The organism is Polaromonas sp. P4_F4 (assembly GCF_056401355.1).
Window position 1 is genome coordinate 165,784 of the sequence record NZ_JBFUJO010000002.1, and the last position, 55,108, is coordinate 220,891.

The following is a 55,108-nucleotide window of genomic DNA, read 5'->3' on the forward strand; positions in this document are numbered from 1 at the left end:
CAAGAAGCAATTCTTCCCGATCTCCGACCGCCCCGAAGTGCTGGTCGAGGTGCAGATGCCGTATGGCACCTCAATCACCCAGACCAGTGCCAGCACGGCGACAGTGGAAGCCTGGTTGACCAGGCAGCCGGAAGCGAAGATCGTCACGGCCTATATCGGCCAGGGCGCGCCACGCTTTTACCTGGCAATGGGACCAGAACTGCCCGACCCCTCGTTTGCCAAGATCGTGGTCCGCACGGACAACCAGGATGAGCGCGAGGTGTTGAAAAGCCGGCTGCGCGAGGCCATCGCCGACGGCCTCGTCCCTGAGGCGCGCGTGCGTGTCACCCAGCTCGTGTTTGGTCCCTACTCGCCATATCCGGTCGCCTACCGGATCACCGGGCCAGACCCGGACAAGCTGCGGGAAATCGCGGCCGAAGTGCAGCAGGTCATGCATGCCAGTCCGATGATGCGTACCGTCAACAATGATTGGGGCACGCGCACACCCGCGCTGCACTTCACCTTGCAGCAAGACCGATTGCAGGCCGTGGGCTTGACCTCCAGCGCCGTGGCCCAACAACTGCAGTTCCTGCTGAGCGGTGTTCCATTGACTGCCGTGCGTGAGGACATTCGCACCGTGCAGGTCACAGCCCGCTCGGCCGGCACCATTCGGCTCGACCCGGCCAGGATCGCGGACTTCACACTGACCGGCGCCAACGGGCAACGCATACCGCTATCGCAGATAGGCAAAGTCGACGTGCGCGCGGAGGAGCCGATCATGCGCCGGCGTGACCGCATGCCGACGATCACCGTTCGAGGCGATATTGCCGACGGCATGCAGCCACCGGACGTGTCAGCAGCCATTAGCCAGCAGGTTCAGCCCATCATGGACAAGCTGCCGGGCGGCTACCGCATTGAGGAGGCAGGCGCCATCGAGGAATCCGGCAAGGCGATGACAGCGATGTTGCCGCTGTTCCCGATCATGCTGGCAATCACCCTGCTCATCATCATCTTTCAGACACGCTCGATCTCGGCGATGGTCATGGTCTTCCTGACCAGCCCGCTGGGGCTAATCGGTGTAGTGCCTACCTTGATTCTGTTTCGACAGCCGTTCGGCATCAATGCGCTGGTCGGGCTGATTGCGCTCTCGGGCATCCTGATGCGCAACACGCTGATATTGATCGGGCAGATCCGCCACAACGAAGAGGCGGGACTCGCCCCATTCCATGCGGTCGTCGAGGCCACCGTGCAACGTGCTCGACCGGTGGTCTTGACCGCATTGGCGGCGATCCTGGCCTTCATCCCACTGACCCATTCGGTGTTCTGGGGAACTCTTGCTTACACGCTGATCGGCGGCACCTTTGCTGGGACGGTTCTGACGCTGGTGTTCCTGCCGGCCATGTATTCCATCTGGTTCAAGATCAGCCCGGCAACGGAAGCTGATCCGCGCTGATTTGCTCTCCCTCACGATTCACTTATATCGCGGCAATAAGCTATGGAAACATCACCGCTGGGCCAGCCGCCCCTCTTGCCGCAGACGCGTGCCGATGCGCTGAATCTCGGCTTCGCCTTGGGCCAGCGCCGCCTGGCTCGTGTGCACCGAGTAGTAGCCCATCACCAGATCATGCGGATGCTTCACGGCCGAGCCCAGAACAAACGCCGTGTCGCCGTGGGCCACGAAGTCGATGGCCTCACCGGATTCCTCGAACACCGCGAGTTCGCCCGTGGCGATCGGGCCGCCCGTGCTGTCGCCCGCATCGAGCCGGCCTGCGTTGACCGCGACCCAGCCCACCGTGTGACCGGCGGGCGGCGTGTAGCGCCAGCGCTCGCCGTCCTTCAGGCGCACAGCCAGGTAGTTCATGGCTGACGGCGCCGGAATGGGACTTTGCGCCGCGCCGTAGCGGCCGAGCAGAACGCGGGCCGGGCCTTCCTGCGGCACCTGCTCGGGCGAGAGGTAAATGCTCTCGGCCGGCGCGTTTTCTTCCGATGCCGGCAACGCCACCCAGAGCTGGAAGCCCAGCACCGGCGAGTCGCTGACCGGCGCGCCGGTGTGCCACACGCCGTTGCCGGCGCGCATCCATTCCACGCCGCCGGCCGGGAGCACGCCCGTCTTGCCGGTTGTGTCTTCATAACCGACGTCGCCTTCGATCATGAAGGTCAGCGTCGCGATGCCCGAGTGCGGGTGCATGCCAAAGCCCTTGCCGCCGGCCGCGGGCTGGAAGCCGAACAGGTCCAGGAACACGAAGGGCTTGAGAAACTCGCCCAGGTCGCCAGGACTCACGAGCCGCGTGATCGGCCCATGGGTGCTGCCGCGCGTGCGGTAGACGATGGCGCGCGCTTTGGTGGCGACGACGGTGGTCATGGGGTGCTCCTGAAAAGAGATCGGTGAAAAGGGAAAGAAAAAGGGAAAGAAGATGTGCAGTGTGTGCAGTGCATCAACCCGCCGTAGCCAACCGGGGCACCGGCCGCTGCCGCCAGGCCACGAAGGCCGACAGCAGGCCCAGTACCAACGCAGGCACGGGGCTGCCGCCAATCAGCACGAGATGCGTCGCCACCGCGCCGACCATGGTCGCGGTCAGCAGCAGGCTCGCGAAGAAGCTGGCCGCAGGCACGAGCAGCAGCACGGCGCCCACGACTTCGACCGCACCCGTCAGGTAGCGAAACCACTGGCCGAAGCCGATCGCGTCGAACACCTGGACCATTTGCGGCACGCCGGCCAGCTTGGCGATGCCTGCCGCGCCGAAAGCCAGTGCCAGAAGAATGCGAATGCCCCAGACGATGCGGCGTTGCGTAGGAGAAAGAGAAGAGGAAGAGGAAGAGGTCATGGGAAAGCGATGTCCTTGCGTGTGCCTTGCGGCGTTGAAGGGCCTTGCGGCCCCAATGCCCGGAAGTTTAGGATCGCATCAATTACATTACTAGACGGGACAATTGGATTGCACTCATCCACCAATAGAAGTAATAGAAGTAATTTCCCATCATGCTCGACCTCAATGACATCGCCATGTTTGTGCAGGTGGTGCGCTGCGGCAGTTTTGCCGAGGCGGCGCGGCGGCTGGGCCTGCCTCCCAACACCGTGAGCCGGCGCATCCAGCAGCTCGAAGCCCGGCTCGGCACGCGGCTGATGCAGCGCTCCACCCGCAAGCTCACGCTGACCAGCGCCGGCCAGGCCTTCCACGAGCGCTGCGCAGGCGCGGTCGACGGGCTGGTCGAAGCCGGCCAGGAGTTGATGACGGGCAGCCAGGAACCCAGTGGCCTGGTGCGCGTGGCGGCGATGGCTGATTTCTTCGACTTCTTCCTGATGGAATGGGTGGCTGACTTTCTGGCCGCGCATCCGCGGGTGCGGCTCGACTTCGTGCTCAGTGATGCCCAGGCCGATTTGATTGCCGAGCAGATCGACGTCGCGTTTCGCGGCGGACCGCTGCGCGACTCGGGCTACGTCGGCCGCCAGCTCCTCGGCGCCCGCAGCGACGGCATGGTGGCCAGCCCCGCCTACATCGCCGCGCGTGGTGCGCCCGGCACGCTGCAGGATTTGGCGACCCACGACTGCGTGACCTCCGCCCACCCCAGCGGCCGCACCACCTGGCGCCTGACCGGCCCCGATGGGGTGGAGGAGGAAGTGCAGGTGGCCGGCCGCTTCAGCGGCAACACCGCCCAGGCGCTGCGCAAAGCCACCCTGGCCGGCCTCGGCATCGCGCTGCTGCCGCCCACCATGGCCAGGCTCGACATCCAGGCCGGCCTGCTCGTGCCGGTGCTGCCGCGCTACCAGCGCACGAGCCAGGGCCTGAGCGTGCTGTATCCGAGCCGGCGGCACCTGCCGTTGGCGGTGTCGGCTTTTATTGGATTGGTGATGGAGAAGCTGAGTGCGACCGAGGCGTTGCCGGAGATGCTCCAATCTGCGCGGAGCTGACAAAGGGGACAAGTACGGCAGCTTGTGCCAGCGGCAGCGCGCAAATGCACATCATCTTGCGCGCCAGCCGGGGCACCATTGCCTGCTCACCACAGGAGCGAACCGAGAGATGCAAGAACTTCAACGCGACAACGAGGCGTACTGGGAGCAGGTGCGTGCGCGCTATCCGGCGCAAGAGCCGCTGCTCAATCTGAACAACGCGGCCGTCAGCCCTCCACCACGGGCCGTCGAGCAGGCGGTGATCGAGGCCTTTCGCCTGGTCAGCCGCAACCCGGACGTCAACATGTGGACCCGGCTCGACGCGAACCTGCCTTCGGTCAAGGACGCGCTTGCGGCCCTGGTCGATTGCGACCCTGCGGAGATCGCGCTCAACCGGAACTCGACGGAGGGACTCAGCACGGTCATCTTTGGTGTGACCATGCAGCCTGGCGACGAGGTGGTGGTCTCCGAGTGGGACTATCCGAGTGCCCTCGGCGGCTGGCAGCAACGTGCCTCACGGGAGGGCATCCGGGTCGTGACAGTGCGCTTTGATCCGCTAGCCGATGACGACGCCATCGTGAGCGCCTACGCGTCTGCGTTGACGGCCCGAACGCGCGTGATGCAGCTGACGCACATGCTGCATTGGACCGGGCGCGTGCTTCCCGCTGAGCGTCTGTGCGAGCTGGCGCGCGAACGCGGTGTGCTGTCTTTGGTCGACGGCGCGCAGACCTTCGCGCAAATGCCCGTCAGCTTCCGTTCGCTGGGCTGCGACTTCTTCGTCACCAGCCTCCACAAGTGGCTGGGGGCTCCCGTTGGAAACGGCATGTTGATCGCGCGCCGCGACCGCATCGCATCCACCTGGCCGTTGATGGCACCGTTCGAAGACGTGCCGGATCGCATCGACAAGTTCGACCACTGGAACCTCGGGACTTACAACTCCGCCCTGCAGGCGGGGATCGCCCCTGCCATCGAGATTCACCGCGAAGTCGGTGTCCAGGCCATGCACGCCCGCTTGCGCGAGTTGACCCGCTATTGGGTGGCACTGGCTCGCGGCATCCGGGGGTTCAGGCTGCATACACCGCTCGACGATGAGCGGCTCGCCGCGGTCAGCCTGTTCTCGATTGCCGGCGCCGACATGAGGCATGTCGAGCGCGAACTACGGGACAGGCACCAGGTGCACGTGAAGTACCGCTGCGCAGGGTCGATCGAAGGCTTGCGGGTTTCGCCGCATGTCTACACCCGGAAAGCCGAGTTGCAGCGCTTCGTGGAAGCGCTGCACCGCGTGCTCGGCAGCACGGATGAAGGTTGAATTCAAAGGCGGAGCACGATGCCGCCGATGGCCTTCCTAAAGCGGCCAGAAGTGGCTGGAAGTGGCTGGAAGTGGCCGGAGGTGGCATTGACCGGCTCCTTGTGGTGGCGCGAAAGCCGGTGCAATCGTCACCGCTAGCCGGCCCGCCCCATCACATCGGCCAGCCAGTCCACAAACACCCGCACGCGCGGTGACAGCTGGCGCGAGTGCGGGTACAGCACAGACACCGGCATGGGCGCGGGCCGGAAGGCCGGCAGCACCTCCACCAGCGTGCCTTCTTTCAGCCGCGCCGCCACGTGGTAGCGCGGCACCTGGATCAGGCCCAGGTGCGCGGCGCAGCAGGCCGCATATGCGTCGGCGTCGGTCACCGCCACCGAGCCCTTGAGCTGCAGCTGGCGCTCAGCACCCTCCACGAGGAAGTCAAAGGGCAAAGGTTTGCCGGTGCGGGTCGAGAGGAAGTTGACGGCGCGGTGCCCGCGGAGCGCCTCTACCGTATCGGGCGTGCCGTGCCGGGCCAGGTACTCGCGGCTGGCGCAGGTGACCTGCTCCAGTAAGGCCACGCGGCGCCCCACCATGCTGGACTCCGTCAGCTCGCCCACGCGCAGCACGCAGTCCACGCCCTCGCGCACCAGATCCACCAGCCGGTCGCCCATGCCGATTTCGAGCTCGATGTCGGGGTAGCGCTCAAAGAATTGCCCAATGACCGGCAGCAAAAAGTGCTTGGCCAGCGTGCCGTGCAGGTCCACGCGCAGCTTGCCCCGGGGCTTGCTGCCCACGTTGACGAAAGCCGATTCGGCCTCTTCCAGATCGGTCAGGAGGCGCAGGCAGCGTTCGTAGTAAGCCGCGCCGTCCTGCGTGGGGCTCACATGGCGTGTGGTGCGGTGCAAGAGCCGCGCGCCCAGGCGCTTTTCGAGTTGCTGCACCGCATGCGTCACCGTGGCGCGCGGCAGCTGCAGGTCGTCGGCCGCCTTGGTGAAACTGCCCAGCTCCACGATGCGGGTGAAGAGCTGCATGGAATGGAACCGATCCATTGGTTAGTAGCCCCCACGGTCGTTCACTGCGTGTAACTCCCGAGGCCTTGCAGGCCGCGGCTCGCGAGACGCTTCGCCTCTGTCGCCTGTCCAAAGCTGCTCAAGCAGCTTTGGAGCCGCAGGCTCCAGCCCCTCGGGGGCCGCTGCGCCTGCGGCCCGGCAAAGCCGGTTCCGCGGCCCCTGCTTGCTTGGAGAGTTAGTTTGCTGACTCATGTCATTGTTGGTGTTTATTGAACAGTGAAGGCAAGTTTACGGTATTTATCGCATCAGGATTGAATAGAACAATACCTTCACTGACTCACTAAAGCGCACAACACACCAGGCGTCTCGGGCGGTCAGAGCCAACCAATCTTTATCAATCTCAGGAGTTCCAAATGACCGCTTCAGCAAATCAGCTTACCCAAGCCAACCCAGTCACCCAAGTTGCCATCGTCACCGGCGCTTCGCGTGGCATTGGCGCCGCCATAGCCCAGCGTCTGGCCAAAGAAGGCTACGCCGTCGTCGTCAACTACGCCGGCAAGGCCGGCGAAGCCCAGGCCGTGGTGCAATCCATCACGTCCGCTGGCGGCAAAGCCGTCGCCGTGCAGGCCGACGTGTCGAGTTCCGCAGCCGTCAAAGCCCTGTTTGACGAAACCATCAAGGCCTTCGGCCGCGTCGACGTGCTCATCAACAACGCCGGCATCATGCCGCCCACCCTGCCGCAGCTGGCCGACACCGACGACGACACCTTTGACCGCCTCTTCGCGGTCAACGTCAAGGGCACCTTCAACACCCTGCGCGAAGCCGGCGCCCGCCTGCAGCAGGGCGGGCGCATCGTTAACTTCTCGACCAGCGTGATCGGCCTGGCCCTGCCCGGCTATGCGGTGTACGGCGCCACCAAGAGCGCGGTGGAAACCTTCACCAACATCATGGCCAAAGAGCTGCGCGGCAAGAACATCCGCGTCAACGCCATCGCACCCGGCCCCACGGCCACCGCCTTGTTCCTGGACGGCAAGACGCCGGAAACGATTGAGCGCATGTCGAAGATGGCGCCGCTGGAGCGCCTGGGTACGCCTGATGGCATTGCCAGCGCCGTTGCCTTTCTTGTCAGCGAGAACGCAGGCTGGATCAATGGGCAGACGCTCCGCGCCAACGGCGGCGTCGTTTGAAGCAAGCCGCAGCTTTTCACTGCGCTACCTGCCCGCCGACATTTCACGGAGTTCCTCAATGACATCTGCCAATACCTCTGCCGTACGTCGCGCCTCCCCCGCGCTGTTCCTCATGCTCACCATCGCCGCCGCCGTCACGGCCGCGCTGGCAGCCAGCCTCAGCGCCAGCTTCGCCTTGCCCGTCTGGGCCATGTTCATCGGCTGGGTGGCCTTCTTCACGCGAGGTCTCACCGCGCGTGACGCTGCGGTCAACGCTACCTGCGTGCTGCTGGGCCTGGGCTTTGGCATCGCCGCCGCGCTGGCCCTGAAGGCGCTTGCGCCTTCGCTGGGCGCCTTGGCGCTGCCGCTGGTGGTGTTTGCCGTCGCCGTCGTCGTGGTGTCGCTGCGCGCGCTGCCGGTGCTCAGCAACGTCGTCAGTTATTTCCTCGGCCTGATCGCTTTCTTTGCTTCGCACCTGCCGCCCACGCTGGCGTCGTTTGCCGAACTGGCCGGCGCCGTGCTGCTGGGCTCGGTCGCGGCCTGGACGGCGCACGCCGCCCAGCACCGAATTTCCCGCAGCGCCTGATTTCCCTTTCTTCAATTCCTTTTCAACAACCTTTGTTCAACCATTTTCAGAAAGACACCCATCATGAAATCCGTCATCCTCGTCACCGGCGCCTCCACCGGCATTGGCCACCTCACCTCCCGCGCCTTGGCCCGGGCCGGCCACACGGTCTATGCCAGTATGCGCGACACCGAAGGCCGCAACGCACCCAAGGTGCGGGAGCTGCGCGACTGGAGCTTTGCCAGCGGCGTTGACCTGCGCGCCGTCGAACTCGACGTGCAGTCACAGGCCTCGGCCGATGCCGCCGTGGCTCACATCCTGGCCGAGCAGGGCCGCCTCGATGTGGTGGTGCACAACGCCGGCCACCTGGTGGTCGGCCCCACCGAGGCCTTCACGCCGGAAGAAATCATCAAGGTCATGGACACCAACTTCCTCGGCAGCCAGCGCGTCAACCGCGCCGTGTTGCCGGGCATGCGCCAGCAAGAGGCTGGCCTCGTCCTGTGGGTCAGCAGCACCACGGTGCGCGGCGGCTTCCCGCCCTTCCTCGGCCCTTATGCGGCCGCCAAGGCCGCGATGGATTCGATGGCGGTCACCATGTCCTACGAGCTGGCCCGCTTCGGCATCGAAACCTCCATCGTCGTACCCGGCGCCTTCACCCGCGGCACGGCGCACTTCCCCAACGCCGGCAAACCCGCCGACGCCGCCACGGCCGGCGCCTATGCGCGGTACGACGGCGTGATGGACCAGGTGGGCGCGCGGCTGTCAGCGCTGACACCCGACAACGCCGACCCGCAAGCCGTGGCCGACGAGATCGCCCGCATCGTGGGCCTGCCGCACGGCACCCGGCCCTTCCGCTCGGTGATCGATTTCATCGACGACGGCGCCGCTGCCGTGACCGAAGTGGCGGAACGCGTGCGCGAGGAGTTTGCGCACCGCATCGGCATCGCCGACATGCTCAAGCCCACCGTATTGCGGGAAGCACAGCAGGCCTGAGCTGTCCGCTTCGGCCTCCGGGCGGCGGCATGGGCTGCCGCCCGCTAGCCTTGCCTCACAACCCAACAATGCAATAACTCAAACCCAACGGCGAGCTCACCATGAACATCCTTTCAACCCTCATCCTCGGTCGGGTCTTGATGGCCCTGGCTTTCGCCGGACCGGGTGCGGCTCACCTCATCGACTCACTGCGGCAACGCAACCATCTCCAGGCCGCCATTGGCGCCGTCGAGGTCTCGGCCGGCCTGGCCTTGATGTTCGGATGGCTGGTCCGCTGGCTGGCGCTGGCGGCAGCCCTCTTCCTGGTGGTGGACGCCTTCCTGGCCCACGCCTTCTGGAGCGCCATCCCGCAGGACCAGCGCAACCAGCTGCTGCATTTTTTCAAGAACCTGGCCTTGGCCGGTGCCTTCATCATGCTGGGCGGCGCAGCTTCTTCGGCCCAGCTCGCGAGTCTCAAATAGAAACAGGAAAACCGGCTGCTGGGCAAATGGACGTGCCGTCCTCCGCGGCCCCTGAAAAGTGCTGCTTGCGCTCGTCAGGAAGGCCCGCAGCAGGCCCGGTGGTGGTGGGTATTACTTCGACGCCTTCACCGCGCTGTAGCTGGTCATCAGGTTGCGGTAGTCGGGAATGTGGTTGGCAAACAGGGTGCCCAGGCCTTCCACGTCGTTGCGCCAGTCGCGGTGCAGCTCGCAGGCCAGGCCAAACCAGGTCATCAGCTGTGCGCCCGCTTCCGACATCCGGTTCCAGGCCGAGTGGCGGGTGATCTCATTGAAGGTGCCCGACGCATCGGTCACCACGAACACCTCAAAGCCCTCGGCCAGTGCCGACAGTGCGGGGAAGGCCACGCAGACTTCGGTCACCACGCCGGCAATGATGAGCTGCTTGCGCCCGGTCGCCTTGACGGCCTTGACGAAGTCCTCGTTGTCCCAGGCATTGATCTGGCCCGGCCGCGGAATGAAGGCCGCATCGGGCAGCGTCTGCTTCAGCTCGGGCACGAGCGGGCCGTTGGGGCCGTCCTCAAAGCTGGTGGTCAGCACGGTGGGCAGCTTGAAGTACTTGGCGATGTCGGCCACCGCCAGCACGTTGTTCTTGAACTTGTCGGGCTCGATGTCGCGCACCAGCGACAACAGGCCGGCCTGGTGATCGACCAGCAGCACGGCGGCCTGGTTTTTGTCGAGGCGACGGTATGGATTTGACATGGCTATTCTCCTGAAGTGATAAACAAGGGTTGATTGACAAAGTGACAAAGCCCGTCTGGGCGATGGGCGAGATGCCCGGGGGAAACCCGCCCGCAGGCGGGGCTGGGGCCCGGCCCTTCGCAGGGCCGGATCCGCATGCTCAGTGCGCCGTCGGGCTGATCCGCCCGAAGCGGCCGGCGTTGAAGTCGTTGATGGCGGTGGTGATTTCGGCCTGCGTGTTCATCACGAAGGGGCCATGGCCCACAATGGGCTCGTTGATCGGCTCGCCGCTCAGCACCAGCAGCGTGGCGTCGCTGTTCGCCTCCAGGCTCAGGCCATCGCCTTCGCGCTCCAGCAGCGCCATCTGCGCCTCACGCACCACCTCGCCATTGACCAGCACCGTGCCGTGCAGCACCACCACCGCGGCGGTGTGGCCTTCAGGCAGGCGCAGTGCGGCCTCTTTGCCCTGGCCCAGCCGCACATCCCAGACATTGATGGGCGTGAAGGTTTGTGCGGGCCCGGTGTTGCCGTCGTAGTTGCCGGCAATCACGCGCACGCTGCCAGCGCCCTCAGGCAGGGCCACAGACGGGATCTGCGCATCCACAATGCCCTGGTAACGCGGCGCGGCCATCTTGTCTTTGGCGGGCAGGTTCACCCACAGCTGTACCATCTCCAGCGTGCCGCCCTGCTGCGTGAACGCGGGCGAGTGAAACTCCTCATGCAGGATGCCCGAGGCCGCCGTCATCCACTGCACGTCGCCCGGGCCGATCACGCCGCCGCTGCCGGTGGAGTCCTGGTGCGCAACCTCGCCCTTGTAGACGATGGTCACCGTTTCGAAACCCCGGTGCGGGTGCGTGCCCACGCCGCGCCGCTCACCGGATGTGCCGGCAGGCTTGAACTCCGCTGGCCCGGCGTAGTCGAGCAGCAAAAACGGGCTCACATGCTGGCCCAGCGTGTCGTAGCTGAAGAGCGAGCGCACCGGAAAACCATTGCCCACCCAGTGCGGGCGGGGGCTGCTGTAAATACCCAGAACCTTCTTCATGACTGCTCCTTGAAAAGTGACCGCAGAAAAAACTGCCATGAACGAAAGATATTCCCGGAACGATGAATCCGGTAGTTGGCTAAATTTGCCATCAGCGTTCTATTTGAGGAACAATGACGGCATGCAGGACCTCAACGATCTTTATTACTTTGTGCAGGTGGTCGAGCACCAGGGCTTTGCGCCCGCAGGCCGCGCGCTCAATAGCCCGAAGTCCAAGCTGAGCCGGCGCGTCGCCCTGCTGGAAGAGCGCCTGGGCGTGCGCCTGATCCAGCGCTCGACCCGCCGCTTTGCCGTCACCGAGATCGGCCAGGAGTACTACCGGCATTGCCTGGCCATGCTGGTCGAGGCCAACGCGGCGCAGGAGGTGATCGACCGGGTCAGTTCCGAGCCGCAGGGCACCGTGCGCATGAGCTGCCCCACGGCCCTGCTCGACTACCAGCTCGGCGACGTCCTGGCGCGCTTCATGGCCGCCTGCCCCCGCGTGCAGGTGCAGCTGGAGAGCACCAACCGCCGCGTCGACGTGATTGGTGAGGGTTTTGACATCGCCATTCGCGTGCGCTTTCCGCCGCTCGAAGACACCGACCTCGTCATGCGCGTGCTGGGCGACAGCACCCAGCGCCTGGTGGCCAGCCCCGGGCTGCTCAAGGCCCGGGGCCTGGTCGCGCCGCTGCTGCCGGCCGACCTGGGCCACCTGCCCAGCCTCGACGAAGGCCCGCCGCACCGCGAGCACGCCTGGCACCTGGTGGGCCCCAACGGCGCCAGCGCGGTGGTGCACCACACGCCGCGCCTCATCAGCGACGACCGGCTGGCCTTGCGCCTGGCCGCGCTGCAAGGCGTGGGCGTGTTGCAGCTGCCGACGATGATGGTGCAGCAAGACCTGACGCAGGGGCTGCTGGTCGACCTGCTGCCCCATTGGCGGCCGCGCGCCGGCATTGTGCATGCGGTGTTTCCGTCACGCCGCGGCCTGCTGCCGGCGGTGCGCGAGTTGATCGATTTCCTGGCCCTTGAATTCGCAACGCTCGCCCTGGCTGAGCGCGCTGATGGCACGGAGCTGGCGGCAGCGCGGGTGAATGCGCCGACCCAAGCCGCGCCATGAAGGATTGCGCCCATCACCCTGGGTTAGAGTGGTCCACGTTGCTCCGCTGAGCGTATTCCACCCACACCATGCGCACCTACGCTTCGGTTTTTCTACTGGCCACCGGTTTTCTCCTGTCGGCCTGCTCCTCGCAACGCATGCAGCCCACGCCGCCGGAGCCGCCCGCTCCGCGCGTCATTGAAAATTCACTGGGCATGAAGTTTGTACTGGTGCCGGCCGGTGAATTCCTGATGGGCAGCGACGAGTCGCCCGACGCCCTGGCGCGCGACTATCCGGCTTACCAGCGCAAGCGCCTGACAGACCTTGCCGACGAAGCGCCCGTGCACCGGGTGCGCATCACGCGGCCTTTTTACTTGGGCCAGCATGAGGTCACGGTGGGCCAGTTCCGCCGATTCATCGCGGCCTCGGGCTACGTACCAGAATCCATCGCCGACGGCACCGGCGGCTATGGCTACAACCCTGCCTACGACCCGGCCACATCAGCACGCGGCGATGCCTTTGAGGGGCGCGACCCGAAGTACTCGTGGCGCAACCCCGGCTTCGCCCAGAGCGATGCGCATCCGGTGCTCAACGTGACCTGGAACGACGCCGTGGCCATGAGCCAGTGGCTGAGCAAGCGAGAAGGCCATACCTACCGCCTGCCCACCGAAGCCGAATGGGAGTACGCCTGCCGCGCCGGTTCACCCACGCGTTACTTCGGCGGCAACGATCCGCAGTCGCTGCTGCAATGGGCCAATACCTTTGATGCCGATGCCGCCAAAAACTGGCCGGCCTGGCAGGCGTATGCGCTGCAAGGCCACGACGGCCATGCCTTCACCGCCCCGGTTGGTAGTTTCAAACCCAATGCGCTGGGGCTGTACGACATGCTGGGCAACGCCTGGGAATGGACGGCCGACTGGCACGATGACGCCTATTACGCCAAGTCACCCCTGAACGACCCGCCCGGCCCCGACGCGGGAAGCGTGCGTGTGCGCCGCGGTGGCTCCTGGCACACCTGGTCGCTGTACGCCCGCTGCAGCTACCGCAACTGGAATTCCCCGCAGACCCGCTACACCCTGGTGGGCATGCGTTTGCTGCGCGAGGCAGATGACGCCGGGCAGTGAGGTGTTGGGTGCCGAACGAACAGGGGCCGGCCTGGCTCAGACCGGTAAACGCGCAACCGGTCCGAACTCCGCTGGCGCGCGGAATGTTGCGTAAGCTGGAGGGTGGCGGGCGGAGTACGGGGTATGAGTTGGCCGAAAACTGAGGCCCCGGCAAAGAGAAGTCGCCAGGTTCCCTTGAGCTCGACCTGTCCTGAGCTTGTCGAAGGCCGGACCGCAGGTCAACAATGCGCTGCCCCCATCCCTGCCTTCCCCCAAAGGCGGGAAGGAGAAAGAGCAAAGCAGGAAGAAAGAGCAAGAGGGGCACACATTCCTTTCCAGCAAGGCCCGCCCCTCCGTCGGCGCCTGCCGCAAGCCGTCCCCGTGTTACCCCTTCCCGCCTTTGGGGGAAGGCAGGGATGGGGGCAGCGCAACCGGCGCTGCTTATTGACGTGCACCAGGCGCACTTGCGCCGCTCAGGGAGTCTGCAAGGTCCCGTCGGCGAGTCGCGTTTGCGTCCAGGTGGTGACGGTGTTTTCGCACGGGTATTTAGCCGCCTCGGCTTCGTCGAGGTCGACACCCAGGCCGGGCTTGTCGTTGGCATAGACATGGCCCTTACGGAATTCCGGCAGGCCCGGGAAGACGTCGAGCAGCGCTTCACGCGGTCCCTTGAGTTCCTGGATGACAAAGTTGGGCGGCTCGGTGCCCGACCATTCCTGTATGCCGAAATTGCGCGCGGCCAGGTCGATGTGGATGTTGGCCGCATGGGCCAGCGGCGACATGTCGCCCGGCCCGTGCCAGGCGGTGCGCACGCCGAACTGCTCGGCAAAGATCTGCAGCTTGCGACCCGGCGTGATGCCGCCGATCTGGCTCAGGTGCACGCGGATGTAATCGATCAGCTGCTCGGTGATCAGGAACTTCCACTCGTACGGGTTGTTGAAGAGCTCCCCCTGCGCCAGTGGGATGTTGGTTTTGGCGCGCAGCTGGCGCAGCCAGTTGCCTTCTTCGAGCGGGATCGCATCCTCCAGAAAGAACAGCTCGAAGCGCTCCAGTTCGCAGGCAAAGCTGATCGCATCGACCGGCTTGAGCCGCTCATGCACGTCGTGGCAGAGCTCGACCTCGTAGCCGACCTTGTTGCGTATGCCCTCAAAGAGCTTGAGCGTCTCGCGCATGTATTTGCGGCTGTCGAGGTAGATGCCGTCGGGAGCGCCCCGGGGTGCGCTGCCCGGTGCGGCGCCAAAGCCCCCGCCGCCGTAGCCCCCGCTCTGGCAGCGGACGTGTGTGATGCCCTGCTCACGGTATCTCTGGATGTTGTCGCACAGCTCGGCCAGGTCGCGGCCGTCGGCGTGGCGGTAGATCGGCACGCCTGCGCGCACCTTGCCGCCGAACAGCTGGTACAGCGGCATGCCGGCCAGCTTGCCCTTGATGTCCCAGAGCGCCATGTCCACGCCCGAGATCGCGTTGTTTTCGATCGGGCCGTTGCGCCAGTAGGCATTCTGGTGCATCAGCTGCCACAGCTCCTCGATCGCCTCGGCATCGCGGCCGATGAGCAGGGGCCTGAGGTACTCCTCGACCAGGCACTTCACCGCCAGGTGCCGGTACGCAAAGGTTGCGCAGCCCAGGCCATGCAGGCCGGGCTGGTTCGTTTCTATCTTCACGACGAGGAGGTTGATGCCTTCGGGCGCGGTGAGGATGACTTTGACGTCGGTGATGAGGGTGGCCATGGGGTCAGGGTGATTGGGGGTTGTCTGCTGGGGTTGGCGGTATTGCAAAGGCAGGAGAACCCGCGCGGGTTCCGGGTTCTCCTGGTGATCGGCAGCAGGGTGGGTTTTGCACCGGGCCCTGCGGCTTATTGGCTTACTGGCTTATTTCTGGATGTTGAGCCCGGCCAGCAGCTTCTTGAAGTAAGCGGACTGGCTGTTCATGAAGACCTGGAACTGCTCGCCGTCCAGGTAGGCCGGCTGCAGGTTGGCTTTCAGGAGCGCTTCGCGGAAGGCCGGGTCTTCGCCGGTCTTGCGGCTGGCTTCGCGCAGGTACTGCACCACCTCGGGCGGCGTGTTCAGCGGCACGCCCAGGCCGCGCCAGGTACCGACGACCAGGTCCACGCCTTTTTCCTTGAAGCTCACGACCTTGTCGTACGGCGCGGGCAGCTTGCGGTCGGCCATGGAAACCAGCACGCGAACCTTGCCGGCCGCGACGAAAGAGCCGATCTCGGCGGGGCTGACCGTGATCGCATCGACGTGGCCGCCGGCCAGCGCCATCACGCTGGGCGCCGCGCCCTGGAAGGGCACATGGTTGAACTTGACGCCGGTCTTGTCTTCCACCGCTGCGGCCGCCAGGTGCCAGATCGTTCCGGTACCGGCATTGCCCATGGTGACCGTGCCGGGCTGCTTGCGCGCGGCGGCCAGCAGCTCGTCAATGGACTGGTAAGGCGACTCGGCGCGCACGGCGATCAGGCCGGGGTCGCCGTTGAGCCGCGCCAGCGGGATGAAGTCGCTCGTCGTCACCTTGGTCATGCCCAGGTGCGGGATGATCGCGAGCTCGGAAATCAGCACGCCGATCTTGTAGCCGTCGGGCGTCGCGCGTTGCACTTCGGTCATCGCCAGGCCACCGCTGACGCCGGGTTTGTTGCTCACCACGATGGGCTGGGTGACATATTTCTTGGCGGTCTCTGCAAACAGGCGCGCCATGATGTCGGTGCCGCCGCCCGCGGTCGAAGGCACGACCATTTCGATGGGCCGGGTCGGGTAGTCCGCCGCGATGGCAGCGGCCGGGAGCGTCAGGGCCGCGAGCGTGACCGCGGTGGCGGGAAGGAGCGTGCGCAGAAACTTCATGATTTGTCTCTCTGTCGGTTGGTTGGGGAAGGTAAGGGGACGGTCAAGGGGAAGGTCAGGGGAAAGAAGGAAAGGGCGGCTCAAAGCACGGCCAGCATGCCGCCATCAACGTAAATGATCTGGCCGTTGACGTACTCCGACGCCTTCGATGCCAGCCAGATCGCGGTGCCGGCCAGCTCGTCGGGCCGGCCCCAGCGACGCGCGGGCGTGCGGCCCTTGACCCAGGCGTCGAACGCCGGGTTGTCGAGCAACGCGGTGTTCATCTCGGTGGCCATGTAGCCCGGCCCGATCGCATTGGCCTGGATGCCGTGCTCGGCCCATTCGGCCGCCATGGCGCGTGTCAGCATCTTGATGCCGCCCTTGGCCGCCGTGTAGGGCGCGACGGTGGCGCGCGCGGCTTCGCTCGTGAGCGAGCCGATGTTGATGATTTTGCCGCCGCGGCCGCGCGCGATCATGCGTTTGGCTGCTTCGCGGCCGACCAGGAAGGCGCTGGTGAGGTTGGTGTTCAGCACCTTGTCCCATTCGGCCACCGACAGCTCGACCAGCGGCTTGCGCAACTGGATGCCGGCGTTGTTCACGAGAATGTCGATTTCGATGCCGGCGTCATCCAGGCGCGCAAAGGCTGCGCAGACGGCGGCTTCGTCCGTGACGTCGAAAGCGGCCTCATCGACGTGGTGGCCTTTGGCCCGCAGGGCCGCGGCGCCGAGCGCGAGGCGTTCGGTGTCCATGCCATTGAGCACCAGCCGGGCGCCGGCCTGGGCCAGTCCTTCAGCAATCGCATGGCCCAGGCCGCGCGAAGAGCCGGTGACGAGGGCCGTGCGGCCGGACAGATCAAAAAGAGGATGTGACATGGGGTGATGGGTGTTGCACCGTCTTGCGGTTTTTGCCGATGCTTTGAAGAATACTGTGATATTTCACAAAAAGACTCAGTATTTACCCGAACCATGATCTCAATGTAAAACTGGCCAAAATTGCTGAGACTCCCAGCGAAATTTCCCAAAGTGAGCGAACCGTCGCTTGCATATCAGGGTATGCTTTGAGGTATCTTTACTTCAATGTCCCGGTAATTCAAGGAGCCTCATGGCCACGTCCCCGCGCCACCGTCCCAAACTGGTTGCCGCCGCCACCGCGCCGGCCCAGGAAGCGTCGCGCCGCCGCAGCCAGGTCAACCTGTCGGACCTGGCTTATGAACGCCTTGAGGAGTTGCTGATCTGCTGCGAACTCAAGCCGGGCCGCTTTCTCGCCATGCATGAACTGCAGGCATTGGTCGGTTATGGCCGCACGCCGGTGCACCAGGCCGTGAGCCGCCTGGCCGCCGACACGCTGATGCTGGTGTCGCCGCGCCACGGTATCCAGATCGCGCCGATTGATTTGACCCGCGAGCGCGTGTTACTGCGCCTGCGCCGCGACATGGAGCGTTTTGTGATTCGCCTGGCCACCGAGCGCTCGGGCGCCTCACAGCGCAACCAGATGTTGCACATCCGGCGTCAGCTCATGGAGCATGGCGCCGATATGACGATCGCCCAGTTCAACACGATCGACCGGCGCATCGACCAGCTGTTCCTGGCGGCGGCCAACGAGCCGTTTGTCGAAAGCACCTTGCGGCCGCTGCATACCATCTTCCGCCGCATCGGCTGGATTTACCACATGCAGACGGCCAACCACACCAACCTGCAGGGCACGGTGGACGGGCATGTCGCGGTGATCGACGCGGTCGCCAACGGCCATGTCGACGCGGCCATTGCCGCGTCTGACGGCCTCATGGACTTTGTTGAGGGCATGTTTTATGTGCTGGAGCGCGAGGTTGACCCAGCACTGCTCGATTGCAGCCTCCAATCGCTCGATCTGGGTACGGCCTAGGCGCTGCCGTGACAGGGGCGATCCCCGTTTTACTCCTTCCCGCCTTTGGGGGAAGGTGGGGATGGGGGCAACGCGGCCCGCAAGAATCGCTATCTATTTCATGGCAGCTTGCGCCTGTCGCGATTGGGCTGGATGGGGCTTGATAGCGCGTTCGCGCACGCTGCGGGGAGCCCCCATCCCAGCCTTCCCCCAAAGGCGGGAAGGAGCAAGAGCAAGGGGAAAAAGCGAGGAGCGGGTGCAGAAGGTGCACCTCAAATCACATTCTTTTCCAGCAAGGCTTGCCCCTCCACTAGCCTTTGCACCGACAGCGGCGACAAGTCCAGGCTGGTGTAGGCGCCGTCGGCTATCCATTCGGCCAGGCCGCGCCCCACCGCCGGCGCCTGCTGCAGGCCGTGGCCGCTGAAGCCATTGGCCAGCAGCAGGTTGGGCAGGGCCGGGTGCGGTCCCAGCAGGGCATTCTGGTCAAAAGTGTTGTATTCGTAGTAGCCGGCCCAGGCGCGCTGCTGGCGCACGGCCTCAAAGCCTGGTACCCGGTGCGCCAGCGTCAGCCAGGCCTGGTCGAACAGCTCGTAGTCGACTTCCAGCGGCGCGTCGTTGTCGTCCTGCGGCGGCGGCAGGCCGCAAATCCAGATGTCGCCTTCAGGGCGAAACCACAGCCCGCTCGGGTCAATCACCAGCGGGCAATCGGGCGTTTTGGCCGGGCTGGCAAACGCATACACACAGCGCCTGCGCCCATACACCGGCAGGTCCAGCCCGGTGCCGGCCAACAGGGGCCGGGCCCAGGCGCCAGCCGCGTTCACCGCCCAGTCGCACGGCAGTTGCGCGCTGCCTTCCAGCGTCACCGCATGCACGCGGCCATGGCTGTGCGCAAAGCCGGTGGCTTGCGCCTTCACATACTGCACGCCCAGGCTGCGCGCTTTTTGCTTGAAGGCCATCAGCAAGCCGTAGCCGTCAAACCAGCCTTCGCCATTCAAGCCCAAAGAGGCCAGCGCCAGGTCATCCACCTGCAGCCAGGGGAAGCGCTGCTGCAGCGCAGCCGGCTCCAGCAGCGCCACCTCTACGCCGTGCGCACGCTGGGTGGCGTGGTTCTCGCGCAAGGTGGCCGCACCGGCTTCAGTGGCCAAATACAAATAGCCTTTTTCTGTCAGGCCGATGTCGGGCACGTCGCCGTCCACCGCCAGGTGCTGTTTGAGGTGGCGCAAAAACTCAATGCCGAACTGCGAGATCGCAATGTTCACCGGCGCCGAGAACTGCTGGCGTATGGAGCTGGCCGACAGCGCCGAAGAGGCTTGCGCATAGGTCGGGTCGCGTTCCACCACGGTCACATCGCCGCGAAAGCGCGGGTGCGTTGCCAAAAAATACGCGAGTGCGCTGCCTATCACGCCACCACCGGCGATGACCACTTTCTGCGTTGCCTGGCTCATCTTTTACGTGCTCCCAAGTTTCATTCCAGTTTCATTCTGGCTGGTTACATGGTGATCATGTTACCGAAGCTACGCCCGGGGCAGCGCCGCTCGCAGTATGATTTTCCCTTGCCCCGCGGTATGTTTTCCTTTCATCCTTGCCCAGCCAGGAGTCCCCCTTGAAAGTCAAGCCTTCCCTCTGCTGTGCGCTTGCCGCCTGGTTGCTGGCCGCGCCCACGGCCGGGCAGGCGCAGGAACGGGCGCGCGAGCTGCTGCCGCTGTGGGAAATCGGCGCGGTGGGCCTGGGCATGTCGCAGCAGGCCTACCCGGGCGCGTCGCAAAACGTGGGCCGCGGCCTCGCGCTGCCTTACCTGATCTACCGCGGCAAGTACTTCCGCGCCGACCGCGAGAGCGTGGGCCTGCGCGCCTTCAACACGCCGCAGTTTGAGCTCGATGTGGGTTTTGCCGCCGCTTTTGGTTCCCGCTCGGACGAAGTGGACGCGCGCCGCGGCATGCCCGACCTGGGCACCCTGGTGGAGTTCGGGCCCCGCCTCAAGTGGCACCTGGGCCAGGGGCCGGCCGATGGCCGCCTGCGGGCCGAGTTTGCGCTGCGCGGCGTGTTTGACCTGGACGACAGGCTCAGCCACAAGGGCATCTCGTTCGAGCCCCGGCTGATCTACGAATGGCGCGGCAGCGGCGGCTGGCGCTACGGCACCAGCGCCGGCGCGATGCTGGGCAACCGGCGCCTGGCCGACACGTATTACGGCGTGGCGCCCGCCTATGCCACAGCAGGCCGCCCCGCCTACACGGCCGAAAGCGGGCTGATCAACTGGCGCCTCGGGCTCACAGTGTCGCGCGACGTGACGCCCAAGCTGCGCCTCTTCGGCTTCGCCTGGTTCGATTCCGTTGCAGGCGCCGCCAACCGGGCAAGCCCGCTGGTGCAAAAAACCGCGGGCACCAGCGTTGGCGTGGGCCTGACCTACACCTTCGCACGGTCGACCACGCTGGTGCGCGACTGAGCCGGCCTTGAACCGCCCGCCGCCCGCCGCAATAATCTGGTGACCCTGGCCGTTCGCCGCCATCAATCGCCTGCATCACCCACCAAACACCACCGTCATGCCCCAACACATCGGAATCGTCGGCTGCTCCGCCGAAGGCGCAGCGCTTTGTTATAAAACCATTTGTATCGAAGGCGCGCAACTGCTCGGCCCGCACGCCCACCCTGAGGTGTCGATGCACACCCACTCGCTGGCCGACTACGTGACTTGCCTCGATGCAGGCGACATGAAAGGCGTGGGCGAGTTGATGCTGTCCTCGGCCCGCAAGCTCGCCGCGGCCGGCGCCGATTTTCTGATCTGCCCCGACAACACCATCCACCAAGCGTTTGCCGACGTTGAGCCACGCTCGCCGCTGCCCTGGCTGCACATTGCCGAAGTCGTTGCCGCAGAAGCCGCCCGGCGCGGCTTTCGCCGCATCGGCATCACCGGCACGCGCTGGCTCGTCGACAGCGAGGTCTATCCGCAAAAACTCACCGCGCGCGGGCTGTCCTATATGCGCCCGAGCGATGCGGAGCGCGACGAGATCAACCGCATCATCATGGACGAGTTGGTGTGCGGCGTCTTCAAGCCCGAGGCGGTTGCCTGCTTTCAGCGGGTGATCTGGCGCATGAAAGATGAGGGCTGCGACGCCGTCGCCCTCGGCTGCACCGAGATCCCCTTGATCATGAACGACGCCAACTCGCCGCTGCCGACGCTCGACTCCACGCGCCTGCTAGCGCGGGCGGCGTTGCGCCGGGCGGTGCAGGGCGCAGCGGCGACCAGATAAGCACGGCAGCCCGACGCCCACGCCGCGAGCCCCCATCCCAGCCTTCCCCCAGCGGGGGAAGGAGACGATCGGCACTGCATGCGGTGTGCTCACTGAACCGTATTGCCTCTGGCCCCGATGCAGTTCAATTCGTTTCAGTCAAGAACCCGAGAAGCTCCCTCCCCTTTTGGGGGAGGGTTGGGGTGGGGCCAGCGGCGACCAGATAAGCACGGCAGCCCGACGCCCACGCCGCGAGCCCCCATCCCAGCCTTCCCCCAGCGGGGGAAGGAGATGAGAGGGATGGGGGCGTCCACACTGTGGGACACCGCGCCAACAGCCCGCATTGGCCAACATCAGCCCACATTTTCAGCGCGGCTGCTTCGTCACAAAACCAATCACCAGCCCCTTGGCCGTCACCGTGATGGTGCCCGGCTCCAGCCCCAGGCCGTCGGCCAGCATCAAGTCCTGCGGCCTGAGCTTGTGCACCACCACTTCCAGCAAGGTCTGGTTGGCGAGGGCCGGCGCATAAGCCTCCAGCACCGCAGCCGGGCCAGGCGGCAGGCCCGACAGGCGCAGTGAATTCACGCGCAGCTGATGCGCGCGTATCGACTGGTCGCTGGCCTCATAACGCAGCGCAAAATCCACGTCGAACGTGCCGGTAGAGTTGCGCGCCAGGGCCGGGCCGGCCGCGTCGACCACTATCTCGGTGCCCAGGCGGTTCTGCTCGGGTAGCAGGCGCAGGCGCGGCGTCTGCAGGGTCAGGTCCAGCAGCCCACCCATCGCGTAACGCCGCGGGAACCGCTGCGCCACGGCCTCCTGCAATTGCTCGCTGGATACCGTGTAGCTCGGCTGGGCGCGTGCGTCCGGCCATGTCAACAAACCGGCTCCGCCTAACGCCGTCCAGATAGCCAAGGTCAGCAACAGTCTTCGTTTCATCGATGCCTTTCGTTGATTCATTGTGGCGCGGCACCGGTGCACGCATGCGTTGGCGCAAGGCAATGTGCCCGGTTCAAAAATTCGGTTGTTATCTGCGAAGGCATCACGCCCCTACTTTGCCCCTATCTTGTAATGCGCAGACCTGTTCTGCGAAACCGATGGCCGCGGCCACGTCTAAAAAAAGCACACCATTCAAAAGCACGCCATTCATAAAAGGATGCATTGATAAAGCCCAGCCGAAGACGCGCCGAATGTAAAGCCAAGGTATGGGATGCAACGTTGTGTGAGGCAGGTCAACAGTGTGCCGAGGCGCGCCGTTGAGCACCAGGCCATGTGAAATCAATGTGATTTGACAAACCGTATCCAAAAAGGACCTTCATGAACAAGTTACTCGCTACCCTGATGACCACCCTGATTGCCGGCGCTGCATTTGCACAGACGCCTGCACCTGTGGCTCCTGCCACCCCGGCCGTCGTCAAGGCAGAAGCCAAGGCCGACAAGTCTGTTGCTGCGGCTGTGACCAGCGAAGCCAAGGTGGACGCCAAGGCTGACGTCAAGGTTGAAAAGGCAGAAACCAACGCTGCTGAAAAGAAAACCAAAGCCCTGACCAAATCCGCAACGACCAAAGCCAAGGCACACGCCAAAGCCGACAAGGCCGGCGCTGAAGGCAAAACCAAGGCCACCGCCAAAGCTGAAAAAACCGATGCCCAGGCCGATGTCAAAGCCGACAAGGCCGTCATCAAAGCCGACACCAAGGTAGACACCACCCGCATCAAGGCCACAGCCGACAAGGCCACCGCCAGTGCCGAAACTACCGCAGTCAAGGCAGAAGCCAAGGCCGACGTGAAAGCGGCTGGCAGCAAATAATTGCCGCGCCATGGTTGCAAGCCGTCTTGCAACCCCTCAAAAAGACAGGCCCCGCCTGTCTTTTTTTATGGACGTTCTCATTGCACCTCCGACCTACCATCCATGCCACATGGGCATGCCGCGTGGGGCTTAGAGCCGCTAACAAAACCCTCCTGGCGTCGTTGTGCCGCCTTGCCGTGCTAGAGCACTGTCTGCGGCGGCACGTCTAGCCAGGACCGCTTCGCTGGGTTTTGTTAGCGGCTCTTAATCTCAACTCGGCGTCAACTTAGCCTCAACTCATGTATGGTCAGCGTGATGCGAATCCTTCCCACACTTCTGCTGCTCTCGGCCTCTGTGCAGGCCAACGCGCAAACCAAGGGCGAGCAGGACGCGCTGGCCCTGGCGATCAAGTCGCAACAAATCCTGAACGAATACTCAGTCGGGGCTACCGAGCCCGAGGCCATGAAGTACGTCCAGCGCCTGCGATTAACCAGGGCCGCCCTGGATGCACAACGCAAGCAATGGCCCATCGTCACCGATGGCCCCAGCCCGTGGGACAAATTCCGCGCCTGCAAAAGCGCCCTCGAACAGGCGTCACACGTCGCCGGGCTTTCCGGCACAAAGGCCGTCAGCACGCTGGATGACAAAGTCTTTCATGCCGAGAAAGGCAAGCTGCAGAAACTTCGCGCAGAGTGTGACGAGGCCGTCAAGCGCGGCGGGCTGGCACGATAAGGCAGCGCCATCTCCTTCATTGGCAATGCCGCAATGCCCGGCATCGGGCTCGCCCCGGACTTGGATCCAGGTCCGGGGTACCGGATTTCTGCCAGTGCTACTCTGGAAACCGCACCACCGGCCCCGTCGCCTTTTGGCCTGGGGGCACATAGGCAGGCGCTGGCGCACCGCCCGGCCCCAGCGAGCGGGTGTAGGCGTAGATGGCTTTGAGGTCACTGTCGGTCATTGCACGCACGTTGAACCACGGCATGGGAGGACGTGGCTTCATCGTTCGCGCATGGGCCAGCCATTCCTTCTGCGTCATGCCCGCCAGGAGAAGCCGGAGATTTGACGCATAGGTCGTTCCCCAAGGTCCGGCCCACCCCAGCGCGTCGCCGGTCAGCCAGAGCTTCTCGTCGACCTTGCCCTCCTTGGCGGCGTACCCAGGCGTGTGGCAGTCATTGCAGCCGGCCGTTTCAATCAGGTAGCGGCCCCGGCTGATCTCGTCGCCCTTGCCGGCGGCCATCGCCGAAGCTGCCAGCGCCGCCCAGCCGAACGATACGAGCAAGACAGCGCGTGCCAAGCGTGCCCTTGCTGCCCTGGGTGTGGAAATGTTGATGGCGGGAGTTTTCATTGCCGATCTCCTCAGGACACTGTCGCGCCCAGCTGTTGCTGGATGGCGGACAAATCGCACCACACATTCTCGCGGCTGATCTTGTCGCCGCTGAACTCGAACACATGCAGCAGACGGAAGCTGACAGGCCCTTTCTTGCCGGCGCAGCCGAACAGCCGGCCATCCTCAACGTGGCCGTTCCAGATGGCCTCGTCCACGACGAAGCCGTCGCCATAGAGGCGGCGCACAGGCGTGACGCCCTCGCCCTTCAGATCACCGAACAAGGTGACGTAAAACTCGCGGATTTTCCCGGCGTCGCGAACGATGCCGTACGGGGACGGGACCACATGATGTTCGGCGCCCGGGGCCAGGCTGGCCAGGACGCCCTCGACATCGTCCGTGGCCTCGAACATGAAGTGCGTATCAATGAGGCGGTCAACCTCGGCTGGAGTAAGTGACATGGTAAGCATCCTTGCATCTAAGTTGGAGTCTCGTCCCTTCATGAGACATGAGTATCATAACGCGTCATGTTAGACTGTCAAGTCATCTTGAGACAAAAGTATCGTAACGAGCCTATGACCAAACAACAACCCAGCGATCCACGCGCCAACCAGAAAGAGCGCACTCGCTCGGCGGTGGTTGCCGCGGCCACCCAGTTGCTGAGAGACGGCGCGCAGCCTACCGTCGCCGAAGCTGCGGAGCTGGCCAAAGTCTCCCGCGCGACGGCCTACCGTTATTTCCCGACTCAGGAAGCCCTGCTGGTGGAGGTCGCCCAGGTCAACCCGGCGGCGGAGCCCGTTGAGCGCTGGCTGGCGAGCCTGGAAGGAGGTGAGCCGGCAGACAGGCTGCGCGGACTGCTGGGCACTTTCAACGGCGTGGCGCTGACCGAGGAGATCGCGCTGCGCACCGGCCTGCGCGTGTATCTCGACACCTGGCTGGAAAGCCGCCGGCGTGGCGAGGCGCCCGCCGCCGTCAGGGAAGGCAGGCGCACCCGATGGCTCGACGAGGCGCTGGAGCCCGTTCGGCAGCAGTTGCGCCCCGCGCAGTGGCGCCGGGTGCGATCGGCGCTGGCCCTGACCTTGGGCATGGAAGCGCTGGTCGTCATGAAAGACGTGTGCCACCTTTCAGACGAAGAGGCACTGGCAACGCTGGAGTGGGCTGCGCAGGCGCTCCTGCGGGCCGGGCTGGAGAATGCGGCCGGCAAGCCCGCTGCGCGCAAAGGGTGAGGTTTTGTTGGCAGCTCTTGGCGCCGTCTATCGACCCACCACCGACCAACCCGCCTTGAGGTTGGCCTTGTCGTTCTCATACTCCCATGCGGTGCCGCAGCGGTCACAGCGGTACTTGGTGATGGTGACCAGATGGCCACCACGCTTTTCCTGGCGGTTGCCGCCCTGCACCAGCTCCGGGTGCCCGGGGGCCTTGCGCCAGTTGCGCTGGATGCCGGCGCACGAGTCGCACAGCTCCATCTTCTTCAATTCGTTCTGTCGGTTCGTGTCTTCGGTCATGGTGCTGCTCTTGTCTTGATGTAGGGCGAGGTTGCCTAGTGTGTTGTTGCATGCTTGACGGTACAAATAAAACCGATGGATTTTTGTTCAGGGCAAGGCGCAAACCACAGCAATAGTTCCACTATTGCGAGGATTTGCAACGCCGCCATGGGCAAAAAGACACGGCTTTATGTACCGGATAGCGTGCAACACCACACTAGCGTGTTGGGGTCGATTGTCGCTCTTGAGTCGCCCGCGTGGCGGCGTCTGGTTAGACTAACGTCGCGTAAAGGTACGACCCGCCAGTTGTTTTCAGCCGGCCGGTGGCTTGCCAGTGAAAACCGCCAATTGAGCGTCGAAAGCACGCTTGTAGGCCGGCCGCGCTTCGCCACGGGCGACATAGGCAGAGAGGTTCGGATATTTCTCCAGTAGACCCGATCCGTTCAACCTGCGCAGCACCGTCACCATCAGCAGGTCACCGGCGCTGAACGTACCGTCGAGCCAGTCGGCACGCCCGAGCCGACTGGAAAGTTCGCCCAGCCGTACACGGACGCGATCCTCGAGGATAGGCAGGCGCTCCCCATACCAGGGCTTGTCGTGCTCCAGGAGCGTGGCGAATCCGCGATCAAGGATCGGCGGCTCCACCGTGTTGAGCGCGGCAAACATCCATGTGATCGCGCGCGCGCGGGCATTTGCATCGTCAGGCAGCAGGCCTGCATGGCGCTCCGCGATATGGAACACGATCGCCCCCGACTCGAAGAGGGCGAGATCGCCTTCTTCATAGGTCGGAATCTGCCCGAAAGGATGAAGCGCTCGATGCGCGGGTTCCTTCATCGCTCCGAACGAAACAAGACGAACCTCGTAAGGTTGGCCCACTTCTTCAAGCGCCCAGCGAACGCGCATGTCACGCGCAAGTCCCCTGCCGCGATCGGGCGACCGTTCAAAGGCAGTAATGGTAGGGGTCATCGGAAGGGTCATGGTGATTTCTCCTTTTGCTGGATGTCTCGTTGAATGCCGGATACGCATTTTTACCGCTCACTTGCCAGACGTTCGAGATAGGCCTAAATCGACATCCCTGAACTACTTTTTTTGCCAGTTCTCAAAGATCGGGTAAATCGGTGTCCCGAACGAAACCATTCAAGCAAAAAGCGCCACTGCCCTGCGGCAAGCGCAAGCCACGCAAACGCTGGTGCGCAGCGTCTTCCATGTCCACGGGCAACTGCTGCTTGGCATTCAGGTAGTGGTTGGTGAACACATCCAGGTACGCCTCCAGGGTCTGCGCCGCATGCGTTTCACCGGCCAGCTCCAGGCATAGGGCCGCCACCTCCGAAGTGCAGAAGTGGCTCTGTTCCCCAATCTGGCGTTTCGAGCGGCGCAGGCGGTAGTTGGAGAGTTGCTCACTCTGCAGGCTGAGCACAGGCAGGTGGTCCAGGTAAGGGCTCTTGCGAAACATCTTGCGCGCCTCGGGCCAGGCGGCGTCCAGCAACACAAACAGCGGCCGCTTGCCCTGTCGAACTCACGCTTCCGGCCAACAGCTGCCGGTCAAACGTGTGCCCGCCCGCCCGAGATTGCCACTGCACGACGTCCCGCAGTCACGCCGATCGAAGCGCCTTCAGACCCCTATCTCCACCAACCGAGCCTTCAACCGCGGCGCGGCGAAATCAAGAAAAGCGCGCAACTTCAGCGGCAGGATTCCCTGTCCGGTGTGAACAAGGCTGATAGGCAGCGGCGCCGACTCGAACGCTTCGAGCGCGACCTTGAGTGCACCGGCACGCATCGCGTTCGCCATTTGGTAGGACAGCACGCGAGTGAGCCCAACGCCGGCAACCGCCGCATCGACTGCGGCTTCGGCAGTGCTGACGGCAAGCCGCGAACGGATAGGTACCGCGATCTCCGACTTGCCCGACATAAAGGTCCAAACCTGCCTGGATGTCACCTGTTCGTGGGTAATGCATGCATGCGCGGCGAGCTCAGAGGGGCTAGTCGGCGTGCCGTGTTCAGCCAGGTAGGCCGGGCTTGCGCACACCACCCGACGCACTGTGCCGATCCGTGCCGCGATGAAACTGCTGTCGGGCAGTTCAGCAATCCGCACTGCGACGTCTACGTGCTCTTCAAGAAGATGCACCACGCTGTCGGTCAGCACCATCCGCACATCGATGTCCGGATAAGTCTTGAGGAAATCCGCGACCACGGGCAAGACGTGCAGGCGCCCGAAGACGATGGGTGCCGTGATGACGAGTTCCCCTTTGGGCGCCGCATATTCCCCCGACGCCGCACGCTCCGCTTCTCCCACTTCCTCGAGAATGCGCCGGCATGCGGCGACATACGATTGCCCGGCTTCGGTGAGAGAAAGTTGTCGGGTGGAGCGATGCAGGAGTCGGATTTTCAGGTGCGACTCCAGGTCTGCGACCTTGCGACTCACCGTGGCAAGCGGAATCTTGAGTTGGCGCGCCGCAGCAGAAAAACTGCCTGCTTCGACCACGGCTACCAGGATCGACATGGATTCGAAACGGTCAGCCATATTCTCATTTTCTGGGAGGATTATTCTAAATTATGCTGGATTATCTTCATCGGTGGAAGGGGATAGTATTTGCAGTGTCTCCCCGACAAGCGAGGGAGCGAACGATTTGAGGCTTCTCGACTGGCTGCTTTGGGCCGCCGCGCCTCCGGTCCCCCAAAATCTGGAGAATGTGCTGTGTCAACGCTTTCGAGTTCCCATCCGCAGTCTTTGCGAAAAACCGCTTCCATCAGAAACTTGCCCGTCAACCTGTTTGCGTCGGTAATGGGTATCGCTGGACTTTCCATTGCGTGGCGCCAGGCCAGCCACGAATTCGGGGTAAGCCCGCTGATTTCCGACGCAGCCGGTATCCTCGCCTTGATCGTATTCCTCGTACTGAGCGCGGGATATCTCGTCAAGGCAGTCAAACATCCTGACGCGGTCGTCAGCGAGTACCGACATCCCATCGCCGGCAATTTTTTCGGCACGATCACGATCGCTATCCTGCTGCTCTCCTCGGTCGTTGCCCAACTGAGCCAGACGCTCGCCGAAGTCATCTGGACAGTGGGCACGATTTCGACGATCGCGCTCTGTTTTGCGATTGCGAGCCGGCTGCTGCAAGGAAAGATTGACGCTGCGCACGCAGTTCCCGCCTGGTTCATCCCGGGCGTGGCCACGTTGGATATCGCTGTTGCCGGCGGGACCATGCCAATGCCGTGGGCCCATGAAGTCAATCTGTTCGCACTGGCCGTTGGAACGATGATTGCCCTCTCGTTCTTTACGATGATCATGTCGCGAATGATTCACCACGAGCCGCTGCCCGCCGGCATGGTCCCTTCGCTGTTGATCCTGATGGCACCGTTCGAAGTGGGCTTTCTCGCCTACACCAACATTACGCAACACGTCGACACCTTCTCCGGGTTGCTGTTCTACTTCGGTCTTTTCATATTCCTCACACTGGCGCCCAAGGTTTTCCGTAGGGGGATTCCGTTCGCTACCGGTTGGTGGGGGATCAGCTTTCCAATGGCAGCGCTAGCGAGTGCCTCGCTGAAATACTCGATGTTCGTCCAAGCCTGGCCCGTGAAGGTGATTGCAATCATCCTGCTCGCCATGCTGACCATCGCGATTGTGGTTCTCTTTGTCAGAACGCTGCACATTCTCCTTAACGGTAAGCTGCTCGCCGGTTAAATTCGCCCTGCAATCCAGTCCTTCATATCTGAATCATCGATGATTGCAATGGGTCATGATTGACTGCTCGACCCGACGCCGGAAAGCCGACCATTCTTGCCAAGTCTGACGCGGCAGCGGGGCCTGTCAGCGGTGGTCATTCCGGGAGCGCCGGACCACATTAGCGCCACTGCCCTGCGGCAAACGCAGGCTGCGCAAACGCTGGTGCACAGCGTCCTCCATGTCCACGGGCAACTGCTGTTTGGCATTCAGGTAGTGGTTGGTGAACACATCCAGGTACGCCGACAGTGTCGGCGTTTGCGGGTGTCGAACTCACGCTCACGGCCAACAGCTGCCGGTCAAACGTGTGCCGTCGATGCCTGCAAGAGACTGGGAGCCGACTTCCACAGAATCACAGCGAACGGCTACCATCGGCGGCGGATTCAACCGGTCGATGCAACAAGTTGGCTGCAGTCGGCGACTTGCAGCCCTCAGAATGCAAACTGGCTATCGGTTGGTAGGGCCCCGGCTATGCTCGTGATAGCCGTCGCGCCGGCTGCGCCCCGGCACGCGGCAGGCTAGCGCTGACCAGCGCCGCGGCCAGCGTGACGAGCCACGAGTAGTACACCCACACCAGGAAAGCCAGCAGAGGCGCGAAGGCTCCGTAGATCGTGCGATATGTGGGCACGTTGGCGAGGTAAATCGCGAAGCCGTGCTTGCCCAGCTCGAACGCGATGCCGGCGAGCAGGCCGCCCGCGATCGCATCGCACCACCGTACGACGGTGTGCGGCACGAAGCGGAACAGGCAGGCGAAGCCGGCTGCGCTCAGAACCACGGGCCCCAGGTTCAGGGCATGCGGCAGCCAGGCGGGTCGCGTCCCTACCAGCCCGCTGGAGGCAGTCAGAAGATAGGGCGCGGCCCACAAGCTCGAGCCGATGATCACCGGACCGGTGAGTAGCATGGGAACGTACAGGGCCATCCGGCGCAGCACCGGGCGCGGTTTTTTCACCTGCCATATCCTGTTGAGTGTGTTCTCCACGCTCAGGAGCAGCGTCAGGGCCGACACCAGCAGGACCGCGAAGCCGACCTGCGTGAGACCGCTGGCGTTACTCGCGAACTGCGCCAGGTGCTTCAGCACCGTCTTGGCGATGTCGGCCGGTAGCAGGCCGCGCAGCAGGTGCTCGCGAATCGCTTCCCCGGCCGCACGCAGGGCCGGGGTCCGCGCGAACAGGGCGAAGCTCACCGCCAGCAGCGGCACCATGGACACCACCATCGTGAACGTGAGGCCGCCCGCTGTCTGGGCGAGGCGTTCTTCCCGGCCGCGCCGGAAGATGAGGCTGATCAGGCTGCCCTGGTTTCGGCTTGTATTTGTCATGGAAGCAATATATCCCCGCCCCTCCAGTTCTGCATTTCGGGTGATAGGGCCGTTTAACGTTTGCGAGGTAATGGTTGAACCGGCTCGCCAGTGAAGTTCTATCGATTAATGGTCAAGCGATTTTTTCGCGAACCCGTCAAGGCGAATTTGGAACTCTGCGGCCGATCATATGCGCACGCCCGCTTCGTTCCCGTTGTTGACCATCACGAACAACCGGCAAGTCAATCATTAAAATTCAACATCCAGAAAGCTGTCGCTGGCGAGTACCCGCAAACGCTGCAATCCAGTCCTTCATATCTGAATCATCGATGATTGCAATGGGTCGTGATTGACTGCTCGACCCGACGCCGGAAAGCCGACCATTCTTGCCAAGTCTGACGCGGCAGCGGGACCTGTCAGCGGTGATCATTTCGGGCGCGCCGGCTGATCAGCGACGAGGCCCACAGGCCTCGCCAGATAAGTACGGAACATAGTGGCGCACCACATTCGCGCCACTGCCCTGCGGCAAGCGCAGGCTGCGCAAACGCTGGTGCGCAGCGTCCTCCATGTCCACGGGCAACTGCTGCTTGGCATTCAGGTAGTGGTTGGTGAACACATCCAGGTAAGCCTCCAGCGTCTGCGCCGCATGCGTTTCACCGGCCAGCTCCAGGCACAGGGCGGCTACTTCAGAAGTGCAAAAGTGCTCATCGCGCTGCGAGCGGCGCAGCTTGTAGCGAGAGAGCTGCTCGCTCTGCAGGCTGAGCACAGGCAGGTTGTCCAGGTAAGGGCTCTTGCGAAACATCTTGCGCGCCTCGGGCCAGGTGGCGTCCAGCAGCACAAACAGCGGCCTCTTGCCTGGCTTGCCATCTGTTGATTCGTCGGCGGGCGGCACTTCGGTCACCACCCGTTCGGCCGCCACAAACTCCCCCGGAAACACCAGATATGGCTGCCACTGCGGGTCGGCCAGCAAGGCCAGCAGCGCAGGGTCCACCTCCGTGCGCGCCCAACCAAAGGCAAACGTGTCCGCCACCACATCGGCTATCAGCCAGCCCGTGTTGCTGGGCTTGAGCGGCTCGATGTCGGCCATGATCAGGCACACACCCGCACGCGCCGGAACGGACTGGCGCAAGGCACACAGGCAGTGGCTAAGAACCAGGCGGCAACCGGCGCAGCGCTCCCCGCGCGGACCGCCACGGGCGAGAAAGGGTTTGGCGCTGCGCGCCAGGCGCGCGGCGCGTAGGCGGCTAACCGCGTGGGGCAGGGCGTGGGTCAGCACTTATTCCGAAGGAGCAACAGCGCGCCCTTCGTAAGCGACGTTAATGAAGGGCTTGACCGCATCCAAGTCTGCCGAGTTGCTCAGCGTCACTTCCAAATTGCCCGTGCCCCAATGTCCGATGTGGGTTACGTCACGCGCCTTGGGTAGCACCGCCAGCGCCAGGGCCGGGTCCACATGAAGGTACAGCAATAGGCAATTCTTTCTGTGCAGCACCACGGTCGCAAAGTTCTTCAGGCGCTTGAAGGCTGCGTACAAGCGCAGCTCTTTGCGCTGCACATCGTCCCCAAGCGACAGCGTGTAGTCATCCAGAGAAGCCAACAATTGCAGCATGGGCTCCGACAAGCTGGCCATCATCTCCGCGAAAGACTTATCCGTGCTCGATGTCTTGACAATGGTCGTGTCTGGTGAAGCGGCTACCAAGACATCTGGCTTGTCGGTTACCGTCTTGGATTGCTTGGTGGGCACGACCTTAGCGGATGCATCTACCCCGTTAGCAGACTCCAACAGAAGCAAGTCGTCCCCAAACCGGCGGTATCGAATCAGCTCAATGTTGCGACCAATCTGCTGCACCGCGTGGCCGTCGTATTTGGTGAAGTCCGCGGCCATGCAAACTACGCGCGGCGCACTCCAGTCTATGGCGCTTGCCGCTGCCGCGCCCAGCTTGTCCAGCACCAGCAGCTTGAACTCGGCCTTGTGGTCCATCAGCCAATCCAGGTAAAACAGGCCTTGGTTGATGACATTTTCACCCACCGAGCGTTTGTATTCCAGAATCACTGGGCAATCGTTCTCATCTAGCCCCAGCGAATCAATGCGCCCGCCATGCGTTTTGCCGGTGGAGTGCTCGCTAGCTAGAAAGCGGATGTTGAGCAACGGGCCTAAGTTAGCCTCGATCAGCGTCTGCAGGGGTTTTTCCAGATCGGATGCGCTGCCTTGTAGCTCTGCGGCTTGGCCATGGGCTATGTGTCCCGCAAATAGTTGTTGGCGGCGATCAAGAAACCCGCAGTCCCTGCTGCCGGGTCTTGAATAGTGTCTTCTAACTGGGGCTTGAGCACCGCCACAATGCTGTTAATCAGATCGCGTGGGGTGAAATACTGCCCGGCACCGCTCTTCTTTTCATTGGCGTTGCGCTCAAGAAGTCCCTCATAAAGGTCACCTAAGTCATCGCGCTGTACGCTGTACCAGTCGAGCTTGTCAATCTCCACCACTAGCTTGGACAAGGTGGCGGGCTTGGTGATAAAGGTGTTGGCGTTGGCATAAATTTGCTGCACGCTGCCTTTGGCGTGGAGACCGTAATCCAACAACAGTTCTTTGTACAGGTCCAGCCGGGCAGGAGCAGAAGCTGCCATGAGGTCAGCCCAGCGCGCACCATCCATCTTCTTGACTGGAGCGCCTTTTTCAGGGGACTTGTAGATGACCAGGCCGTCTTCTTGCCCGGTCTCTTGCATCATTTTTAAGAACAGCAAGTAGGTGAGCTCGCTGACATACTGGTGGTAGGTGACACCATCATCGCGCAGAAGATTGCACAGGTTCCAGAGCTTGGCAACGATGTCGGACGCTGCGGGGTTAACTTGATTCATGGTTTCTTAGTGGTCTCAGGCAGACTTTTGGTCGTCTGCCCAGAGTGCGTCGTTAAAGGCTTCCAGCACGGGCTGGAGTTGGCCATTGAAAAGTTTATCCAAACGGGTAAAGCCGCCGCCTTCGCGCTTGAATATAAGGTCGGGGTCGTCCAGTGCGTCGCGGTCTACCAGCATGTTGGCTTTGGTTTGCGCAGCGATGCGCTTGAGCCAGTCGCGCTGCGGTTGGGTCCAGGGCTTGCCTGGCGGAGGCTTTGCCAGCAGCTTTTGCAGGGCGTGGTCTACGCGCTCGGCATAGGGTAACAGCGCATCGCCAATGGCGGCTTGACGAATGTAGCCGATGACGCGCGCGGCAATGTCCTGGTTGCTGAGCTCGCGCCAGGCGGCGGCCAAGCGCATTTCGGTAAAGCCAGCCTGGTCCAGTGCCAGCACCAGCTCTTTTAGCTGCTTGCGGGTGAGGTCGCGTGGACGAGTGAGCACGGTGATGAGGGCTGGCAGCTCGTTGCCGTGGCTGGCGATGAAGTCTTTGAATTCCTTCAAATAGTCTTCGGGCTTTCTGGCATTGCCGTAACCACGGTCTACACGGTGCAGAGCGTCGGGATGGTCAGATATGTAGACGGGCTGGCCGGTGCCTTGGCGCTTGCGATCCAGTATTTCGCCTAAGCGCGGGTTTTGCAAAAACCAGTCGGCCACCTCCGCAACCGACAAGGTGCGCAGCTTTTGGATGAAGGCGTCGGGGCTCATGCCTGCTTGCGTTTCAAAGTCTTGCGCGGCTTGATCGTCAAGGTGGCGCTTTTTGACTTGCAGCTTGGCCAGAAACTGCTCGCGCACCAGTTCACGCGCGGCAAGGTCTTGCACAGTCACCATTTCTTGCTCCAGCTGGGCAAAGGTGATGCTGGGGTTAACCACCACGGGACGCATGGCGGTCATGTTGCCGATGGCTTCAAAAATGCGTACAGCGTCAAACACGCGAAAGCTGTCTTTGGCGTCGCCATCAAAGTCGCACAGGCGTGTGGCACGGCCCAGCATTTGGTCAAACAAGATGCGGCTGTTGACCTGGCGCAGGAAGACGAGGTTGCAGATCTCGGGCACGTCCACGCCAGTGGTGAGCAAGTCCACAGTAACCGCCACATTGGGCAGGCGCTCGTTTTTGAAGCGGCGAATCAGCTCAAGCGGTTTGTCGGCATTGCCGGTGATTTTGATGACGGCGTCGTCTTCCACGCTGCCGTATTGGGCTTCGAACGCGTCTTTGAGCACGTCCACCACCAGGTCGGCATGGTCGGTGTTGACGCAAAAGATGAGTGTTTTGCGCTTGCCAGTGGGGTCTATCTCTTGTGCCAGATATTCGCAAACCGCTTGGTTGAAAGGCCGGGTGATGACTTTGCGATTGAAGTCTTCGACATTCAAGTTAATGTCATCGGGCGCTTTGAATAGCTCAATCTGGTTGCGCCCAGTGTCATAGACCTTGAGCTCTTCGCCCACCAGTTGCTGTCTGCACCACTTGTGAAAGTTGCGGGCATGAACTTTGTCAGCCAGCCCCTTGGCCTGCATCACTGATTCAAGCTTCACGGCCAAGGGCTCGTTGTAGCAAAGGATGAGGATGGGTTTGGACGCTGCTGTGTGCGCCTTGGCCAGATACTCGGCGCGGTAGCCGAGGATCATGGTCTTGCCCGAACCCGCCACGCCGTGAATCACGCGATGGCCGTCGCCCAGGCTACGCGCGAGTTGCTCCTGCTGCAAATCCATCACGCGCATGATGCTGGGCAGTTCGGCTTCGGCATCGCTGTCGTCAAACAGCGCGCCCTGCGTTTGCACGCGCACTTCAGGAAACATGTTCCAGCGCATGCGGTCAAGCTGCGGCAATGACATGACGCCGCCAAACGAATGCGGAAACATATTCCACAACCGTTGCTGAAATTCTTCAACGTCTGCGGTCTCCAGCATTTCGTCCTGGCAGATGACGTAGTGCGGTTCAATCGCATCACCTAATCCGGCAGCGTCAAACTGCTTGCGCGTGATGCGGGTCAACACCACGCCGTGGCCCCACGGGAAAGCCAGCTTGCCTTGGTGCGGGCCAGAGGCCTGGATCAGCTGCGGGTCTCGCTCCAGCGCGTTGACCACCTGAATGGCACAAAAGCGGGCCTGCGCCAGCGGGTTCATGACGACCTTGAGCTGTCCGTCTGGAATGATTTCCCACATTTGGCGCGTCGCCCGCTGGATGGTGTCGAGCTTCCAATCCTTGGTTTCAAGAATCAGAATGCCGCGCCGGGGGTGCATCACCACAAAGTCAGGGTGCGACTGCTTGGGGCCGACCGGCACGTCGTACCAGAGCAGGTAGTCGTCGTCGAGTTTTTGTTCAAGGCGTTCGGCAAGCCGGCGTTCGCCGCTGGTCATGCGCGAAACGCAGGTACCAATCGAAGGAATAAGAGTTGCCATCCGGGAGTTGCAGCCTGTTAACACTTGGTGACAACCATCATCACAGGGAAAGCGCGTCGGTTCTAGTCAGTATTGAGGAGGCGGTACTCCGAAGGTATTCATTTTGGAAAATATTTGGTGTGAATATTCACCAGAACGGTTGCCGGGCTGCGGCGGCCGTGTCGATGTGCCAGGGAGCTATTCAGCATGGAAATGGCCGCCAGCCCATAGAGCACGGGTGCATGCAGCTATGAAAATAGTTGCAGCGAGCAACCCATTTGCCAATGAACCTGTTGCCCTGCACCTGCAAGACAACGCTTCATGGCGCGCCGCACCCTGGTGGGTGTTCTGCTCAACGGGCAGCGCCTTGATGTTTCGCCGGGCGTGTTTGAAGGCTGTTGGCCCTCACCCCAACCCTCTCCCAGAGGGAGAGGGGGTAGAGATGGGAATGCTGCGGCTGTGCTCATGGCTTTACTCCTTCTCCCTCTGGGAGCAGGCGGGGATGAGGGCCCGCGGCTTGTGGTGTTTCGCCGTGCTTGTTTGAAGGCCATTGGTCCTGTCTTGCAGACCGCAGCCCAGTCAGAGCCTGGGCTTCTTCGCGCTGTCCAAATGCGCGCGGGCGCATCTGGAGCCGCAGCGCTCAGCCCCTGGCCTCTCCCAGGGGGAGAGGGCGCAAAGGCGGACCGCGGCTTGCCGCGTCTTACTTCCTGCTAATCACCACGGCACCACGGCGCCGCCTGTGCCTTTGGCGCCGGAGTTCTTGCTGCGCATCAGGCTGGGGCTGCCTATGGTCAGGGTGTAGTTGTCGGCGTTGTAGCCGCCGGAGCTGAGCAGGAACACCGGGTCGCTACCCAGTCTTTGCGCGCCGCCCGAATCTGTTTACTGCACGCTCCGGGGAATGCTGGCGAGGTTTTGTGCGTGGCTTCTGCAAAAGTCGACGAGCTTGTCCACGTCGGCGGCTTTGTGAAACACCTCGTCAGCGCCGAGATCCCGGCAATGGTCCAGGATGTTCTTCTGGCTGTGGCTGGTGAGTACGACCACCTTTTGCCAGGGATGGCGCGCCTGGCAAACCTTCAACACACCAAAGCCGGAGCCCTCGGCCAGGAACAGGTCAACAATGGCCAGGTCCCAGTTGCCGTGGTTGGCGCCAAACCATTGTGTGGCCGCCGTTTCACCGTCCACGTGACCCACGAAGCGAAGCGGCGCAAGCTCCTCCATGCCTTCGACCAGGCTGTCGCGGATATCGGCCCTGTCCTCCACAAGAAACACGCTCATCAGCATGACGTTCCTTTTTGTTGCTTTTGCATTCCTCTGGGGAATCGGTCAGGCTATTGCAGGCGAGGCCGGCATGGGATCGGCGCTGCTCGTTTTTGGGTGTAGGTGCTCTCCTACAGATGGTGTTCATCCCTGACGGCTGTTCGGCTTGACGCCAACCGGCGCGCCGGGTCAGTCAACCGTATCCATCGCGGCGTTGTACTGCCCCTGGCACGCTGCGCCGTTCAGTTTGGCGCGCTTGAGCAGTGCGTCCTGGCTGTTGAGCGCATGGGCGGCCTGGCCCTTCCAGGCCTGCAAGGCGGGCTCCTGCAGCGCACGCCCGTACGAGAAGCTCAATTGCCACGGGTGGGGGCCAAGCCGGTTCATGGCATCGAGATTGGCCGTCGCCTCTTCAGGCGTCTGGCCGCCCGACAGGAAATTGATGCTGGGTACTGCCGCAGGCACCGTGCGCCGCAGGACCCGGACGGTCTGTTCCGCCACCTCGGCCGGGGTTGCCTGCTCCGCGTGTGTCTTGCCGGGCACCACCATGCTCGGCTTGAGCAGCATGTGCTCGAGCACGACGCGGTGTCTGTGCAGCGCGTGGAACACCTCGTGCAGCACGGTCTCGGTTACTTCGGCGCATCGCGCCATCGTGTGGTCGCCGTCGATCAGCACCTCGGGCTCGACGATGGGCACCATGCCGCGCTCCTGGCAGATCGCGGCGTAGCAGGCGAGGGCCTCCGCATTGGCCTTCACCGCCAACGGGCTGGGCAGCGTGTCAGAGACGTTGTAGACGGCGCGCCACTTGGCAAAGCGGGCGCCCAGTGCCTTGTACGCGTCCAGGCGCTCTGCGAGCCCGTCCAGGCCCTGGGTGATCTCGTCGCCCGGCGCCCCGGCCAGCGGGATCTTGCCCGCATCGACCTTGATGCCGGGCACGATGCCCTGCAGTGCGGCGCATTGCGGCAAGGGCGTGCCGTCGCGCGCGCGCTGGCTGAGTGTTTCTTCATGCAGGATGATGCCGCTGACGAAGTCGCCCAGCCCCGACGTCGCCAGCAGCAGGCTGCGCCAGGCGCACCGGTTCTCTTCGGTGGATGTCACGCCGATGGTCTTGAAGCGCTTGGCGATGGTCGGACCGCTTTCGTCGGCGGCAAGAATGCCCTTGCCCTTTTGCACGAGCGCTTGCACCGTTGCCTGCAGTTCGCTTTGAGTATTCATGACGACCCCCAACGTTCAGGCGCTCATGACGAGCTATCGGCTAATGACTAATGACTACTGGCTATTGACGATTCACTATTGAAGTGCGATGTCGCCGTCGAACTTGACCTTGAGCTGCACGCCCGCGACCTCGAGGGTCACGGTGGCGGGCAGTGTCTCGGTGCCGGTGATGGCCCCGCTCGCGCGAGCCCGCGCCACGGCCTGCTCGATCTCGTGCTGCGACTTGACGCCTACCATTTTCAAAAACTTGCGGATGCTGAGGTTGAATGTTTCTTCGTCCATCAGGGTCTCCTGTTCTTTCCTGCTTTTTTCTGTTCTTCCGGGTTGGGGTGCCTGCGGGTCAGTGCAGCGGTGTCTTGCAGAAGTGCCCGTGCTGCGCCACGCTCATCAGTTCGTGAAACTGGTCGTGCGACATCCGCAGCAGGCGCTCGTGGTCGCCGCCTTCCATGTAGATAACGTCGTTGGCTTCGAGGTCATCGTCGACGATGGTTTCCATGCCCCAGGCCATGCCAACCGGCGGCACTGCACCCACGTCGCAGTCATCGAACATACTCGCGATGCGGGTTTCATCGGACAGCCGCAATTCCTTGCGGCCCAGCAGCCGGGACAGATGACCCAGCATGACGGTCTTGTCGGCCGGAACGACCGCCATCACGCAGCCGATGTCATCTTCAAGAATCACCGACTTGGCGAGCTGGTGAGGCAGCACATGCGCCGTGTGGGCGGTCTCTGCGCTGCTGTGGCTGGGCTGGTGTGGGTGGATTTCATAGAGCGCGCCGCGCTCATCGAGGTAGCTTGACAGACGTGAGGAAATCGACATGACAGCCTCCTGGTGCAAAGCGACAGGCCATGGTCAGGGCAGCGTCACCGATGAAGCCGCTCGTGCCCGTCAAATGCATACTATGCGCCATGGCGGGCCAGATCGCAAGCCATGCGCGCCTGGCCTTGGATTCCCCCTTTTGGCAGGGGTGGGGGCGGGAAAAGGATGTCGCCGCCTCCCCGATCAGCCCCTCCAGTCAGCTTACCCAATCAGCTGGGGCAGCCAGGTCGCGATCCCGGGAATCCAGAACACGGCGGCCAGCAGTATCAGGCTCATCACCACATAGGGCACCACCGCCATGAAGATATGGCCCATGGTGACGGCCGGCGGGGCCACGCCGCGCATGGTCATGAGCAACAGGCCGTGCGGTGGCAGCAGCAGGCCGAGCTGCATGCAGATGAGGAACATCACGCCAAACCAGACCGGGTCTATGCCCAGCGCCTGCACCACGGGCATGAAGATGGGCAGCGTGATCATCATCATGCTGACCTGGTCGACAAAGATGCCCAGGAAAATCAGCATCAGCATCATGCCGACCACGATCATGCTGGTAGACAGGCCCTGGCCGGTGATGAACTGCACCAGGCCGTTGCTGGCGCCCGAGAATGAGAGGATTTGCGCGAACGTGGTGGCGCCCAGGATGATGAACAAAATCATGCCCGAGATGCCCGCCGTGCCCTTCAGTGCCTTGAGCACGGCGTCCCGCGTCAGCACGCGGTAGCACAAGGCCAGCACCATGGTGGCAAAGGCGCCCAGCGCGGCGCACTCGGTGGGCGTGGCCCAGCCGGCGGCCAGCGCGCCCACCACCACGCCAAAGATCGACAGCGTGGGCAGCACATAGCCAAAGAACAGGCTCCAGCGCGCCCAGCCGCGGTACTGCACCGCGTCGTCTTTATCGACCGGCGCCAGCTGCGGGCTGATGCTGACGCGAATGACGATCCACAGCACGAAGGCGACGGACAAAATCACGCCGGGCACCACGCCGCCAATCAGCAGCTTGGAAATCGAGATGCCCGACAGCGAACCCAGCAGTACGGTCAGCGCCGAGGGCGGGATCAGCATGTCGACCGCGCCAATGGCCATGATGGGCCCGGTGGCCAGGGTCGGGTGGTAGCCGCGTGACAGCATGATGGGCAGCATCAGCGAGCCGAGCATCGCGGTGGTGGCAATGGTGGAGCCCGAGATGGCCGAGAACACCGTGCCGGCGACCACGGCGACCACCGCCAGACGGCCGGGCACATGCTTGATGAGCCGCTCAACGCCTTCGATGACCTTGATGGCCAGGCCGGTGTGAAACAGGATCTCGCCCATCAGCACGAACAGCGGAATCGGCGTCAGTGAAAACGCCGTGACCGAGCTCACGCTGCTGCGCGCCAGCTGCACCAGGCCGGGCTCGCCGCCCATGTAGAGCCAGGCGCCGATGATGTTGATGGTGATGAAGGTCAGCGCCACCGGCATGCCGATGAACAGCAGCACGGTGGAGCCGCCCAGCATCAGCCAGGCGGCAATGCCCCAGGCGCTCATGCTGCACTCACCGCGTCATGGCGCGGGCCGCGCGGGCCGCGCTGCAGCCGGATCATGCGAAAGATCATTTCAATTCCCAACAAAACAAATACCAGCGGCAGCGGCGCCAGCGCCCACCACTCGGGCGTCACCAGCGTCTTGATGTTGACGGCGCCCGACAGGTAGCTGGACCAGGCGGCCTGCGTGCCAAACCAGGCAATCGCCAGGCAGCAGACAAGACCGATCAGGTCGCCCACCCATTCCAGGCTCCAGGCCAGCTGGGGAGGCAGGGCCTGCAAGACGATGTCCACGCGGATGTGCTGGCCCTGGCGCAGCAGCCAGGGCGCTACGCACATGGTAATGAGGTAGAGCATCAGTTCGGAGATCTCATTGCTCCACGCCAGGCCGCGCGGCAGGCCGGGGAAGGGGATGTTGCGCAGCGCCACATCGCCCACAATGATGAACATCATGGCCATCAGGATGGCGCAGCCCAGCAGGGCGAGGCTGGCCAGGAAGCGGCCATAGGCCTCGGACAACGGGTCTATCACGACGGGGCGCGGTGCTTATTTGGAGAACAGCGTTTTAAAGCGCGCAGCCACCTCGGGGCTTTGCTTCATGGCGCCGGCCCAACCCACTTCATAGGCCTTGTCGCGGAAGGCCTTGGACGTGGCGGCATCAAACTTGATGGTCTGGATGCCGGCGGTCTCCTGGCGCGCCGTCTCCACATTGCCGTAACGGGTCCAGAACGTGTTCTCGGCCTCCAGCGCCAGCAATTGCTTTTGCAGGTAGTTGCGCTGCGCATCGGTGAGCTTTTTCCAGGCCGGCAGGTTCATGGTGAGCGATACCTCGGCGTCATAAAAGCCGGGGTCTACGCGGAACTTGGTCTTTTCCTGCCAGTTCAGGTCAAAAATCCCGCCAATGGGCCAGCCGTAGCCATCGACCACGCCGCGCTCCAGCGCGGTGTAGACCTCGCCCGGCGGGGTGGTGACCACATTGGCGTTGAGCGCCTGGAAGAAGTCGCGGTACACCGGCGAGATGCGGATCTTCTGGCCGCTCAGGTCGGGCTTGTCGATCTTCTTGTTGGTGTAGATGTGAAAGGGCTGGTTTTCGACCATGCGGGCCAGGTACTGCGTGTTGCCCTTTTCGTTCCAGACCTTGTTGATGGCGTCAAAGGCGCCGTTCTTGCGCTGCTCGGCCACCGGGATCTGCGTGAGTTTCAGGAAGTCGGCCTCGGGCATGACGTTGGTGTAGAAAGCGCCGGTGTTCATCGCCATGTCCACCACGCCGGTCTTCACCGCATTGCCGGCCTCAAACGTCGGAATGGCTTTGGGGCCACCCAGAAAGTTGATCTGCAGCACGCCCTTGCCCTCGGCGTTGACCTTGGCGATCCAGGGCAGCAGGCGCTGTACATAGATGCCGTTCTCGGGGAAGGCGCTGACGAGCCGCAGCGTGACCTCCTGCGCCAGCGCGCCGGCCGAAAAGCTGGCCGCCAGCAGCAGGGCCAAGGTGGGTTTGAGAACTTTGAGCGTTCGTGTTTTCATGGGTCTTGTCTCCTTATCGGGTTGAAATCGATGATCCGGTCTGCATGCTGCCGCGTCAATGCGTGCTAATCACTACACACTGCACGGCACTACATGGCACTACACCGTGGCCGCCAGCATGTGCTCGAGCGCCTGGCCTGTGTCGTCTGCCAGCGCGGCCTGGCTCAGCGCCTTCAGCTGCGCCGCGCCCTGCGGCATGGCCTGCAGCTGCGGCAGCTTGGCCATGACACGCTGAAAACTGCGCCAGCCGCGCGCATGGGTGTCGCCATAACCTTTGACCAGCCGCTGCGAGCGCGCCACCTCCAGCGCCAGCGCCGGTTGCACGGGCGCCAGGCGGGCGATGGTGGCGAGCCAGTCGCTGATGCGCTGCTGCTCCACCTGGAAGCGCAGCGATTGGGGGCGCAGCGGGCGCAGGGCGGCAATGGTGTAGAGCAGCAGGTAGCCGCGTATGGAGCTGGTTTGCACGATGCGGCCCTTGCGGGTGAAGGGCTCCACGCAGGCGCGTGCCCAGGGCGTGGCCAGCAGCCAGCGGCCGAGGCCAGCCGGCAGGGTGTCGGCAATCTCTTCCACACGTGGATGCAAAAACTCATTGATGCCCAGGTGCTGCGCCTGGCTCAGCTTGACTTCGCCGCCCACGCGGTCAAAGCGCGAGCGCCGGGTTTTCAGGTCAGCCACGCGCACCGTGTCTTCGTAGCTCATCCACAGCGCCAGGTGGCGCGCGGTTTCGTCCAGCAATTCGGCGGCGAGCACGGGGTCTGCGGGCAGGCAGGCGGTGAGCGGCTGCAGGCAGTCCAGGTAGCTGGCGGCGTAGTCCACGTCCTGGTAGTCGGCCGTGCGCACAATGCCGGCGGCCAGCGTGGCGTGGTTGGCCGGCGCAAAGGTTTGTTGAATGCGCCGGGCCAGGGCCGCCAGCCGCGCACCAACCGGCGGCATGGGGGTCGCGGCCTGAACGGGAGGCGCCGCAACGGCCGGTGGCGTCATGGCCTGTTGCGCCACGGCAAAGCCGGCGGCAAAGGCCTTGAGGCTGGACTTCACGCCGACACCGCCGCGCGAGATGGTGGCTTCAAACTGTGCGCGGGTAAACGGCAGGCGCCCGGTGGCGGCCAGCGCGCCGTACAGCGTCGGGCTGATCAGGCTGCCGGTGTCTTCGGCCAGCTGGGCAAAGTCGGCGCTGATGAAGTGCTGGGCAGCGGCACGGCCGCCGTCGAGCAGCTTGGCGGAGCTGACGCGGCCGTCGCCCATCGCGGTGCGCTCGGTCATCGAATACACGCGATGGGTCGACGCAATGAAGGTGGTGCGCCGGGCCGAGACCAGGCCGCGCTGCAGCGCACGGCCGGCTTCCATCAGCTCCGACGCAATCACAATGTCGACTTCGCCCGGCACCGGGCCGAGCGCCAGCACGGGCAGGCGGCCCGCCGGTGCGCCGGCTTCGGGAAACAGCTCCAGGTAGTACACCGTGGCGCCGGTGCGCTGCGCCACGCCGGGCACCGAGGTGGTCTGGGCAAAGTAGCCGTTCTGCTCGGCCAGGTCGACCAGCCAGTCGGCCAGCACGCCGCCGCCTTCGCCGCCCATGGCGAGAATCGCAATGGTGATCGCGCGATCATTGTTCATGGGTGCGTTCATGCGGCAATCCCTTCCAGCCGGCGTTCAATGCGGTTTTGCAGTGCGCCGATCACGGCCGTGCGCAGCCGCAGCTTGAAGCGGTCCCAGGCGGTCGGGTTGTTGATGATTTCGGCGCGGTAAAACGAGGGGCACAGCACCGCAGCATGCGCCACTTCGCCGCACAGGCCGCAGCCCACGCAGCTGTCGATCACCGTGGCAATCGGGTCGCGGCGCAAGGGGTCGGGGTTGGGCTTGATGGTCAGCGAGGGGCAGCCCGACAGGCGTATGCACGAGTGGTCGCCGGTGCAGGTGTCGGGGTCAATGCCAAAGCGCTCGCGCACCACGCGCTCGCCGCCTTCAATCCGCTTGCGGATCTGCGGCTTGACGCGGCGCTGGCGGTTCAGCATGCACTCGCTTTGCGCCACGATGACCTTGGGGCCTTTTTCTTTCGTGGTCAGGGCTTCGCGCAGCACATCGCGCATCTGCGTGAGGCTGTAGGTATTGGTCACTGTTTTGGCCCACTTCACGCCGACGCCGCGCACGGCCTTCTCAATCGGGTTGTTGGTGCTGCGTATCGGGTTGACAGCCTTGGACGAGAGCACGTCCTGCCCGCCGGTGGCGGCCGAATAGCCGTTGTCCACCACCAGCAGCACGTTGTCGGTCTGGTTGAACACCGCATTGCCCACGCCGCTGGTCAGGCCGTTGTGCCAGAAGCCGCCGTCGCCCATCATGGCAATCGTGCGCTTCGACGTCTCGGGGGTGTTGAAGGCCGAGGCGCCGGCCCAGCCCAGGCCGTAGCCCATGGTGGTGGCGCCGATGTTGAAGGGTGGCAGGATGGAAAACAGATGGCAGCCGATGTCGCAGCTGATGTGGTGCTTGCCGAGCTCGCGCTCGATCAGCTTCATCGCGGTGAAGATCGGACGCTCGGGGCAGCCGGTGCAGAACGAGGGCGGGCGGCCCTGCACTTCGTCGGAGGCGGCCTTGATGGCAAAGGCCTTGGGGTTGCCGTCCAATACCGCCAGGCCGCTGGAGGCGGGCCGCGCCGCCGTTGGCAGCTCGCGGCCTTGCAGCAGTGCGGGTGCATAGATGTCGATGAAGCGCGCCACGCCCTTGAGCACCACGCCGCCGGTGTATTCGCCGGCCATGGGCAGCACGTCCTTGCCGTGCACCTTGGTCTGCACATCGGCCTTGCGCAACATCGAGTTCACGCTCTGCTCGATGAAGTCGGGCTGGCCTTCTTCCACCAGCAGTATGCCGCGCTTGCCGGCGCAAAAGCGCTTGAACTCGTCGTCAATCAGCGGGTAGGTGAGGTTGAGCACATACAGCGGCACCTGCGAGTTGCCAAACGCATCGGCCAGGCCCAGCAGCTCCAGTGAACGCAGCACGCTGTTGTACAGGCCGCCCTGCATGACGATGCCGAAGTCTTTGGCGTCTTCCGAGAAAAACTCGTTGAGCTGGTGCTCCTGGATGAACTTCACGGCGGCCGGCCAGCGCTCGGTGATCTTTTCCTGCTCCTGCGCGTAGCTGGCGGGCGGCAGCACGATGCGGCTGGCGTCGCGCTGCGGGTTTTCCATCGCGTCCTTCAGCGTGAAGGACGGCCGCTTGTTGGCCTTGGTGGCAAAGCGCCCGTGCACATGGCAGGCGCGTATGCGCAGCTCCAGCATCACCGGCGTGCGGCTGGCTTCAGACAGCTCGAAGCCCATCTCCACGGCCCGCACAATGCTTTCGAGGTTGGGCCGCGGGTCTATCAGCCAGACCTGCGACTTCATCGCAAAGGCGTGCGAGCGTTCCTGCATGATGCTGGAGCCCTCGCCGTAGTCCTCGCCAACGATCAGCATCGCGCCGCCGGTGACACCGCCCGACGCCAGGTTGGCCAGCGCGTCGGAGGCCACGTTGGTGCCCACGGTGGACTTGAAGGTCACGGCGCCGCGCAGCGGGTAGTTGACGGAGGCGGCCAGCGTGGCGGTGGCGGTGGCCTCCGAGGCGCTGTGCTCAAAGCGCACACCGAGTTCCTGCAGGATGTCGTTGGCGTCGGTCAGCACGTCCATCAGGTGCGAAATCGGCGCGCCCTGGTAACCGGCCACATAGGACACGCCCGACTGCAGCAGGGCCTTGGTGACGGCCAGGATGCCTTCGCCGCGAAACTCGTCACCGTCGCCCAGGCGCAGTTTCTGGACTTCATTGGCGAATGAACGTTCAGCCATGGAAGGCACCAGGTGCGGCGTTCGCCGGAAGAATGGGTTGTTGCTGCATGCGCGTCACGGTGTGTCTCAATGTATGTGTGTCTTTGCGTCTCATGCCACGTCGGGCCGGCAGTTCGTCTGCGGCCGGTGGCATCCGTGTATTGACGGGAATTTACGCAGGTCGAATTCATCCGGCAAATGGATTGTTCAGATGGAGCACATCCATCTGGTGAATAATCCGGGAGAACCCTGACAGGCAGTGATCGGGTATGGATCAGGCCTTGATCAGGGATTGATGAGACATTGTTGGAGACGCCGCCATGAACTTTCGCCAGCTCGACCTCAACCTCTTGCGTGTGCTGGCGGCCATTCACCGCACGGGTTCGGTCACCCTCGCCGGCAAGGCGCTGTCGCTGTCGCAGCCCGCCACCAGCAATGCGCTGGCCCGGCTGCGCGATTTTTTTGACGACGAGCTGTTTGTGCGCGCGCCCTCGGGCCTCAAGCCCACGCGCCTGTGCGAGCAGCTCGCGCCCGCGGTGCTGGCGCAGCTGCTGGCGCTGGAAACCGTGGTCACCGGCCACGAGGAGTTCGAGGCGGCCCACAGCGACATGCACTGGCGCCTGTCGCTGTCGGACCTGGGCGAGATGCTGTTCCTGCCGGCGCTGGCCGGCGCGCTGCGCAGCCAGGCGCCGGGCGCGCGCCTGTCGAATATCTCGGTGGCGGCGAACGATGTGGCGGCCGCGCTGGAGGCGCGCGAGATCGACCTGGCCATCGGCATCCTGCAGCCGCGCCACCGCGGCATACGCACCGAACTGCTGTTCCGCGAGAACTATGTGGCGGTGGCCGCGCCGCAGTGGCGGCCCGCCTCCGGCCGCAGCGGCCGCACCCTGACCAAGCAGCAGCTGGCCGAGGCCGCCTTTGTGGTGGCCTCGCCCACGGCGACGTTTCACGGCAGCGTGGAGCAGATGCTGCTGCGCATGAAGCTGCAAGACCGCATCGTGCTCAGGGCCCGCCACTTCGGCGCCCTGCCCGACCTGGCGCTGACGACCGACCTGCTGTCCATCGTGCCCGAAATGTATGCGCGCAACCTGCGCCAGCGCTACGACTTCCGGGTCTGGGGGATTCCCGGCGCACCCGCCTATGAGGTGCGCCTGGTCTGGCACGGCAGCACCGACAACGACCCGGCGCACCAGTGGATGCGCGCGCTGGTGCAGCAGCTGTTCAGGCGGCCGGTGCGCGCGGATTCGGTGTGAGAGGCTGCGTGAGGAAGGGCTGCGCCTGCCGTAATGCGGACGCCGGTGTCATGTGCGTTTCCGTGCGTTTCTGGTTTGGGCCGGTGCTTCCGAAGCTTGGAGCGTCGCGCAGCCGCCACTTTTTCGGCGTTGTCAACCTCGATTGCCCCGGTAGGTAGTTGTACGGAGTTGAAGGCGCAGGGCTTACCGCCCATCATCAGGCCCTCTCCATCAGGCCGAGCCGATGTGATTCGGGCTGCTGAGGGTTCGCACGCTTGGGTGACAGACTCGCCGAAATAACGGGATGGCCTGGAACCGGTGTGTGTGATGAGTGTGTGATGACTCGATGAATTGCCAGATCAACACAACAACACAATGGGGACGACATGACAACTACAAGCAAAAACTGTTTGACGCTGACGTCTATAGCCGCAGCCGTCGCAGCCGTATTGGTACTCAGCGGCTGCGGGGGTGGTAGCGCAGGTGAAAACATCAACCGCAAGCCGACCTATCTGGGCACGGTGGTGTCGGTCAACTACGACGGCGCCAGCGATGACTTGCTCACCGCAGGTCTCGGCAAAACCGGTCTGGGCGCAACCGCGCCCGTGGCGGCGGATCCCTTGAATCCGACGGCGGCGGAGCTGCGGAGAATTGCCATCTTCAACAACTACCGCGCGCTGCTCGACATCACGGTGGCCGGCGGTTACGGCAGCCTGTATGGGCCCAATGTGGACGCCAGCGGCGTCATCACCACCAGTGAAGGCAAGATTGCCGGCACCGAATACCTGGCCTATTCGGATGATGGCACCGGCAACCAGAACATCACGATGCTGGTGCAGGTGCCTGTCAGCTTCAACCCTGCCAGCCCGTGCATCGTCACGGGCACGTCGAGCGGGTCGCGCGGGGTGTATGGCGCCATCGGAACCTCCGGCGAATGGGGCCTTAAAAATGGCTGTGCCGTGGCCTATACCGACAAAGGCACCGGCACCGGCATGCACGACCTGCAGAACGACACGGTCAACCTGCAAAATGGCGTCCGCGCGACGGCCACGGCGGCCGGCAAGGCCTCGAATTTCACCGCCATCCTGACCAGCGCCGAGCTCGCCGCATTCAATACGGCAACGCCGAACCGGTTTGCCGTCAAGCATGCGCATTCGCAGCAGAACACCGAAAAAGACTGGGGAAAATGGACGCTGCAAGCGGTCGAGTTTGCCTACTTTGTGCTGAATGAAAACTATGGCGCGGTGGCGAAAGACGGCGTGTCGCGCCTCGTCAAACTGACACCCGGCAATACCATCGTGATTGCGTCAAGTGCGTCCAACGGCGCGGGCGCGGCGCTGGCCGCGGCGGAACTCGACACGAAAGGCCTGATCACCGGCGTTGCGGTGGCTGAACCCCAGATCCAGGTGGTGCCTGACGCCCGGCTGAGTGTGAAGCGCGGCGCAAGCACCCTGGCCGGGACCGGAAGGCCTCTGTTCGACTACGCCAGCCTGGGCAACCTGCTGCAGCCCTGTGCAGCGTTGGCATCGCCCACCACGAATGTGTTCAACACGGTCAATACGACCATTGCCACCAACCGCTGCAATGCGCTCCAGTCGAGCGGCCTCATTGTTGGCAACACCACGGCCGAACTGGCCGCCGATGCCATGGCCAGGCTCCTGGCGGCAGGGCATCAGCCGGAAAGCAGTGTCTTGCAGGCGTCGCACTACTCTTTTGCGACACCGGCGGTGGCCGTGACCTTTGCCAACAGCTACGGGCGTTTCAGCGTCAAGGACAACCTCTGCGGTTTCAGTTTTGCGGCCACCGGAGCGGCCGGCTCGGCCACCCCGAATGCGCCGGTGGCCGCCTCCGCCACCGCGCTGGCCACCTCGTTTGGTGCCAGCAACGGCATTCCGCCGACGGTGGGCATCAACATCGTCAACAACAACAGCGTGGGCGGCCCCTTGCTGGATGCCGCCTCGCTGTCTGCCGGCAGTGTGCTGGACTACAACATCGCCGGCGCGCTGTGCCTGCGCGAGCTGTTGGGGGGAAGCAGCGCGAACGCGTTGAAGGTGCAGCAGGGCATCAACGAGGTGTTGCGCACCGGTGATTTGCAGGGCAAGCCGGCGCTGATCGTGCATGGCCGCGCGGATGCGCAGGTGCCCGTGGCCTTTTCATCGCGTCCTTATTTCGGCCGCAACAAGATTGTGGAAGGCGCCAACAGCAGACTGTCCTACATTGAAGTGACGAATGCCCAGCATTTCGACGCTTTCCTGGCATTCCCGGGCTATGGCGAGCGCTTCATTCCCGCGCACCGCTATTTCATCCAGGCGATGGACATGATGTACGCCAACCTGAAGACCGGCGCCGCGCTGCCGGCCAGCCAGGTGGTGCGTACCGTGCTGCGCGGGCTGACGGGTGCGGTGGTCAATCCGATCACGCCGGCCAATGTGCCGCCGATCAAAACGGTTCCGGCGGTGGGCGACCAGATCACCTTTGCCAACAACGTGGTGACGGTTGCCGATTAAACCTTCAGGTTAAAAACTCGCTGCCCGGCCCCAATGCGCCGGGGCCTTGCTGAACTGGCCGTGCCGCTGCGAACTCATCAGCGCGTGGAACTGGTCGTGCGACATGCGCAGCAGGCGTTCGTGGTCGCCGCCTTCCATGTACACGGCCTCGCACGCCTCGAGTTCGTCATCGACGATCGTTTCAATACCCCAGGCCATGCCGACGGAGGGCACGGCACCGGGTTCGCAGCCTTTGAACAGCGTGGCAACGCGTTCTTCATCGGCCAGCCGCAGTGACTTGCGGCCCAGCATGCGCCCAAGCTCATCCACCATCACGGCCTTGTCGGCAGGAATGACAGCCATCACGTAGCCCAGGTCGTCTTCAAGAACGACCGACTTGGCCAGGTGATCGGGTATGACGTTGGCGCTGCGGGCTGTTTCCGCACTGGTGCGGCTGTGCGCGTGCGCAAGAATCTCATAGCGCGCACCGCGCTGGTCGAGGTAGTTGGCTAGAGTCGAGGGAATGGACATGGCAGCCTCCGGGAGTAAATAGACCTTCCTGGGCCTTTCGGGGCCACGCAGCGCAGCGGCCCGTGCAGGTTCCATTCAGTCTAGGCCGAAAAATACCGCATTGCCAGTGGGGTTGCAGGCTGCCCGGCTCATCAAACGGCATCTTCCCAGGCGCTTGATGGGCCAGGCAGCCCGGTCATGAACTGGGTCGACTTCAGGCCCGTTCCTCGTTCCTGTCAGCAGCGCCGTGGCGCCGGAACGGGTCAGTGATGGTGGCCGTGCTCGCCGTGCACATGGCGGTGCGCAATCTCTTCTTCGGAGGCGGCGCGCACGTCGGTGACCTTCAGCGTGAAGCGCAGGGCCTTGCCGGCCAGCGGGTGGTTGCCGTCCAGCATGACGACGTTGCCCTTGATTTTCATCACGTGAAACAGCTGCTCCCGGCCGTCGTCGCCGCGGCCTTCCAGCTGTCCGCCGACCTTGACGCCGGGCGGAAATTCAGACTTGGGGATGGTGCGCACCAGGCTTTCGTCGCGCAGGCCGAAGGCGTCCTCCGGCTGCAGGTTCAGCGTGACCTGGTAGCCGGGCAGCTGTCCGTCCAGGGCTTCCTCGATCTTGGGCAGGGTGTTGCCATAGCCACCATGCAGGTAGACCATGGGTCCCGAGCTTTCCTCGACGAGCTTGCCTTGGGCGTCGGCGACTTTGTAGTTCAGGGTGACGGCGGTGTTTTTTTCGATTTTCATGATGAGTGCTTTCGGGGCTTCAGGGCGCCGCATCGGGCTGGATGCTTCATGCGTCAATGGGTAATCTTAGCAATGATGGCTTACCCGCAGGCGCTGGACGCCGGGGCCTGTCGGGTCTGACAATAGCGATTCAACAACAACCCTTCACCGGACGGTCCGGCTTGTCGCCTGCCCGTCCGGTCCTTGCCATGAATCTACTGGACATCGAAACCATCGAGCTGCTGTCGGCGGCGGCATCGCCCCGGCCGCTGTTTGTGCTGTTGCACGATGAAGGCGGTGTGGCCGCCGACATGCTCGCCATGGGCAACCTGCTGGGCGATGCGTTTGCCGAGGCCGCCGTGTTGATCCCCGAGGGGCTGGTGGGCCCGCTGGGTACGGGCAACGGCCACGGCAGCCTGCCGGCGCGGGTGGAGGCGCTGGCCGCCTATTTGCGGAGCCAGCAGCAGCGGTTTGACGTGCTGCAGTCGGACACGGCGCTGGTCGGTTTCGGCGCCGGCGCCACGCTGGCCCTGGCCTTTAGCGACGCCCACGATGGCTTGGTGGGGCGCGTGCTGGCGTTTGGCGGCAGTTACCAGGTCTGGCCCGACAAGGCGCCCGCCCTCACCACGCTGCACCTGCTGCACGGCCAGAACGACCCGGTGGTGCCGGTCAGCGTCGCACGGCACGGCTTTGACCTGCTGATGGCCCTGAATGCCGATGCCACGCTGGACGTGGCCGCCTCCGTGGGCCACGAGTTGCATCCGGCGCTGATGGACCAGGCCGTGACGCGCCTGCAGACCTGTGTGCCACTGCGGCACTGGCGGGCGGTGTAAACGGCTCTGGTGACTCCGGGGCATTTCTTAAGCAAATAATGCCTGCAAGCCGCGCAGAACGAGCGTAACAAGCTCCTAAATTAATAGCAATGGCTTTGCGCCGCGACTAACCGTGAGAGCTCTTTAATCAAGCAGGGGCCGCGGGACTGGCTTTGCCAGACCGCAGGCGCAGCGGCCCCCTCGGGGGGCAGCGAACCACACAAAGTGGGGAGCGTGGGGGCCTGTATTTTCAAGCAGGGGCCGCGGGACTGGCTTTGCCAGACCGCAGGCGCAGCGGCCCCCTCGGGGGGCAGGAAGCTACACGCAGTGAGCGACCGTGGGGGCTTTGTTATCTGCAGGCCTGCAATGCCTTGCCCTCGAGCTGGGGCTTCAGGGACTCCAGCTGGGACCGCAGCGCGGCATCGACCGCAGCCAGCTTGAGCAACTGGCCTTTCGCTTCGGGTCGTTCCAGCACGACCCGGGCGGTGCGCACGCCGAGGGTGGCGGCCCTGGCCAGTTCGCGCTCGGCCTCGGCCTGCGAGCCGAAGTGGCCCAGCGACAGGCCGGGGGCCAGCGTCGGGTTGAGCAGCGGCTCGAAAGACACGCCCCGCTGGCGCAGCTCGCCGCGTTTTTTGGCCAGGGCTTCGTCGCTGCTGTATTTACCCATGTAGATGATCCAGCGGCCGGGCTCGGCGCTGCTTTCGAGCGACCAGCTGCCGGCGGGCAGGCTGGCTTGCAGGCGGGGGCGGAGCGCGCCGGCCTGCTCGTCGCTGAAGAGGCCGGCCTGCAGGCACTCGGCAGAGCTGGAGGGACCGCCGGCGCTTTCAAATTGCCGGGCTTCGCCCGTGCTGAGCAGCTGCATGGCTTCCGGCCGGATCTGCTGCTCCAGGCGCTGGGGCTCGGCCTGGATGGCCGGAGCCCATCCGTAATCGGCCAGCAGGCCCTGGGTAAAGGCAAAGTAGCCTGCGTTGGCCAGCAGCAGCGCCAGCACCAGCAGCCTCAGCATGGGCGGTTGCCCTTTGCCGCCGAAACCGGCCGCACGCTGACTTCGGAACTGGTGATTTCTTTCATGCCAGCCGCAGTATGCACGAGCAGGGCGCCGCTTTCACTGACGCCGTGCGCCGTGCCTTCGGTGCCGTCCGAGAGCCTCACGGCGCGGCCGGCGAGCACATCGCGCGCCGAAAAACGCGCCTGGAAGGGGGCAAAGCCGAATTGTTCAAAGGCCTGCACGGCCTGCACCAGCGGGGGCAGCGTGCGCAGCAGCGCTTCGCCGGCATCCACGCCGGGGCGCAGGTCCTGCAGGCAACCGGGCGGGACGGCCATGGTGGCGGGCGAACCGGAGGGGGGAGCGGAAAGTTGCACCGGCAGGATGTTGATGCCGACACCGATCACCACATAGCGAATGCCGCCCCAGCTGGCGGTCTCCACCAGAATGCCCCCCAGCTTGCGCTCGCCCTCGCGGGTCTGGCCGGAAAGCCAGAGGTCGTTGGGCCATTTCAGGCCGATGGCCGGTTGGCCTGCCGGCCGCGGGTCCAGGCTTTCCGCCAGGCTGATGCCGACGGCCAGCGACAGGCCCGACCAGTCGGCCGGCTGCAAGGGTAGGCCCAGGGAAAAAGTCAGGCTGTTTGAGCGCCGGCTTTCCCAGCTGCGGCCGGATCGCCCGCGCCCGGCGGTTTGCTGTTCGGCCACCAGCAGCAGGGGCTCGGGCCGGGGCGGCGCATCGGCGCTGCCGCGAAAGCGCCGCATCAGCTCGCTGTTGGTCGAGTCGATCTCGGGCAGGACCTCCACGGTAAACCCCGGCAAGGAGGGTGCTACAGCCTTCCAGATGGCCTCGGCGGGCCATCGGAGGGGGGAGGCCGGGGCGGCTGTCGGGGAGGAAGTCACGGCGAGGGGTTGAACGTGGAGGATGGGAGGGGTGGAACGGTGAAACGGTGAAATGGGGCGGTGGCGGTGAAGCGGCCCGGTTCAGTCCTTCTTCCTTTTGTTCTTTTTGGCCTGGGATTTCTTGCTGTCGAGCTTGGCTTTTGCTTTGGCCTTGGCCTTGTCGCTGGCCTTGTCTTTTGCTTTCGGCTTGTCCTTGCCTGCGTCTTTGCCGTTGTCCTTGTCCTTGGGGGCGAGCAGCGTGCCACGGCAGGTTTTGGCGCCGCACCAGCAGGGGTATTCGGCCTTCAGCTTTTTGGTGTACTTGGCATCGATGATCAGGCCGTAGTCGTAAAACAGCTCTTCGCCGGCCTTAATGTTGCGCAGCGCCTTGATGAAGACCCGCCCCTCGTCTTCGTCGGCCTCGCAGTTGGGTTTGCAGCTGTGGTTGATCCAGCGCGAGGAATTGCCGCCGTACTTGGCGTCGATCACATGCTTTTCATCGATGTGAAAGTAAAAGGTGTGGTTGGGGTCTTTCGGGTCGTGCGGGTGGCGCCGCAGGGCCTCCTTCCAGGTCACCACCTCGCCCACGTACTCGATCAGCGTCTCGCCTTCTGCCAGGTCCTGCAGGGCAAACACGCCCTTGCCGTGCACGCCGGAGCGACGGGTCTGGATGCGGCGGCCGTCGGCGCCGGACGCGCCCTCGGGCGCCAGGGAAGAAAGTGCGGAAGGGCTCGCAGCGGCCTGGTTTTTTGACACGGGGTAATTTTTTGGTATGGTTAATTCATGCATGTGCGCGCACAGGCGTGCGTGCGCACCCGCGCGCGTACCTGCGCGTGAAGTGGTTATTGTAGTGATGCATTCAGGGAGTCTGCTGTGTTGAAGCGCCGAAACGTCATTCAGTCCATTGCCGCGCTGGCCGCGCCGGGCGTGGGCCTGCCGGCGTGGGCCAGGGAGCCGGAAGGCCCGCTGCCGAAGGTGGGCAGCACGCTGCCTTTGCCGTCCCTGACGCTGCTGGATGGTCGCCGCTGGACCCCCGCCGATGCCCAGGGCAAGGTGCTTGTGGTGTACTGGTGGGCCAGCTGGTGCCCTTTTTGTGCGCTGCAGTCGCCTCATATAGAGGCTTTGTGGCGCGCGCAGAAGGACCAGGGGCTGGACGTGCTGGCCTTGTCGATTGACAAGCAGCCTGCAGCGGCGGCCGGCTATTTGAAAGCCAAAGGCTACAGTTTTCCCGCGGGAATGCTGACCCCCGAGGTCGGCAAACTGCTGCCCAAGCCGGCGGGTCTGCCGGTCGTGGTGGTCATGAAGGTGAC

Annotated in this window: 55 protein-coding genes and 2 pseudogenes (2 of these 57 running past the window's edge); 20 read left to right on the top strand and 37 right to left on the bottom strand. The window is 63.8% G+C overall.

Annotation, left to right across the window (positions count from 1 at the left end; all coding sequences use genetic code 11):
- Positions 1 to 1,432: the end of an efflux RND transporter permease subunit gene (locus AC1DUR_RS03375; protein ID WP_477721208.1), read on the top strand. The gene continues 1,643 nt to the left of window position 1, outside the view; 1,432 of the gene's 3,075 nt are visible here — the last part of the coding sequence; the start codon falls outside the window, past its left edge; it ends in the stop codon at positions 1,430 to 1,432.
- A gap of 51 nt (positions 1,433 to 1,483) precedes the next feature.
- Here the strand turns inward: AC1DUR_RS03375 and AC1DUR_RS03380 are convergent, their stop codons facing one another.
- A complete protein-coding gene (locus tag AC1DUR_RS03380) occupies positions 1,484 to 2,341 on the bottom strand; it encodes a pirin family protein (protein WP_477721209.1) in 858 nt (285 codons plus the stop codon).
- 73 nt (positions 2,342 to 2,414) lie between these two features.
- The gene (locus AC1DUR_RS03385; protein WP_477721210.1) at positions 2,415 to 2,804 is read right to left on the bottom strand and encodes a DoxX family protein; all 390 of its coding nucleotides are present in this window, start codon (positions 2,802 to 2,804) and stop codon (positions 2,415 to 2,417) included.
- A gap of 152 nt (positions 2,805 to 2,956) precedes the next feature.
- Here AC1DUR_RS03385 and AC1DUR_RS03390 point away from each other — a divergent pair, with 152 nt between their 5' ends.
- Positions 2,957 to 3,886 (top strand): LysR family transcriptional regulator, encoded by a 930-nt coding sequence (locus AC1DUR_RS03390; RefSeq protein WP_477721211.1) that lies wholly within the window; start codon positions 2,957 to 2,959, stop codon positions 3,884 to 3,886.
- A 109-nt stretch (positions 3,887 to 3,995) separates the two neighbouring features.
- Positions 3,996 to 5,174 (top strand): aminotransferase class V-fold PLP-dependent enzyme, encoded by a 1,179-nt coding sequence (locus AC1DUR_RS03395; RefSeq protein ID WP_477721212.1) that lies wholly within the window; start codon positions 3,996 to 3,998, stop codon positions 5,172 to 5,174.
- 134 nt (positions 5,175 to 5,308) lie between these two features.
- Here AC1DUR_RS03395 and AC1DUR_RS03400 read toward each other — a convergent pair whose 3' ends face one another.
- Positions 5,309 to 6,205, bottom strand: coding sequence for a LysR family transcriptional regulator (locus AC1DUR_RS03400; RefSeq protein WP_477716540.1), 897 nt, complete (start codon positions 6,203 to 6,205; stop codon positions 5,309 to 5,311).
- 374 nt (positions 6,206 to 6,579) lie between these two features.
- Between AC1DUR_RS03400 and AC1DUR_RS03405 the strand changes: the two genes are divergently transcribed.
- The 4 genes from AC1DUR_RS03405 to AC1DUR_RS03420 all read left to right on the top strand — a co-directional run bounded on the left by AC1DUR_RS03405 (position 6,580) and on the right by AC1DUR_RS03420 (position 9,351).
- Complete coding sequence (locus tag AC1DUR_RS03405; protein ID WP_477721213.1) at positions 6,580 to 7,353, top strand: glucose 1-dehydrogenase; 774 nt, start codon at positions 6,580 to 6,582, stop codon at positions 7,351 to 7,353.
- Positions 7,354 to 7,411: 58 nt separating this feature from the next.
- Entirely contained in the window at positions 7,412 to 7,918 is a 507-nt protein-coding gene (locus tag AC1DUR_RS03410) for a DUF1097 domain-containing protein (RefSeq protein WP_477716538.1), read from the top strand.
- A gap of 63 nt (positions 7,919 to 7,981) precedes the next feature.
- Positions 7,982 to 8,890 (top strand): SDR family oxidoreductase, encoded by a 909-nt coding sequence (locus AC1DUR_RS03415; RefSeq protein WP_477721214.1) that lies wholly within the window; start codon positions 7,982 to 7,984, stop codon positions 8,888 to 8,890.
- 101 nt (positions 8,891 to 8,991) lie between these two features.
- Entirely contained in the window at positions 8,992 to 9,351 is a 360-nt protein-coding gene (locus AC1DUR_RS03420) for a hypothetical protein (RefSeq protein ID WP_477721215.1), read from the top strand.
- A 111-nt stretch (positions 9,352 to 9,462) separates the two neighbouring features.
- On the opposite strand, the gene ycaC is transcribed toward AC1DUR_RS03420, so the two are convergent.
- Together ycaC and AC1DUR_RS03430 are read right to left on the bottom strand one after the other, a co-directional pair.
- On the bottom strand, positions 9,463 to 10,089 hold the full coding sequence (ycaC, locus tag AC1DUR_RS03425) for an isochorismate family cysteine hydrolase YcaC (protein ID WP_477721216.1): 627 nt from the start codon (positions 10,087 to 10,089) through the stop codon (positions 9,463 to 9,465).
- A 139-nt stretch (positions 10,090 to 10,228) separates the two neighbouring features.
- On the bottom strand, positions 10,229 to 11,110 hold the full coding sequence (locus AC1DUR_RS03430; RefSeq protein ID WP_477721217.1) for a pirin family protein: 882 nt from the start codon (positions 11,108 to 11,110) through the stop codon (positions 10,229 to 10,231).
- 121 nt (positions 11,111 to 11,231) lie between these two features.
- On the opposite strand from AC1DUR_RS03430, the gene AC1DUR_RS03435 reads away from it, so the two are divergent.
- Both AC1DUR_RS03435 and AC1DUR_RS03440 read left to right on the top strand, forming a co-directional pair.
- The gene (locus AC1DUR_RS03435; protein ID WP_477721218.1) at positions 11,232 to 12,206 is read left to right on the top strand and encodes a LysR family transcriptional regulator; all 975 of its coding nucleotides are present in this window, start codon (positions 11,232 to 11,234) and stop codon (positions 12,204 to 12,206) included.
- Positions 12,207 to 12,343: 137 nt separating this feature from the next.
- Entirely contained in the window at positions 12,344 to 13,309 is a 966-nt protein-coding gene (locus AC1DUR_RS03440; protein WP_477721322.1) for a formylglycine-generating enzyme family protein, read from the top strand.
- Between the two features lie 452 nt (positions 13,310 to 13,761).
- Here the strand turns inward: AC1DUR_RS03440 and AC1DUR_RS03445 are convergent, their stop codons facing one another.
- The 3 genes from AC1DUR_RS03445 to AC1DUR_RS03455 all read right to left on the bottom strand — a co-directional run bounded on the left by AC1DUR_RS03445 (position 13,762) and on the right by AC1DUR_RS03455 (position 16,970).
- Positions 13,762 to 15,009, bottom strand: a complete 1,248-nt coding sequence (locus AC1DUR_RS03445) for an enolase C-terminal domain-like protein (protein WP_477721219.1) — start codon at positions 15,007 to 15,009, stop codon at positions 13,762 to 13,764.
- Between the two features lie 141 nt (positions 15,010 to 15,150).
- On the bottom strand, positions 15,151 to 16,119 hold the full coding sequence (locus AC1DUR_RS03450; RefSeq protein WP_477716531.1) for a tripartite tricarboxylate transporter substrate binding protein: 969 nt from the start codon (positions 16,117 to 16,119) through the stop codon (positions 15,151 to 15,153).
- Between the two features lie 80 nt (positions 16,120 to 16,199).
- On the bottom strand, positions 16,200 to 16,970 hold the full coding sequence (locus tag AC1DUR_RS03455; RefSeq protein ID WP_477721220.1) for an SDR family oxidoreductase: 771 nt from the start codon (positions 16,968 to 16,970) through the stop codon (positions 16,200 to 16,202).
- Between the two features lie 229 nt (positions 16,971 to 17,199).
- Here AC1DUR_RS03455 and AC1DUR_RS03460 point away from each other — a divergent pair, with 229 nt between their 5' ends.
- Positions 17,200 to 17,979: a GntR family transcriptional regulator gene (locus AC1DUR_RS03460; protein WP_477721221.1), complete on the top strand. Its 780-nt coding sequence runs from the start codon at positions 17,200 to 17,202 to the stop codon at positions 17,977 to 17,979.
- A gap of 251 nt (positions 17,980 to 18,230) precedes the next feature.
- Here AC1DUR_RS03460 and AC1DUR_RS03465 read toward each other — a convergent pair whose 3' ends face one another.
- Positions 18,231 to 19,403 carry an NAD(P)/FAD-dependent oxidoreductase gene (locus AC1DUR_RS03465; protein ID WP_477721222.1) on the bottom strand — a complete coding sequence of 391 codons (1,173 nt, stop codon included), beginning with the start codon at positions 19,401 to 19,403 and terminating at the stop codon, positions 18,231 to 18,233.
- Between the two features lie 158 nt (positions 19,404 to 19,561).
- Between AC1DUR_RS03465 and AC1DUR_RS03470 the strand changes: the two genes are divergently transcribed.
- Both AC1DUR_RS03470 and AC1DUR_RS03475 read left to right on the top strand, forming a co-directional pair.
- Positions 19,562 to 20,401, top strand: coding sequence for a MipA/OmpV family protein (locus tag AC1DUR_RS03470; RefSeq protein ID WP_477721223.1), 840 nt, complete (start codon positions 19,562 to 19,564; stop codon positions 20,399 to 20,401).
- A 97-nt stretch (positions 20,402 to 20,498) separates the two neighbouring features.
- Positions 20,499 to 21,206 (top strand): aspartate/glutamate racemase family protein, encoded by a 708-nt coding sequence (locus AC1DUR_RS03475; protein WP_477721224.1) that lies wholly within the window; start codon positions 20,499 to 20,501, stop codon positions 21,204 to 21,206.
- A gap of 345 nt (positions 21,207 to 21,551) precedes the next feature.
- Here the strand turns inward: AC1DUR_RS03475 and AC1DUR_RS03480 are convergent, their stop codons facing one another.
- Positions 21,552 to 22,121, bottom strand: a complete 570-nt coding sequence (locus AC1DUR_RS03480; RefSeq protein WP_477721225.1) for a DUF1439 domain-containing protein — start codon at positions 22,119 to 22,121, stop codon at positions 21,552 to 21,554.
- 378 nt (positions 22,122 to 22,499) lie between these two features.
- On the opposite strand from AC1DUR_RS03480, the gene AC1DUR_RS03485 reads away from it, so the two are divergent.
- Positions 22,500 to 22,988, top strand: coding sequence for a hypothetical protein (locus tag AC1DUR_RS03485; RefSeq protein WP_477721226.1), 489 nt, complete (start codon positions 22,500 to 22,502; stop codon positions 22,986 to 22,988).
- Between the two features lie 294 nt (positions 22,989 to 23,282).
- A complete protein-coding gene (locus AC1DUR_RS03490) occupies positions 23,283 to 23,699 on the top strand; it encodes a hypothetical protein (RefSeq protein ID WP_477721227.1) in 417 nt (138 codons plus the stop codon).
- 97 nt (positions 23,700 to 23,796) lie between these two features.
- On the opposite strand, the gene AC1DUR_RS03495 is transcribed toward AC1DUR_RS03490, so the two are convergent.
- Positions 23,797 to 24,312 carry a c-type cytochrome gene (locus AC1DUR_RS03495; RefSeq protein WP_477721228.1) on the bottom strand — a complete coding sequence of 172 codons (516 nt, stop codon included), beginning with the start codon at positions 24,310 to 24,312 and terminating at the stop codon, positions 23,797 to 23,799.
- Between the two features lie 11 nt (positions 24,313 to 24,323).
- A complete protein-coding gene (locus AC1DUR_RS03500) occupies positions 24,324 to 24,752 on the bottom strand; it encodes a nuclear transport factor 2 family protein (RefSeq protein WP_477721229.1) in 429 nt (142 codons plus the stop codon).
- A 114-nt stretch (positions 24,753 to 24,866) separates the two neighbouring features.
- Here AC1DUR_RS03500 and AC1DUR_RS03505 point away from each other — a divergent pair, with 114 nt between their 5' ends.
- Positions 24,867 to 25,517 (top strand): TetR/AcrR family transcriptional regulator, encoded by a 651-nt coding sequence (locus tag AC1DUR_RS03505; RefSeq protein ID WP_477721230.1) that lies wholly within the window; start codon positions 24,867 to 24,869, stop codon positions 25,515 to 25,517.
- Between the two features lie 27 nt (positions 25,518 to 25,544).
- Here AC1DUR_RS03505 and AC1DUR_RS03510 read toward each other — a convergent pair whose 3' ends face one another.
- The 4 genes and pseudogenes from AC1DUR_RS03510 to AC1DUR_RS03525 all read right to left on the bottom strand — a co-directional run bounded on the left by AC1DUR_RS03510 (position 25,545) and on the right by AC1DUR_RS03525 (position 28,296).
- Positions 25,545 to 25,796, bottom strand: a complete 252-nt coding sequence (locus tag AC1DUR_RS03510) for a hypothetical protein (RefSeq protein ID WP_477716519.1) — start codon at positions 25,794 to 25,796, stop codon at positions 25,545 to 25,547.
- A gap of 291 nt (positions 25,797 to 26,087) precedes the next feature.
- Positions 26,088 to 26,753: a glutathione S-transferase family protein gene (locus AC1DUR_RS03515; RefSeq protein ID WP_477721231.1), complete on the bottom strand. Its 666-nt coding sequence runs from the start codon at positions 26,751 to 26,753 to the stop codon at positions 26,088 to 26,090.
- Between the two features lie 121 nt (positions 26,754 to 26,874).
- Positions 26,875 to 27,285 (bottom strand): annotated as a pseudogene (locus AC1DUR_RS03520) (DTW domain-containing protein); the annotation flags it as partial.
- A 102-nt stretch (positions 27,286 to 27,387) separates the two neighbouring features.
- A complete protein-coding gene (locus AC1DUR_RS03525; protein WP_477721232.1) occupies positions 27,388 to 28,296 on the bottom strand; it encodes a LysR family transcriptional regulator in 909 nt (302 codons plus the stop codon).
- Positions 28,297 to 28,470: 174 nt separating this feature from the next.
- On the opposite strand from AC1DUR_RS03525, the gene AC1DUR_RS03530 reads away from it, so the two are divergent.
- Positions 28,471 to 29,460 carry an SLAC1 anion channel family protein gene (locus tag AC1DUR_RS03530; protein WP_477721233.1) on the top strand — a complete coding sequence of 330 codons (990 nt, stop codon included), beginning with the start codon at positions 28,471 to 28,473 and terminating at the stop codon, positions 29,458 to 29,460.
- Between the two features lie 508 nt (positions 29,461 to 29,968).
- Here AC1DUR_RS03530 and AC1DUR_RS03535 read toward each other — a convergent pair.
- The 16 genes and pseudogenes from AC1DUR_RS03535 to AC1DUR_RS03610 form a co-directional block, all read right to left on the bottom strand.
- Positions 29,969 to 30,814 carry a YhjD/YihY/BrkB family envelope integrity protein gene (locus AC1DUR_RS03535; protein WP_477721234.1) on the bottom strand — a complete coding sequence of 282 codons (846 nt, stop codon included), beginning with the start codon at positions 30,812 to 30,814 and terminating at the stop codon, positions 29,969 to 29,971.
- A gap of 427 nt (positions 30,815 to 31,241) precedes the next feature.
- Positions 31,242 to 32,054 carry a tRNA-uridine aminocarboxypropyltransferase gene (locus AC1DUR_RS03540; protein WP_477721323.1) on the bottom strand — a complete coding sequence of 271 codons (813 nt, stop codon included), beginning with the start codon at positions 32,052 to 32,054 and terminating at the stop codon, positions 31,242 to 31,244.
- A gap of 15 nt (positions 32,055 to 32,069) precedes the next feature.
- On the bottom strand, positions 32,070 to 32,939 hold the full coding sequence (locus AC1DUR_RS03545; RefSeq protein ID WP_477721235.1) for a DUF5655 domain-containing protein: 870 nt from the start codon (positions 32,937 to 32,939) through the stop codon (positions 32,070 to 32,072).
- A gap of 86 nt (positions 32,940 to 33,025) precedes the next feature.
- On the bottom strand, positions 33,026 to 33,646 hold the full coding sequence (locus AC1DUR_RS03550) for a class I SAM-dependent DNA methyltransferase (RefSeq protein ID WP_477721236.1): 621 nt from the start codon (positions 33,644 to 33,646) through the stop codon (positions 33,026 to 33,028).
- A gap of 15 nt (positions 33,647 to 33,661) precedes the next feature.
- Positions 33,662 to 35,050: a type I restriction-modification enzyme R subunit C-terminal domain-containing protein gene (locus tag AC1DUR_RS03555; protein WP_477721324.1), complete on the bottom strand. Its 1,389-nt coding sequence runs from the start codon at positions 35,048 to 35,050 to the stop codon at positions 33,662 to 33,664.
- 39 nt (positions 35,051 to 35,089) lie between these two features.
- Positions 35,090 to 36,079, bottom strand: a pseudogene (locus AC1DUR_RS03560) (NERD domain-containing protein); the annotation flags it as partial.
- A 693-nt stretch (positions 36,080 to 36,772) separates the two neighbouring features.
- On the bottom strand, positions 36,773 to 36,898 hold the full coding sequence (locus tag AC1DUR_RS03565; RefSeq protein WP_477721237.1) for a hypothetical protein: 126 nt from the start codon (positions 36,896 to 36,898) through the stop codon (positions 36,773 to 36,775).
- A 39-nt stretch (positions 36,899 to 36,937) separates the two neighbouring features.
- Complete coding sequence (locus AC1DUR_RS03570; protein WP_477721238.1) at positions 36,938 to 37,333, bottom strand: response regulator; 396 nt, start codon at positions 37,331 to 37,333, stop codon at positions 36,938 to 36,940.
- A 171-nt stretch (positions 37,334 to 37,504) separates the two neighbouring features.
- Entirely contained in the window at positions 37,505 to 38,527 is a 1,023-nt protein-coding gene (locus AC1DUR_RS03575; protein WP_477721239.1) for a class I fructose-bisphosphate aldolase, read from the bottom strand.
- A 75-nt stretch (positions 38,528 to 38,602) separates the two neighbouring features.
- Positions 38,603 to 38,809, bottom strand: coding sequence for a DUF6494 family protein (locus tag AC1DUR_RS03580; protein ID WP_477716507.1), 207 nt, complete (start codon positions 38,807 to 38,809; stop codon positions 38,603 to 38,605).
- A gap of 58 nt (positions 38,810 to 38,867) precedes the next feature.
- On the bottom strand, positions 38,868 to 39,347 hold the full coding sequence (locus AC1DUR_RS03585; protein WP_477721240.1) for an aminoacyl-tRNA deacylase: 480 nt from the start codon (positions 39,345 to 39,347) through the stop codon (positions 38,868 to 38,870).
- Between the two features lie 201 nt (positions 39,348 to 39,548).
- A complete protein-coding gene (locus tag AC1DUR_RS03590; RefSeq protein WP_477721241.1) occupies positions 39,549 to 40,871 on the bottom strand; it encodes a TRAP transporter large permease in 1,323 nt (440 codons plus the stop codon).
- A complete protein-coding gene (locus AC1DUR_RS03595) occupies positions 40,868 to 41,398 on the bottom strand; it encodes a TRAP transporter small permease (RefSeq protein ID WP_477721242.1) in 531 nt (176 codons plus the stop codon). The genes AC1DUR_RS03590 and AC1DUR_RS03595 overlap by 4 nt, the downstream gene beginning before the upstream one ends.
- 15 nt (positions 41,399 to 41,413) lie before the next feature.
- Positions 41,414 to 42,391, bottom strand: a complete 978-nt coding sequence (gene dctP, locus AC1DUR_RS03600; protein ID WP_477721243.1) for a TRAP transporter substrate-binding protein DctP — start codon at positions 42,389 to 42,391, stop codon at positions 41,414 to 41,416.
- 99 nt (positions 42,392 to 42,490) lie between these two features.
- The gene (locus tag AC1DUR_RS03605; RefSeq protein WP_477721244.1) at positions 42,491 to 44,002 is read right to left on the bottom strand and encodes an indolepyruvate oxidoreductase subunit beta family protein; all 1,512 of its coding nucleotides are present in this window, start codon (positions 44,000 to 44,002) and stop codon (positions 42,491 to 42,493) included.
- A gap of 8 nt (positions 44,003 to 44,010) precedes the next feature.
- A complete protein-coding gene (locus AC1DUR_RS03610) occupies positions 44,011 to 46,197 on the bottom strand; it encodes a thiamine pyrophosphate-dependent enzyme (RefSeq protein ID WP_477721245.1) in 2,187 nt (728 codons plus the stop codon).
- A 299-nt stretch (positions 46,198 to 46,496) separates the two neighbouring features.
- Here AC1DUR_RS03610 and AC1DUR_RS03615 point away from each other — a divergent pair, with 299 nt between their 5' ends.
- The gene (locus tag AC1DUR_RS03615; protein WP_477721246.1) at positions 46,497 to 47,429 is read left to right on the top strand and encodes a LysR family transcriptional regulator; all 933 of its coding nucleotides are present in this window, start codon (positions 46,497 to 46,499) and stop codon (positions 47,427 to 47,429) included.
- 365 nt (positions 47,430 to 47,794) lie between these two features.
- A complete protein-coding gene (locus tag AC1DUR_RS03620) occupies positions 47,795 to 49,915 on the top strand; it encodes a D-(-)-3-hydroxybutyrate oligomer hydrolase (protein ID WP_477721247.1) in 2,121 nt (706 codons plus the stop codon).
- 9 nt (positions 49,916 to 49,924) lie between these two features.
- Here the strand turns inward: AC1DUR_RS03620 and AC1DUR_RS03625 are convergent, their stop codons facing one another.
- Both AC1DUR_RS03625 and AC1DUR_RS03630 read right to left on the bottom strand, forming a co-directional pair.
- Complete coding sequence (locus AC1DUR_RS03625) at positions 49,925 to 50,425, bottom strand: aminoacyl-tRNA deacylase (protein ID WP_477721248.1); 501 nt, start codon at positions 50,423 to 50,425, stop codon at positions 49,925 to 49,927.
- A 242-nt stretch (positions 50,426 to 50,667) separates the two neighbouring features.
- Positions 50,668 to 51,144: an FKBP-type peptidyl-prolyl cis-trans isomerase gene (locus AC1DUR_RS03630; protein ID WP_477716490.1), complete on the bottom strand. Its 477-nt coding sequence runs from the start codon at positions 51,142 to 51,144 to the stop codon at positions 50,668 to 50,670.
- A 188-nt stretch (positions 51,145 to 51,332) separates the two neighbouring features.
- Here AC1DUR_RS03630 and ypfH point away from each other — a divergent pair, with 188 nt between their 5' ends.
- Positions 51,333 to 51,956, top strand: a complete 624-nt coding sequence (ypfH, locus tag AC1DUR_RS03635; RefSeq protein ID WP_477721249.1) for an esterase — start codon at positions 51,333 to 51,335, stop codon at positions 51,954 to 51,956.
- A gap of 328 nt (positions 51,957 to 52,284) precedes the next feature.
- On the opposite strand, the gene AC1DUR_RS03640 is transcribed toward ypfH, so the two are convergent.
- The 3 genes from AC1DUR_RS03640 to AC1DUR_RS03650 form a co-directional block, all read right to left on the bottom strand.
- Complete coding sequence (locus AC1DUR_RS03640; protein ID WP_477721250.1) at positions 52,285 to 52,941, bottom strand: SPOR domain-containing protein; 657 nt, start codon at positions 52,939 to 52,941, stop codon at positions 52,285 to 52,287.
- Positions 52,935 to 53,819: a biotin--[acetyl-CoA-carboxylase] ligase gene (locus AC1DUR_RS03645; protein ID WP_477721251.1), complete on the bottom strand. Its 885-nt coding sequence runs from the start codon at positions 53,817 to 53,819 to the stop codon at positions 52,935 to 52,937. Before AC1DUR_RS03645 ends, AC1DUR_RS03640 begins: the two co-directional genes overlap by 7 nt.
- An 81-nt stretch (positions 53,820 to 53,900) precedes the next feature.
- Positions 53,901 to 54,587 carry an SET domain-containing protein gene (locus AC1DUR_RS03650; protein WP_477721252.1) on the bottom strand — a complete coding sequence of 229 codons (687 nt, stop codon included), beginning with the start codon at positions 54,585 to 54,587 and terminating at the stop codon, positions 53,901 to 53,903.
- An 84-nt stretch (positions 54,588 to 54,671) separates the two neighbouring features.
- Here AC1DUR_RS03650 and AC1DUR_RS03655 point away from each other — a divergent pair, with 84 nt between their 5' ends.
- Positions 54,672 to 55,108: the 5' portion of a TlpA disulfide reductase family protein gene (locus AC1DUR_RS03655; protein WP_477721253.1), read on the top strand. Its footprint extends 82 nt past the window's final position; only the first 437 of its 519 coding nucleotides appear in the window; it begins with the start codon at positions 54,672 to 54,674; the stop codon falls past the right edge of the window.

Coding starts and splice junctions, on each gene's coding strand:
- AC1DUR_RS03380 (WP_477721209.1), bottom strand. CDS start 2,341: ATGACCACCGTCGTCGCCACCAAAGCGCGCGCCATCGTCTACCGCACG.
- AC1DUR_RS03385 (WP_477721210.1), bottom strand. CDS start 2,804: ATGACCTCTTCCTCTTCCTCTTCTCTTTCTCCTACGCAACGCCGCATC.
- AC1DUR_RS03390 (WP_477721211.1), top strand. CDS start 2,957: ATGCTCGACCTCAATGACATCGCCATGTTTGTGCAGGTGGTGCGCTGC.
- AC1DUR_RS03395 (WP_477721212.1), top strand. CDS start 3,996: ATGCAAGAACTTCAACGCGACAACGAGGCGTACTGGGAGCAGGTGCGT.
- AC1DUR_RS03400 (WP_477716540.1), bottom strand. CDS start 6,205: ATGGATCGGTTCCATTCCATGCAGCTCTTCACCCGCATCGTGGAGCTG.
- AC1DUR_RS03405 (WP_477721213.1), top strand. CDS start 6,580: ATGACCGCTTCAGCAAATCAGCTTACCCAAGCCAACCCAGTCACCCAA.
- AC1DUR_RS03410 (WP_477716538.1), top strand. CDS start 7,412: ATGACATCTGCCAATACCTCTGCCGTACGTCGCGCCTCCCCCGCGCTG.
- AC1DUR_RS03415 (WP_477721214.1), top strand. CDS start 7,982: ATGAAATCCGTCATCCTCGTCACCGGCGCCTCCACCGGCATTGGCCAC.
- AC1DUR_RS03420 (WP_477721215.1), top strand. CDS start 8,992: ATGAACATCCTTTCAACCCTCATCCTCGGTCGGGTCTTGATGGCCCTG.
- ycaC (WP_477721216.1), bottom strand. CDS start 10,089: ATGTCAAATCCATACCGTCGCCTCGACAAAAACCAGGCCGCCGTGCTG.
- AC1DUR_RS03430 (WP_477721217.1), bottom strand. CDS start 11,110: ATGAAGAAGGTTCTGGGTATTTACAGCAGCCCCCGCCCGCACTGGGTG.
- AC1DUR_RS03435 (WP_477721218.1), top strand. CDS start 11,232: ATGCAGGACCTCAACGATCTTTATTACTTTGTGCAGGTGGTCGAGCAC.
- AC1DUR_RS03440 (WP_477721322.1), top strand. CDS start 12,344: ATGCAGCCCACGCCGCCGGAGCCGCCCGCTCCGCGCGTCATTGAAAAT.
- AC1DUR_RS03445 (WP_477721219.1), bottom strand. CDS start 15,009: ATGGCCACCCTCATCACCGACGTCAAAGTCATCCTCACCGCGCCCGAA.
- AC1DUR_RS03450 (WP_477716531.1), bottom strand. CDS start 16,119: ATGAAGTTTCTGCGCACGCTCCTTCCCGCCACCGCGGTCACGCTCGCG.
- AC1DUR_RS03455 (WP_477721220.1), bottom strand. CDS start 16,970: ATGTCACATCCTCTTTTTGATCTGTCCGGCCGCACGGCCCTCGTCACC.
- AC1DUR_RS03460 (WP_477721221.1), top strand. CDS start 17,200: ATGGCCACGTCCCCGCGCCACCGTCCCAAACTGGTTGCCGCCGCCACC.
- AC1DUR_RS03465 (WP_477721222.1), bottom strand. CDS start 19,403: ATGAGCCAGGCAACGCAGAAAGTGGTCATCGCCGGTGGTGGCGTGATA.
- AC1DUR_RS03475 (WP_477721224.1), top strand. CDS start 20,499: ATGCCCCAACACATCGGAATCGTCGGCTGCTCCGCCGAAGGCGCAGCG.
- AC1DUR_RS03480 (WP_477721225.1), bottom strand. CDS start 22,121: ATGAAACGAAGACTGTTGCTGACCTTGGCTATCTGGACGGCGTTAGGC.
- AC1DUR_RS03485 (WP_477721226.1), top strand. CDS start 22,500: ATGAACAAGTTACTCGCTACCCTGATGACCACCCTGATTGCCGGCGCT.
- AC1DUR_RS03490 (WP_477721227.1), top strand. CDS start 23,283: ATGCGAATCCTTCCCACACTTCTGCTGCTCTCGGCCTCTGTGCAGGCC.
- AC1DUR_RS03495 (WP_477721228.1), bottom strand. CDS start 24,312: ATGAAAACTCCCGCCATCAACATTTCCACACCCAGGGCAGCAAGGGCA.
- AC1DUR_RS03500 (WP_477721229.1), bottom strand. CDS start 24,752: ATGTCACTTACTCCAGCCGAGGTTGACCGCCTCATTGATACGCACTTC.
- AC1DUR_RS03505 (WP_477721230.1), top strand. CDS start 24,867: ATGACCAAACAACAACCCAGCGATCCACGCGCCAACCAGAAAGAGCGC.
- AC1DUR_RS03510 (WP_477716519.1), bottom strand. CDS start 25,796: ATGACCGAAGACACGAACCGACAGAACGAATTGAAGAAGATGGAGCTG.
- AC1DUR_RS03515 (WP_477721231.1), bottom strand. CDS start 26,753: ATGACCCTTCCGATGACCCCTACCATTACTGCCTTTGAACGGTCGCCC.
- AC1DUR_RS03525 (WP_477721232.1), bottom strand. CDS start 28,296: ATGGCTGACCGTTTCGAATCCATGTCGATCCTGGTAGCCGTGGTCGAA.
- AC1DUR_RS03535 (WP_477721234.1), bottom strand. CDS start 30,814: ATGACAAATACAAGCCGAAACCAGGGCAGCCTGATCAGCCTCATCTTC.
- AC1DUR_RS03550 (WP_477721236.1), bottom strand. CDS start 33,646: ATGAATCAAGTTAACCCCGCAGCGTCCGACATCGTTGCCAAGCTCTGG.
- AC1DUR_RS03570 (WP_477721238.1), bottom strand. CDS start 37,333: ATGAGCGTGTTTCTTGTGGAGGACAGGGCCGATATCCGCGACAGCCTG.
- AC1DUR_RS03575 (WP_477721239.1), bottom strand. CDS start 38,527: ATGAATACTCAAAGCGAACTGCAGGCAACGGTGCAAGCGCTCGTGCAA.
- AC1DUR_RS03580 (WP_477716507.1), bottom strand. CDS start 38,809: ATGGACGAAGAAACATTCAACCTCAGCATCCGCAAGTTTTTGAAAATG.
- AC1DUR_RS03585 (WP_477721240.1), bottom strand. CDS start 39,347: ATGTCGATTTCCTCACGTCTGTCAAGCTACCTCGATGAGCGCGGCGCG.
- AC1DUR_RS03590 (WP_477721241.1), bottom strand. CDS start 40,871: ATGAGCGCCTGGGGCATTGCCGCCTGGCTGATGCTGGGCGGCTCCACC.
- dctP (WP_477721243.1), bottom strand. CDS start 42,391: ATGAAAACACGAACGCTCAAAGTTCTCAAACCCACCTTGGCCCTGCTG.
- AC1DUR_RS03605 (WP_477721244.1), bottom strand. CDS start 44,002: ATGAACAATGATCGCGCGATCACCATTGCGATTCTCGCCATGGGCGGC.
- AC1DUR_RS03610 (WP_477721245.1), bottom strand. CDS start 46,197: ATGGCTGAACGTTCATTCGCCAATGAAGTCCAGAAACTGCGCCTGGGC.
- AC1DUR_RS03615 (WP_477721246.1), top strand. CDS start 46,497: ATGAACTTTCGCCAGCTCGACCTCAACCTCTTGCGTGTGCTGGCGGCC.
- AC1DUR_RS03620 (WP_477721247.1), top strand. CDS start 47,795: ATGACAACTACAAGCAAAAACTGTTTGACGCTGACGTCTATAGCCGCA.
- AC1DUR_RS03625 (WP_477721248.1), bottom strand. CDS start 50,425: ATGTCCATTCCCTCGACTCTAGCCAACTACCTCGACCAGCGCGGTGCG.
- AC1DUR_RS03630 (WP_477716490.1), bottom strand. CDS start 51,144: ATGAAAATCGAAAAAAACACCGCCGTCACCCTGAACTACAAAGTCGCC.
- ypfH (WP_477721249.1), top strand. CDS start 51,333: ATGAATCTACTGGACATCGAAACCATCGAGCTGCTGTCGGCGGCGGCA.
- AC1DUR_RS03640 (WP_477721250.1), bottom strand. CDS start 52,941: ATGCTGAGGCTGCTGGTGCTGGCGCTGCTGCTGGCCAACGCAGGCTAC.
- AC1DUR_RS03650 (WP_477721252.1), bottom strand. CDS start 54,587: ATGCATGAATTAACCATACCAAAAAATTACCCCGTGTCAAAAAACCAG.